This is a genomic window from Chitinimonas sp. BJB300, assembly GCF_002735695.1.
GTDB lineage: Bacteria > Pseudomonadota > Gammaproteobacteria > Burkholderiales > Chitinimonadaceae > Chitinimonas.
The window spans coordinates 1-52,109 of the sequence record NZ_PDZH01000012.1; the positions used below are offsets into that span (position 1 = coordinate 1).

Below are 52,109 nucleotides of genomic sequence, written 5' to 3' on the forward strand. Positions count from 1 at the left end.
ACTGACGTGATCGTAATGCCAACACATCAGTTCGTTTTCATCGGTCCAGGCTTTCTCTTGGATGGTGTCGTCGAAGATCAAAACACCCTCGTCGCGCTCGATCGAACGCACCACCGATTTGACCTGCTGCCATAAGTCCTTGGAGGTGTAATCGGTCTTGGACAAAAAACGCGTCACCTGGTCGTGGCTCACTGCACCACCTACCATCGCCGACAAGCCCGTTGCTGTCGCCGCGCCAAACGTGCTCAGCAAATAGTCGGTGTACAAATCGAGTTCTTTGTTCTTCATGGCGACAGGTTAGCGTATGCACTGCGTAACATCAGTTAGGGTTATCAAAGGGCATAGATGCAACCAAGCTTAATTATGTGAGGACCGATTAGTCAGCGACAGCAGGCAAGGGTTCACACAATATAAAATCCACATAGCGTAGGCAGTGCCGCGCGATTGAACTCACTGCGACAAAACAGTTTGTAACTATTGCGGGGTGATTCACCTGGCTGTGGAAAGCATTTGAATCAGAGGAGCGATGGCACGCCCTAAACAGAGAAAAAAGCAGCCCCGAGAAGGGGCTGCTGAGTTACAAGGAGGGAGTTATGCGCCAACAAAGCCAAGTAAAAATAGCGTTGTTGAGCACATGTAGGTAGCAGAGCAAATATTGTTCCTTTGCCAAGCGAATTTGGTGGGCATGCTGTTTGCGTGTAATTGGGAGTGGTGATTCGTTTGTGCGTGAATCGTCTATCTAAAATTGCACGGGAGAGGCAGCCATGACCAATGCAAACATTATCGATACATTGAATGACTTGATCGAAATCAGTAAAGACGGTGAATACGGGTTTAATCAGTGCGCCAAGTATGCTATTTCGACGGAATTGAAAAATATATTCCGTATCCGTGGTACAGAGTGCCATGTGGCTGCCCATGAACTTATGCGTCTTGCAAATGTACATGGTGGTAATCCCGATGAAGAAGGTAATCGCGGGTGCATTACACCGTGGCTGGGTAAGCATGCGGGGCGCGATTTTGGGCAATGACGATTTAACTATGCTGGCGGAGTGTGAGCGTGGTGAAGATCTCGCCAAGGCACACTATGCAAAAGCATTGGAACAGAACTTACCGCTTAATGTACACGATATAGTAAAGCGCCAATATGCTGGTGTACTGAGCAACCATGCCGAGATCAGATCATTACGTTATCGTTACCGCAGTAATAATTAGAAGAAGGTAGATGATTTTTCTTTGAAAATTTCTTGGACTGTAAGCGCGGTTTTGATATGGACTTCTTGGCTATGTTTGCTGTCAATATGAACCCCCTGGAGTTGATAATACGGGGCACAGCTCTCTATTGGTTTTTGATTTTTATTTTCCGTGTAGTGTTGCCCAGAAACGTGGGAGAAGTAACCATTGCAGATGTGCTTTTGCTTGTTTTGATTGCGAACGCATCGCAAAATACCATGGTGGGTGGTTATACGACTGTGACGGAAGGTTTTATACTGGTTATTACACTGGTGGGCTGGAGCGCTTTATTTGAATGGCTTACATTTCATTTTCCTGCGATACAAAAAATACTGGAGCCATTCCCATTGGTACTGGTACGCAGCGGTAGAGTAAATTATAGAAACCTGCGTAAGGAATTTCTTTCTGTTGAGGATTTAAAAGCCAAACTCCGCGAACGTGGCATTGAATATTTTATTCAAGTGAAAATTGCTTATTTGAAAAGCGACGGCCAGTTCGGCGTAATTGAAATAAAAGACAAGGGTGCAAAAAGCGGAAATGCTGCTGAAAATAAAGTTATTTGATAGCTTGAAATTCATTACTAGTGGATTGTGTTGGTAACCGGTACATGCTACTGGGTTTAGTATGAGTAATGCAGGGGTTTGGCTGTATCTTGTAAGGCTGATTTTAATAAATATATGATATATTTTTAGCGATCCTAAGGTTCAATCACCAAGGGTGAGAGCGTGATAGTCGGCTGAACTTACTCAATAAATGCTGAAATCTATCTTAAGTATTTTTAATAAATCTATTCGAAAATAATTGTACTTGTTCCTTGTCATTCTTCTGCATTGGCAAAGTCAGATAAGCTATACTCTGCGCCAGTTTCAACCTAAAGCCACGGCTAATCCATAAATCCATAAAAAGTGGCATTTCCCCGTCTTTTTCTCCAACCATCTCAATGCTGTCTTTTTTCCGACAGCTGTAGTGCTGTTTAGGGCGTAATTACCGCTTAACCCAAACAGGCATGCTTTGCAAAGGGTTTGTCAGCGCATAGACTGCGAAAAACCTAAAGTCAAAGTGTGTCTTATAATAAATTTTGGGCTTCTATTTTCGATTGTCGCTGGTGAACCTTGTCAAAATAGACTTGTCCCCGTTTTAGCACGCCTTGGTATCGCCCCGTATGGGAGCGAGGAGGAAAAATTGTTTGACCCTGCCCCTTCGTCGCATGATTCTTCTGCCGCGCATATAGTCCAGTTTTACGATGATGATGCTTTCCTCATAGAGGAAGTCGCTACTTTTTTGGAAGTGGCGCTACGTATGGGCGGGGCCGCTGTTGCGATTGCTACGCCTATTCATCGGGCTGAACTCAGTCATGCTTTGAATATGAAAGGCTTCGTTGCAGGCGGGCCGGGGTATACCAGCGAATTGATCCTGCTGGACGCCGCCGACACACTCAGCCGTTTCATGGTGCGTAATGCGGTGGACGAAGCGGCCTTCATGCGAATGGGCGAGGGGCTGATCTTGCGGGCATCGAATGGCGGCCGCCGGCCTGCGTACGTGTTTGGCGAAATGGTGGCACTGCTGTGCGCCAGACATAATATGGACGCCGCCATTCAGTTGGAGGGGTTGTGGGGGGAGTTGGGTAAGCGGCAGCCCTTTTACTTATTTTGTGGTTATCACATCAATATGTTTGCCAACGCCGCCTATAGTGATGCGCTCAAGCAGATCTGCAATGCGCATACCCATGTCCGGACAATAAAGCAGCCCTCTACTTCCTCTACCCGAGCGGAGGAGGTAATGGCAGCGTCCGACCTGCAGCAGAAGGCGATTGCCTTGCAAGGCGAAGCAACCAAACAGGCTGTGTTTGAACAAACGCTGACCCACAGAGAAAAAGAGCTGTCTGAATTCCTGGAGAATGCCACGGAAGGCATACACCGGGTGGCTGCGGATGGCACGATACTGTGGGCGAATCGCGCAGAATTGACGCTGCTTGGCTACGAGGAGAAGGAGTTCTTCGGACAGAATATTGTGAAGTTTCATGTCGACCAGGATTTGATCCGCAGCTTGCTGGAAAAACTCACCAACGGTGAGAGCCTCTTCAACCAACCTGCATCACTGCGTTGCAAGAACGGTGCCATCAAGCATGTGTTGATTAATTCCAATGGATATTTCGAACAGGGTGCCCTGAGCTATACCCGTTGCTTTACGCGCGACGTCACCGACCGTTACGCACGGGAACAAATAGAGTGGGAGCGAAATAACCTGCTGATGAAAGCGCCGGTTGCCGCGGCGCTCCTGGTCGGGCCCGATCACGTTTACAAGTTGGCGAATGCGCTGTATTGCCAGATGATGGGGCGGTCCGATCTGGTTGCGCTGTCCTATACCGAGGCTTTTCCTGAGCGGGTTTCCGCCCGTTGTCTGGAGAAGTTGGATTTCGTCTTTAAAACCGGCGAACCCTATGTGGCTTTTGAAGAGCCGATGTTGACCGATTTCCACGGCACCGGCGAATTGGAGGAGCGCTATTTCAAGTTCAATATCGAGCCGCTCAAGAAGCCGGACGGCATCGTTTATGGGCTGATGATTGTTGCAATGGATGTAACCGAGTTGGTTCAAAGCCGCCGTGTGCTGGAAAGAATCAATGACGAGCGGTCCAAATTGCTGGAAGAACTGGAAGCCGCCAACCATACGAAAGATGATTTCCTGGCCATGTTGGGCCATGAGCTAAGGAACCCGCTGGCGCCAATTGTTTCTGCCTTACAACTGATGAAGAAACGCGGGGACACCCAGAATATTCAAGAGCAGGCCATTATCCAGCGTCAAGTTGATCATATGACGCGATTGGTCGATGACCTTCTGGATGTCTCCCGGATCACCCGTGGCAAAATTGAATTGCGCCGGGAAGTATTAGAGATGGAGACTGTTCTGACCAAGGCGGTTGAGATGGTGGGGGCATTGTTGGACCAACACCAGCACACCTTGATGATGGATGTGCCATCAACAGGTTTACGCTGTGATGTTGATCCGATTCGAATGGCGCAAGTAGTGGCAAATCTGCTGACGAATGCAGCAAAGTTTACCAAGCGCGGAGGCCGGATTTATTTGGTGGCCAAACGTGTAGGCAGTGAAGTCATTGTCAGTGTCAAAGACAATGGACAAGGGATGTCGCCAGAAATGCTTGAACATGCCTTTGAACCGTTTTTCCAAGGAAAGCAGAACCGTGATCGTGCAGAGGGTGGCTTGGGCATTGGGCTGGCGTTGGTAAAAAAACTGGTAGAGCTCCATACAGGGACGGTTACAGCGATGAGTGATGGCCTCAATCAAGGGAGTGAATTTGTTATCCGCCTTCCCTTAAGCGTACCTCGGTCGGACAAGGTGTGGGCCGCACCGGGTGATGCAGAGAAAGCAATCCCGTTGGCGCGGAGTGCCCGGCGCATCTTGCTGGTCGACGACAATGTGGATGCAGCGGATTCTTTGGGGCGCTTGCTGATTGAAGAAGGGCACAGCGTTGCTGTTTTTTACGATGCAGCCAACGCATTGAAGGCATTGGATGGCTTAACCCCGGATCTGGTATTGCTCGATATCGGGCTGCCGGGTATGAATGGTTATGAACTGGCTGCCAAAATGCGAAGCCTGCTGGATTCAAAACCCTGTCAATTTATTGCATTGACGGGATATGGCCAGGAGTCTGATCGTAAAAAAAGCGAAATGGCAGGTTTCGACCACCATTTGGTCAAGCCTATTCATGTGGATGTGTTATTACGTTTGATTGCCTAAGAACCTGTCTAAAGTCTGCTACGCGTCGGCAATATGGCGTTGAAAACACCCTCGGAATGCTCATTTACCACTTGTAAAATCCGCTTCCTCGGCTGTTTTCGCCTTATCTTGCCCTAGCTCGCGAGACTTTAGACAGGTTCCAAGACGCCTACAAACGGTTTTCTACAATGATGAAAAACCGTTTATAGGCCGACCTGTTCACAAACCGAGATTTCCTACGTACACCATCTCGTCAGATAGCAGCGTGTTGTTGGTGGGATTCGTAAAGTTCTTTCAATGCGCGGGCCAGCATTGCCGTGTTGTAGGGCTTGGCCAGCACATGCAGCCCTGCCTGTTGGGCTTCTTCCAATTTCGCAGCATAGCCAGTGACAAGCAATACTGGCAGGTTTGGTCTGCACTTTTGTAGCTCAAGTGCGAGGCCAATACCGTCCAGTTCGCCCGGCATCATCACATCGCTCACTACCACGTCCCATTTGTGCTTGGATCGGGTGACTGCCAATAAGGCGTCCTTGCCGGCAGGCACTACGTCCACGGTATAGCCAAGATGTTCAAGCAATGTCTGGCTGGAACGTGCTACATCGGGGTTGTCTTCCACCAGCAAGGCTTTGCCGGCTTTTCCGATGGGTTGTTCGATGATTTGCGCCGGGTCGGCAGGTGTAATCTCGGCATCTGTGACCGGGAGGAACATCGTCACGCGCGTACCTGCATCCAGCTCGCTTTCGACGGTGATAAGGCCACCGGATTGCCGGCAGAAGCCGTACACCTGCGCCAACCCCAAGCCTGCGCCACTGCCAATAGGTTTGGTGGTGAAAAAGGGTTCGAATATCCTTTCTTTATCTTCCTCTGCAATGCCCAGGCCGTTGTCCGATACGCTGATGCAGACAAACCGTCCGGTCAGTTTTATGTCTGGTTGATCATCGGTCAGGGTGACATTGCTGGCGGTGATGGTGAGCTCTCCCCCATTGGGCAGGGCATCGCGGGCATTCAGGGTAAGGTTGAGCAACGCCAGTTCCAGCTCGGAGCCGTCTACCTTGATACGGGCAAGATTGGGCTCCAAAACCACCTTCAATGACACCCGGCCGCCCACCGAGGCTTGTAAGAGTTCGGTGAAGCCCCGCATCCGCTCTTCAAAGTGAATGACTTCCGGCCTTAGTGGTTGTTTCCGCGCAAAGGCAAGTAGCTGGCGTGTCAACCGGCGACCGGACTCCACCACGCGTTCCAGTGTTTCCAGCGTCGAGACCAGACCGGGGTCGCTGATACGCTTGCGCAGCACCATGGCACTGGTGGCGATGACCATGAGCAGATTATTGAAGTCATGGGCGACACCGCCGGTTAGCTGGCCGAGTGCTTCCAAGCGCCCCGTCTGTTTGAAGGCTGCTTCAATCGCCTCACGGGCACTTATTTCTGCCCGCCAACGACGCCACACCTCATCCTCGCTCCTTAGGCGGCGGCGAACTACGTATAGGGTGCCGGCTAAAAACAAAGTGGGAATGAAGGTAAATGCGCCGAGGATCGCAATATAGCGATACCAGTTGTGCTTCCACACCGCGCTGGGGTAACTGGCACTGACATAAAATGGGTAGCCGGGCACTTTGCGTAAAGAAGTAAAACGCTTGAAGCAGTCCGATGTGGTGCTGTCTTTGCCCGTGCATTGGGGTATCTCATTACCGCGTACTTTACCGGCCCCTGGCGAGGGATAGGCTGGGTTGGGCACATTCGCTAACACTCGTCCCTCTTCCTGCGTTAATTTGAGTGATACACCCGGATAGGTCGCGACGAGGCCGGAATAGTATTCAATGAAGTAGCTGGGCTTGAGTGACACCAGGACGGCACCGGCGAATTGGCCTTCGGCATCATGGTATGGCACGCTGACATTGAACATTGATTGGCGATTCAACCGGCCGGTCATCACCCCTGAAACATACATCGGCTTGCCGCTCTGCACAGCCTTGAAGTCTTCCCGGTCTGCGATGCTGAAATTGCCGGGCACCGGGTAGGTATTACTTGAGGCGATAAGCTGGCCATCCTTGGCGATGACGCCGATGCCGATCAGCTGCGGAATGCCACGTACATAGCCGGAAAAACGCCGGTGCAGCTCCCGCTCGTTGGTGCGCAAATCAGCTTCGCTACGCTGCCCAATCAAATCAAGGATGCGCCCCAGCACTTGCTGGTTGGTTTCCGTGGTCTTGAGCGCATGTTCTTGAATGACATCGACAAAATTGTTGACCCGGTTATGGGCAGCATCGCGTGCAACATGGTAGCTGCTGAAAAGGAGATAATCGAAGAAAGAGGTGGGCAGCAGAACGGTTAGCGATATCAAAATCAGCAATACACGTTGTGCACCCGCCAAGTTTGGGCTCTGGGGTAGACGCGATGGGTTACCCAATGATGGCGCCTCTATTTGCTTGTCTTTTGCCACAACGGCTTTCTTGCTTCGCATAGGGGAACAGATTTTCGCGGAAATAAGAATGGCATGCTATTGCGCAATAGCAATTTATTTCCGGTAGCTCATTACCGATATGACGTTGTTTATAAAAATATGACAGGTCAGAAAATCCAGCAATTAACATGCCCATATTTATCAGGCCGGTTGAAAGCGTGTGAGGGCCGTCACGGCTACTAAGTGTCGGTAAACACCTGATTGAGAATAAATCACTGGCGCAATCGCCGCTAAAAGTGTGCTGCCTTTTTACAAGGACGATGTAATTCTTACAAAATCGGATGCTTCCAAAAGCAGGTAAATCTATTCAATCTGGTTCTATGGGGGAGAATAAGGGCGGGCATGGGCTTTGCGCGTAGTTATGCGTATCAGTTAAATAACAGTAGGAGCAAAGCATGGAAAACGTCGCCCAGCATTTTAATTTAAAGAATCATGCCTTCATTGCCAACGAACCCATCAGTGAAGCGATTAACCCGAATTTTGAAGTGCATTACTGGCAATTCCATCATGATGCGCAACCCTACGCTGTCAATCAGCGTCCAATAGCGCCGCCCAGGCCCCCGAGCTATCGCCCAAGCTGGCGGCCTATGTCACACGGCAGTTGGGCTAACCCAACCGTCCTTGATGGCCTGACCTACATCAGACGGTTCAACTCATACTGCGTGAAGGCATCGTGGATTTGTTCGCGCAGCTGGCTGGCTTGCCAGGGCTTGGTAATAAAGCGGAAGATTGCGCCTTCATTGATGGCTTGCAGAATGGATTCCACGTCGGCATAGCTGCTCATGGCGATGCGCACCGTATTGGGATGCAGGGACTTCACCTGACGCAATAATTCCGCCCCGCTGGTGCCTGGCAGGCGTTGGTCGGCCAATATGACCCCCACTTCGTTGATTGCCAGGATGCGCAAGGCATCTTCTGGGCTATCGGTATTCAGGATGTCATACCCCTCGTTGCGTAGGTCTCGTAGCAGGTAGGTATGCGTGGCTGGTGTGCTGTCCACTATCAGGATGGTGCGGGTATTGCGATTGAGCACAAAGTTCGGCAGAGACAGCAGGCCGTCTTTTTCCAACAGCTGGGTGCAACTCTTGGCTGGTAGCGGCGGCGAGTAATAGTAGCCTTGGATCTGTGCGCACCCGGCCTGGAGCAGAAAGCCCAATTGCTCGGTTTTTTCCACCCCTTCTGCAATGACGACGATGCCCAGCGATTGCGCCATGCTGATGATGGCACGGGTGACAGAGGCATTCTCCATGTTCAGATGCACATCTTCGACAAAGCTGCGGTCGATTTTGAGCTGGTCGAAAGGGTATTTGCGCAGATAGCTCAGTGACGAGTAGCCCGTGCCGAAATCGTCAATCGACCACTTAAAGCCCACGGTTTTCAAGTCGATCATGATGCGTTGGGCCAGATCGATATTCTTCATCAACACGCCTTCGGTGACTTCCAGCTTGATGCATTCAGGTGGGATGGCGTGGTGGCGTTGTCTTTCGACGATGTATTCAACGATGCCGTATTCCTGCAGGCTGTAGGTGGAGACATTCAATGCCACCTCGCCGGGGTTGTAGCCGGCAGCGCGCCATTCGGCAACTTGTTGGAAGACGGCATTGATCACATAGCGGTCGATCTCGCGTATCAGGCCAGTTTCTTCTGCGATCGGGATGAACTCAAGCGGTGAGATGATGGTTCCATCGCTCAAATGCCAACGTATCAGCGATTCGAAACCGCATAAGGTGCCGGAGTGCAGGTCAAGCTGGGGTTGGTAGAACATCACCAGTTCGTGCTGGAGGATGGCGCGGCGCAGGTCGCGTTCCAATGCCACCCGCCGTTGCACCGTGTCGTTCATGGTCAGCTCGAACCGGCTGATCTGGCTCTTACCTTGCTCCTTGGCTTTATACATGGCGGTGTCGGCATTGCGCAGCAACTCGTCCACATCGGCGCCATCGGTGGGATAGAAGCAATAGCCCATGCTGCCTGAGATATAGAGTTCCACTTGGCCGGGTAAGGCAATGGGGTCGGCGAGCTGGACGTTGATACGCTTTAGTGTGTTTTCTGCCTCGAGTTCGGTACGGGTTTCTGGCAGCAGGAGTACGAATTCGTCGCCCCCTAGTCGAGCGACGGTATCGTATTCACGGACACAGCTACGAATGCGGCGTGCCACTTCAACCAGCAGCGCATCGCCCACCGAATGGCCCAGGCTGTCGTTGACATATTTGAAGTTGTCCAGGTCCAGAAAGGCCAGGGAGAAGCGCTCGTTGTGTCGGCTGGCTTGTACGATGGCCTGGCGTATGCGGTCCATCAGCAGGTTGCGATTGGGCAGGGCGGTCAGCGTGTCGAAATTGGCTTGGTGTTCCAGTTCGTCCTGATAGCGCTTGGCGTCGGTGACATCGTTGAGCACACCGACGTAATGGCTGATGCTGCGGGTGTTGTCGAGCGTTGGGGCAACCCGCAACTCGTTCCAGAACATAGAGCCATCCTTGCGGTAGTTACGCAGCAGAGCTTTGCCCTCGGTACCTTGATGGACGGCGCGGCGGATATTGTCCAGGCCGGCCTGCTCATGGTCCTCGCCTTGCAGGAAGCGGCAATTATGGCCAATCACCGCTTCACGGCGGTAACCGGTGATGCGCTCAAACGCCTGATTGACGTAGATGATGGGATTGTCGGGCAGGCGATTGTCGGTAATCATGATCGCGTTGACACTGGCTTCGATGGCGCGATTGCGAATGCGGAGTTCCAGGTCGATCACCTGTTGGGCGGTGATGTCCTGCTCGACCAGGATAGCGCCCTGGATTCGATTACGGTCGTCCGTCAACGGTACGGCTGAATTGAGCAGCGTACGTTGGGTGCCATCGTGCGATTCAATATGCAGCGGCTCGTTCAGAATGCTGTCACCTACCTCCAGTACGCGGCCGATGATATTGCGGATGGCTTGTACTGCCGCAGTGCCGGCGGGGCTCATTGTACTGTCGGTGATTTCCGAGGCTGCCGCCATGAATGGTGCGCCGCCATCCCAGATACGCAGGGCCTCGGGGTTATGCAGCAGGACCTGGCCACGGTTGTCGGTTACCCATACGCCGATTGGCAGGGTTTCCAGTACCTTGAGCATTAGCGCTTCGCTATGGCGCAGTGCGACTTCAGCCCGTTCGCGTTCGGCCATTTCTATGCGCAGGGCGCGTGTCCGTTCCTGTACCAGTGATTCCAGCCGTTCAAACAGACGTGCCCGGGTCAGTGCGATAGCTAGCTGCTGGCCGACCGAGGTCAGCGTTTGCAGTTCGGCTTCGGGCCAGTTTTCACCATCGTCACGGGCGACATTGAGGATGCCGATCAGCTCGGTGCCTAGCCAGAGCGGCGCTGTGGCATGCATGGCTTTTTCGCCTATCACCTTGCAGCTGGCCACATTGAATGCACTGAGCTGGCCATCGCTGCGTAGGGCATGCTGGCAAGGGCAGTCCTGGCCCGCCATCGCGGTAATTTGCGCCAACTCACCTTCGCCAACATTGCCACTGGCCCCCGCGAATTGTAGTTTTCCGGCCTCTGCCGGGTCGGCCAATAGCAGCCATGCGCCACGGCTATGCGGGAATCGACTGACGAGTTGCAGTGCCGAAGTAATTAACTGCTGCTCGGTCTTGGTGTCGCTCAGTTCGGATGAAAAACGAAACAAGTTATCTAGCAGGCTATGCGATTCCGACAATTCAACGTGTTTGGCCTGTAGCTGGGTATTGAGCCTTACCCCTTGTTCATAGGTGGAAATCAGCAAATCGAGGATTTGTTGGCGGGCGGCGGTAATGAAATGGCGTTCTCCTTCAAGCACCACCTCGACGCCGACAGAAACCCGTTCGTTGCTACGTAGGTCGTTATTGGCCAGCAAATACCGTAGCCGTGAGACCAGATACTTCTCGTCATACGGTTTGAGGATGAAATTATCCGCACCACATGCCAGCCCATGCACCACATCGCGCGGGTCGGCGAGGTAGGTGACCAGGATGATGGGGATATTGCTTGTCTTTGGGTCGGCCTTTAGATAGCGACAGAGTTCATAGCCATCCATTTTGGGCATGACCACGTCGGCGATGATGACGGCGGGCATCCGCTTCTTGACTTCGTCGATCGCCAATCGGCCATTGCCAGCGATTCGCACGACGCAACCGTGGCTTTCCAGCAGAATGCGCAATTGCTCCGCCTGGGTTGTACTGTCTTCCGCAATCAATATATCGAATCCACGCAGCATTTCACTGCTCTCCCTTCATGGATTGAAGATTGTGTGAAGCGGCCATGTCTAGCTCGCCTGCTGAGTGTCTGGCCGTAGCCGAAGTATGGTTTCCCCGATCTCGCCCGGTGTTTGCACAAAACACGCCGCGCCGCGTTCGATGGCGGCTTGTGGAATACCATCCACCACCGCCGAAGCGGGCTTTTGCACCAGCGTGAGTGCGCCGAGGGTTTTCAAGCGGGCAAGGCCTTCTGCACCATCGCGCCCCATGCCGGAGAGCAATACCGCGACCAGATCGCCCCCCAGATTGTTGGCGAGGCTCTCGAACAGGACATCAATGGAAGGTTGGCTACAAGAGTGGTGTGTATCGTGGCTCAGCACGACGCGAAGCTGGTTGTCGAGCAGTAGGTGATGGTTGTCAGGTGCGACGTACAGATGGCCTGGCAGGACAATCTGCCCGGCTTCGGCCAAGTGGACGGGTAGATGGGTCTGGTTGGCCAGCCATTCACAGTAACTGCCGCTGAAACCCGGTGTAATGTGTTGCACTAACAAGACGGGCCAAGGGCAGCCGGCATTGAGTTGAGGCAGCAACAACTTGAGCGCCTGGGGCCCCCCTGCCGATGCGCCGATGGCAATGACCTTGAGCGATCGTTTCTGCCAGGTAGAGAGGTTGGCGCCGTTAATGCAATGCGTGGCGACGGGTTCTGGCAGATGGACTGGGGTGGTGCCCAGTCTCCGCAAGGTTTCGGTGAGTTTATTCGCCCGGAGTTGGAAGTTCGGGTCGACTGGGCTGTTGGGTTTGTCTAATACCATCAACGCCCCGGCCTCCAGCGCGCGCATGGCGATTTGGGTGCCGGGCAGGTTGGCGCTGGCAGTAACGATGGCGATGGGGGTGGGATGCCTTTGCATGATGCGGCGGGTGGCTTCAAAGCCATCCATATCCGGCATGTTCAGGTCCATGCTGATCAAATCGGGCTGTAGCAAGGTTAGCTTGTCCAACGCCGCCTGACCGTTATCGGCTTCGCTGACCCGAAAGCCATCCGCCTCAAGCAATGCCCGTAGCAAAAGACGGCTGACGTTGGAGTCATCGACGATCAATACATGCATGGCGGCTTGTTTTCCTTTCGCTAGAGTAGACGCTTGACGGCGGACAGCACGGTGTCGGTTTCGAGCCCACCCTTGACCAGATAGGCATTGGCGCCCACCTCCAAACCACGCGCCCGGTCTTCATCCGACTGCAAGGCGGTGACCAGTACCACCGGCAGATTTGCGCGCGCGGCATCGGCACGCAGTCGGGCTGTCAGCGTAAAACCGTCCATGCGTGGCATTTCAATATCGGAAACCAGCAGGTCGAACTGGCCTTGGCGTAAGGCATTCCAGGCTTCAAGGCCATCATTGGCCGTCTGCACCGCATAGCCAGCGGTTTCCAACAGGGCACGCAACAAACCGCGTGAGGTAAACGAGTCATCGGCTACCAGAATGCGGGCCTGATGCTTGGTTGGCGCTGTGGGCAGAGGTGTGGTGATGTGGATGGCGGTGGCTTGCAGGCTATTGCGGTAAAGGTCCTGTGGGTGCAGCACGGGCACCACGTTGCCATCGCCCAGCATAGTTGCGCCCAGTAGGTTGCGCACCCGTTTGAGTTGCTTGCCCAACGACTTGAGGGTGATTTCCTGGTCACCCATCACTTCATCCACCTCTAGCGCGATTTGCTGCATGCCTTCACCCAGCAGCAATAAGTGCCGGTGTGACTGGGTTGGCGCCTGCATCGGCAGGGCGAGTACACCAGCCAGGCTGCGGACGGGCAGGTTCAGGCCTTCGACCTGCACGGTGCAGCCACTTTCATCCTGCATCAGTGCCGAAGCAGGCAGGCGCAGGATGCGGCCCACCACATTGGCGGGTATGGCAAACATTTGCTCCGCTGCGCGCACCAGGACGACGCGAAAGATGGAACGGCTGAGCGGAAGACGCAACGTAAAGCAACACCCCTTACCGAGATCGGACTGGACAGTGATGTCACCCCCGAGCTGTTCCAGCGCTTCACGTACGATGGCCAGGCCTTCACCACGGCCGGACAAGGTGGTGATCATGCGGCTGGTGGACAGGCCCGATTCGAAGATCAGCGGTAATAGCTGTGAGGGTGGCAGGGCAGGGCTGCCCGGTGCCACGAGGCCCATTTTCTCGGCTTTTTGCTGGAGCAGCGCGGGATCGATGCCACCGCCGTCGTCTTCCAATACCAGGGTGAAGTGGCTGGCCGAGTGTTGATTTAGGTGAATGCTCAGGCTACCCACCGCGGGCTTGCCAGCAGCTTGGCGACTGCCCGGCATTTCTATACCGTGGTCGATTGCGTTGCGTAGCAGATGCATCAAGGGGGTGCGCAGGGCATCCAGAATGCGCTTGTCGACCTGTAAAGGTGTATTGGGTAGTTGCAGGGCGGCTTGCTTGCCGGTTTGTGCGGCCAGTTCGCTGACCATGGGTGGCAACTCGTCCAGCAGGCTGCGACAAGGCAATTGCAGCAGTGAGTCCATCCTGCGAGTGTAGGTTTCGCTAAGGCTGCCGATCTCGCGATCCAGCACTGCACTGGTCTGGCGCAGGATATGGCTTTCAGCCTGCATGTCGGACAGCAGCGCGAGGCTCCAGTCCTGCCATTCCAACAAGGTGTGCAATGAAGTCAGGTCTGGCGTCGTGCCTTTGGCCAGTTGGGTCCGCAGACGGCTGAGCAGGCCTTCGTGACGTAGGCGGCGCTGCCACAGACGCTGAAAGTTGTTCAGCATGTCACGGCTGCGTCCGCTCAGATCGTGCATCTGCAGTCGGGTCTGGCGCAGTGCTTCGCCGTGGTAGGCCAGTTCATCGAAATGCTCGGCCCGTACGCGGGTGGTGGCAACGCGGCGTGTGGCGGTCCGTTCGATTGCAGAGGGCAAAGGCGGTTCGTGAAGGGGGGCGAGGTCGGTTTCGGTAGGCGGTGCCTGTTCGACGACAGGGGTCGGAGGCGGTACAACGGTCAGCTGGGCTGGGCCAGACAGTTCCATGCGTTTCAAGGCAGCACAGGTTTGCTGGACCTCCTCGGCCGTCAACTTCCCACCTTGCAGGCCGTGTTTGAGCAACTGAAGCGTGGTTAGCGACAAGGTCGCCATTTCAGGCTGGAATGCCCGTTTGCCATCGCGGAACACGAGCAACATGGCTTCCCATGCATGGCAGATCTGCTCGGGTTCTTCCAGCCCTACCGCGCGTGCGGCACCCTTCAGACTATGCACTTCGCGAAATACGCTTTTCATTGAGTCGGCGCTGGGTTCCCCTTGTGGCCAGTCCGACAGCTCGCTGTCCAGAACAGCCAAACGCTCAGCCGCTTCCTCCTGGAAGCTCGCCATCAGGTGCTGTAACAGCGCGCCGCGATCAAGTGGCATCTAGGCTTTCTACTTAGGCGGTTTGTCGCGAGGGCAGCTTGAACTGGCTGGCCAGGCGTTTCAGTCGGCCACCAAGGCCATGCAAGTCACGCGTTGATTGGCCGACCTGATTTGCCCCTGCCGCATTGTCGTGACTGGTCTGGCGCAAGTTGTTGATAGCCATGGCGACCTGGTCCATCCCAGCCAGCTGCTGTTGGCTGGTGGTGGCGATCTGTTGCGCCATATCGCTGGACTGCTCCAGGCTTTCCGCCAGTTGCCGCATGGCTTCGTCGCTGCTGCGAGCATGCTCGAACCCGAGGTCAACTGCCTTGCTGCCTTGTTCGGCAGCCATGGCGGCGCGGGTCATGGCGCGTTGTACATCCCCCAGAATGTTGCGTACCTGGGCGGTGGCCAATTTGGATTGCTCGGCCAGCGCCTTGACTTCCAGCGCCACCACGGCAAACCCCTTGCCGGCGTCACCAGCCTTGCCGGCCTCGATGGAGGCATTCACCCCCAGCAGGTTGGATTGCTCGGCCAATTCATTGACGGTGGCGACGATTTCGCTGATGGCCTGGCTTTGTTCGCCCAGGCGAAGAATGCTTTCGGCCATGGCATGCATCTGCTCGCGGATCTGGGCCATGGTGCTGAGCGATTGCGCCACGGCATCGCATCCGCTAAAGGCAATCTGGCGGTTGCGGGTGCTGGCTTCGTTGACCTCGGAAGCGCGTTTATGGGCCAGGTGGGCTGTCTGTTTGACCTCTTCGATCGTGGTGGCGATCTCGGTGATCGAGGCTGCGCTTTCATGCACGCTGCTGGCCACCTTACCTGCCGTGGAGAAAATCTCTTCGCTGGCACTGGCGATCACCACGATCCCTTCCTGCATTTCCTGGGTCAGTTGACACAGGCTTTCCACCATGCGCGCAAACGACAACCCCAGTACATCCTGTTCCGATTGCGCAGCGACGCTTGCGCTCAAGTCACCTTCTGCTAGTCGTTCGGCTTGGCGGGAGAGGGTCTTGAGATATTCGCCCATACGTGCAAAGGCTTGGCTGAGTTCACCCACTTCATCCCTTCGCAGGGTGAAATCAAAGCGTGTGGGAATATCACCAACGCAAATCTGTTTCGCATAATTGGTCAGCGTCAGTAATGGGATTCCAATGCTACGACTGAGCATTATGGTAAGCGTAAAGGTCAGTAGAATCAGCACACTGCCTAGCCAGAGAGCGCGGTCGAGTTGTTGGTCAATAATCTGGTTGTTGTTCTGCACAAGAAGGCGAATTTTTTGAGCTACCTCGGTGTCCAGCTGATAGGCTAACTCGCGCAGATGCTGTATTCGGTTGTGTTGTGTACTCATCGCCAGAGTGAGTGCCTCATCAAATTTGTTGGCGGTCAAAAGTTGTACCTGCTGGTCCCTAACAACGGTGTAGTCACGCCAAAGCCTGGTCACTTCATTAACCAGTTTATACTGAGCTTGGTCTTTCGCGGCATGTGCTAGCAAGGTCGTAAGTATCTTCGAGTTCTGTTCTTGAATGCTGCGTATATGGGTGGCTATCACGTTGCCCTCAGCTGCATTTTTCGATTGAAGCGCAATGAGTATCTTTTCTCGGGTGTATTGAATATTGAAACGAAAGTCCTTGAAGGCAGCTAAGTCACGACCTAACTGATTCAGATTTTCATCATTCTTTTGTATGGTACGTAGGCTGGTTTGCGCCAAGTAGAGCAGGCTGGCAAAGCCGATGATCACTAGTGAAAAAGCCAACATCAGTTTTGTGTGAGTACGTAAGTTCAACAGCCATGTCATGGCGGCTCCTTAGTCGATATCGTCTACGCACAAGGCGGGTTCGGTCAGCATCTGGGGGCCATCCAAGATAGTCCATTGCTGGTTGCTGATGCCCATGATCAGATTACGTTGCAGGCCGCTCAGCCCGGCTTGTTCGGTCTGGATCTGGCTATATGGCAGATTGCTCACGCCCAGGATGCGGTCGGCCAACAAGCCGAATTCCATCTCTTCCCCGCGCATCACCACGACATGATTTCGATCCGCCAAGCCCTGGTGCGGCAGGTTTAGCAGCACCCGTAAATCCAACACCGAGATCATTCGACCATTCAGGCTGATAATGCCGCGTACGTACGGTGGCGTACCAGGCAGCTCGGTCATGTGCTTGATGGGGCGCACGGTATCGACGCAGGCGAGTTCCACCCCGTAGGTCTTGATGCCCAGCGTAAACGCCAACACAGATAGGCTTTGCGACTCACTTTCTGTCGGCGGCTTTGCCCATTGCTGGCTGCGTGCCTGTAGCAAGCTGGTTTGCTGTTGCGGGTCCAACGCATCACCCTGCGCCAACTGGTTGGCCAGCTCGCCAAGTTGTTGATGCAGGTTGCGCCAGAGTGAGCTATCGAGTTGGGTCATTGATCTGGTACTTCCAACGCTAGGCAAAGCTGGCGCAGTTGTGCAGCGCTCAAGCCATCGCCATAGGGAATCTCCTGCCTATCCCCCATACTTTCCAATATCTGCAAACAGCGTGTGCGAGCACGAATGGCTTGGGAAACCTGCCCCAGGCGCGAGCAGATCTGGGCTTCCAGATAGGGGGCCAATACGAAATCTGGTTCCAGATAGCTCAGCTTTTTCAGCCGTTGAAGCGCGAGCGGATACTGGCCGGCGGCGTCATTGACCAGCGCCAGCAGCCAGTAAGGTGCGATGGCGAGGGGGTTGAGCTGTAGCGCTTGGAGGCAGCTTGCTTCAGCCTCGGCCAATTGGCCTTGGTCGGCTAACTGCTTGCCACGCTGCAGGCAACGCTCAAAAGCACTGGTGCTGTCCTGGATGTGGGTTGGTTCGACACGCAAGCGTTTGGGCGTTGGCCGTTGCTGGTGATGCTGGAGATGGTGGCGGCTGGCTGTCTTTACCGGTGAGGTAGAGGGGGGGCAGTGGGTATCGGTCTGGTAGCTGAAAGGGAGCTTGTGCCCCGGGAAGTCTGTCGATCTGATGGCATAGGACAAACCCAATAGTTCGCCGACAAAACCAGCGTTATTGGCCAAGCCGGCTTCGGCAGCGGACAAGAGAAGGTAACCATTCGGCGTAAGACGGCTTTGTAGCTGCCGCAATATGTGTTGCACGGCTGCTGGCGTCAGATACATCAGTACATTGCGGCACAGGATCAGGTCGTAATTGCCACCATCGGCAAGCCGATAGTCTGGATCAGCCAGATTGTGCGTGGCGAAGCAGATGCGGTCGCGCCAAGCTTGCGCCAATTTCCAGCGTTGGCCGTCGGGAATGAAGTACTGTGCGCGCCAGGCCGGGTCACTCTGGCGAAATGCATATTCGTTGTAGCGGCCTGTCTTGGCATGGGCGATGAAGTTGGGATTGATGTCGGTAGCCAATAAATCCAGCTGCCAGTTAGCCAAGTCTGTACCCAATAGGACATCAAGGCACAACAATAAGGTATAGGCTTCTTCGCCAGTGCAACAGGCGGTATTCCAACATCTGAGGCGTAGGTCTCCTGCCTGTTTGCGCTGTTGCAACAAGGGCTGCAACAGTGTCTGGCCAATCGCACCTTGTGGTGTCAGATCACGCTGGAAATAGGTTTCACCCACCACCAAGTAGGGCAGCAGTGGGGACAGTTGGGTGCCGGATTTGTCCATCAGACTCAGGGTGGGAATGGTCAGCCCATCCCGACGCGCTTGTTCCAGCGCCGCCACCAGGCGTGGCAGGCGGTCTTCCGAGAAATCCAGCCCCAGCACAGTCGCAATCCGCTCCACCAAAGCCGGCAGGGCTTGGGGAAGGGGGATTATCCGGTTGGGGGATTGGCGCCGATCAGTGATCTGCATGTTGGGCCAGTGCGTGGTTTAGCGCTTGCTCATCGGCAGGGGAGAGAAAGGACTCGATGTCATGCAACAGATAGAGTCCCTGAGCGGTTTGCAATACACCACTCACGCCCGATTGGCAGTCTTGCAGGGTGCTGACTGCGTGCAGTTCGCTATCAAGGTGGCAAACCGGCTCGGTGCGGTCTACCGGCAATAAGAGTTCACGCCGGCTGCTGCGCAGCCATATCCAATGCGACCAGATACCAAAAGGTTGTGGCGTCCAACCCAGCCGGGCGGACAAGTCGATAACAGGCACTACTTTGCCATGCAGTTGGCAGATGCCAGCCACGGAAGCAGGAGCCTGGGGTAAGGGCAGGGGAGAAAGCGCCGGGAGCACGCGCATTACCTGTTTCGCAGGCAATGCGAAGCGCAGGCCACGTAGATCGAACGGCAGTACGGTTTGTACAGCTGCCACGGTTTCCTCCCATACGCAAGAACCGGCGTAATGAGTTAGCAGTCCCGAGAGCTTGCTCAAAGTCTATCGCTGGTGTCCTTAACCGGAAAGGCGCAACCCAGAAATCGGCATGTACGTAGGTCATGGAGATTTCGAGCAGCACACGGGGGGCCCGTAAGGGACGTGCAGCGAGTCAATGAACAGGTTCTGACAATCCCTGCTGCTAACTTCAGCATTTCATCCTAGATTAGGACATGAGCTGCGCGCCTGCTGCCTTGTTGATCAAGCTATTGCAGAAAAACAATTCCCGGGGTGCAAACGGGAGGAGGAACGCAAATGTATTGGAGTGTGGGTAAGAAGATCGCCATGGGCTATCTGATGGCCCTGACTTCGTTGGTCTGCATCGGGGTGACTTCGTACCGCAGCCTGGATGGGCTTCTGGAGGCCACAAACTGGAAGGAACATACCTACAATGTGCTAGGGCACCTCGATAGTGTGACGTCTTTGCTCAAGGATGCCGAAACCGGGCAGCGGGGCTATTTGCTGACGGGACGGGACAAGTATCTCGACCCGTATCGACAGGCGGTGGAAAAGATAGACAGCGCATTTGTCACGTTACAGACGCTGATACGCGACAATCCAGAACAGTTGCGGCGTTTACAAATCTTGCAGCGTGCAGTAGCCGACAAGTTGGCGGAGCTGCAGGAAACCATTGTCTTGCGACGCGAGAAGGGATTGGACGAGGCGCTGGCCGTAGTGCTGACAGACCGTGGTAAGCAGTATATGGACGTCATCCGCGCAACGGTGAGTGAGATGGATGCTGAAGAGCGGCACCTGTTTCAATTACGCGATGCAGCACAGCGGCGCCAAGCAGGTTCTTCCATGGCGACCGTGGCGTATGGCATACCGGTAGCGATATTATTGGTGTTGGTAGTTGGGGTATTCATTACACGCGATATTTCTGGTGCTATCTCCGCTACGATCTCCGAATTGGCGCTGGCAGCCGGTCGAATTGCCATCGGCGATCTTTCCCCGAATCTATCCACCCGACCCCGTACGGATGAGCTCGGTAAGTTACGCAGTGCTTTTGCCGAAATGGCGGCTTCGTTGCGGGTCAAGGCTCAGGTAGCTACCTTGATTGCACGTGGCGACCTGCGCAACAAACCCGTACCGAAGTCGGAACAGGATGAACTGGGGTTGGCTTTTCAGAGTATGGTGGAAAACCTGCAGGCGATGATGGCTGATTTACGCAAAGGCAATACGGTGATGGAAAGTGTGGTGGACACCGTGCGCCAGGGTTCCTGCCAGGTGACAGCTGCGGCAGATGAAACGGCGACAGCAACGACCCAGCTGGCCACAACCGTTGCCGAACTACGCCAGACGACAGAGCTGACGTCACAAAGGATGACCGAGGTTTCACACAGTGCGACGAGTGCATCGGAGGTAGCGCAGACCGGGCAGGTGGCAGTCAAGGACACATCACAGGCCATGCAAGCCATCCAAGGCAGTATGGGTGTCGTGGCTGAGCGGATAGCCCAATTGACAGAGCGCAGCCTGGCAATCAGCGATGTCGTGAATGCCGTGAATGCCGTTGCCGAACAATCGGCCATATTGGCGGTGAACGCCAGTATTGAAGCCGCGCATGCCGACGAACACGGCAGTGGCTTCGCCGCAGTGGCGCAGGAGATGAAGAGCCTGGCTCTCCAGTCCAAGCAGGCAGTGGTCCAGGTACGCACCATTCTTGTTGAAATCCAGCAGCTCATCAGCGCCTTGTTATCCGCCACCGAGCAAAGCAGCATGGCGGTGGAAAGCGGCGTTGAGCAGTCGGGCCTGGCGGGTGATGCATTGGCGCGCATGGCTGAGGTGGCGGCCCATAATGCGCAGGCGGCGCAACAGATTGCTGTGACAGCCATGCAGCAAGCCATTGGTGTACAGCAGATCACCGAGGTGGTGCAGCATCTGCGCCAAGGCAATTTGGATAACCTTGCCAGCATGCGCAATATGCAGCAAGCCACCCAGGACCTACAGCAAACCAGCCAGCAGCTGGGTGGCATCATCGGGCGCTTTGTGGTTTGAATGGCATGCGGTAGCGGTAACTAGCCGTTAGAACCGGTTCAAAGTCTCGCGAGCTAAGGCAAAAGCAGCCGAAGAAGCGGAGTTTACAAGTGGTAAATGAGCATTCCGAGGGCGTTTTCAACGCCATATCGCCGACGCGCAGAAGACTTTGAGCAGGTTCTTACCGCATGCCAATTCCGGCTGCATCAACTGCACTGTGACGATAGCGCTGCCGGTGTGCTCACATACTTGTTGCCCTCGCCTTGTAGGGCTGCAATGCGCTGGTCCCTTTCCGTTTCCCATTCATCAATCGGGTAAGTCTTGGCCCATGCGCACATCAGCTGCCTATCCTGTTTGCTGATCGATAAATCGTAGCGCTCGTGCATGTAGAAGAATACCCGGGCGATGCGGCCGCGCACTTCTTCCCGCGGCTGGGCGCGCTTTAGCTTGAAGTCCACCACGGTTTTGCATTCCCCGTAGATTGGCGTTGGGTTGCGTTCCCAGGCGCTATAAGGAAAGTTGGAACGGTCGCCATTGACTTCGCCGATGGCGGGCACGAGATTGACCAGATCGCCCTCTGCCACCTGAAACACAGCGTCGTTTTCGCTGCAATTCTTCCGGCCGCCTTCCTGCCAACATTGTCGTTGGTGGCCGATGGTCCAGGCGGGCACGATGTGTTCCCACTCCAGGCGGCTTGCCCGGTTGGCGTTCTTGCGTGGGACATAGCCGCAGGAAGCCAAGTCGATGTCCTTGCCGCTGTAATCACAGCCGCAGTAAATGTCCTTTTGCAGCGGTCCGGTGAAAATATGGGGTAGAACTTTCTTTGCATTGGCGAAATTACGGTGGCCCACCACACTTTTTCCAGAGACGAGTTCTTTCTCACCCGTGTTTGACTGGGGCTTGGCAATGTCTTCCTCAGAAAATGTGCCGCTCTGTTTTTCCAGTTTGGCGAGCAGCTTGCTGCCTTCATTGAGTGCAATGGATTCGAGTTTCTGGACGTCCCTGTCTGAACAGGCAGACAGCAGAAGTGTGATAACGATCAAGGGTATACGCATGGAAGAATAACTTTGCTTAGGAGTGGAGCAACGACGGACTTGCCGGATGGGTTGCATACGACGAGCGTTCGCCCAGCAGGCTGGACGGACGGCGATCTTACTTGGTGGATAGACGTTCCCGGAAACAGGCCGGTTCCCGGTTATGCGTTACGGAAGCTTCGATTTTGTTTGCTGTGATGCACACGAGAAGATGAATTAAGCGCTAGGCCTTTGAAAACTATTGTGATTTGCGCCAATAGCCGCATTGCGATCAATTCCATTAGCATTGCGTTAATGGGTTAAAAATCCGTTTTCCTATCAGTCAATCCATCTAGCTAGCAGCCAAGGTGCTTTATGTGCGTTGGCCTATGGGGATATTTGCTATTGCGTGGTGAATTGGCTTTTTGATTTGACGAGATCGAAATAAATCGTAAAAAAGATAGTGTATATGCATAGAAAACAAGTAGCACAATTGGGTAAATGCCTCACCGCGACCGCATTGGCAGCAGGCATATGGGGATGTGGTGGGGATAATTCTAGTCCGGCAACAACGCAGTTTGTAACACCACCAACGACTACGACGGTACCCGTAGATGTCGGCATTCCGCCGGTTAGGATGGCATGTCCGGCGAATTACAAAGAAAGAAACTTGAGCGTAAATATAATTACCGAGCTGCAGTCGTTACCCCTTAAAAATGCCCATTTTGATTTCAGCAACCGTCATTTCGCTTCGATCAATCTGTGTTTTGGCGTAGCGCCAGAGGCTATTGTGGATGGCAATGTCTACATGTTGAGCGAAACATTGGAGTTGTTGGCGTTGGAATGGGATACGGCACCCAAAAAAGTGGAAACCGAATTCACAAAATTGGAAAACCGAAAGCTAGTGATGCGGTTTCCTTTGGCTAAAGTACCGGCAGGAACCAGCAGCGCTGATATGGAAAGCAAGATCACCATTTTTCGCTTGAATCCTGAAATCAAACTACTTGTGGCCCAAGAGAGGACAAGTATTGAATTTGATGAAAAGAAGGGTGAAGGTACGGTGAGTGTGTCACCGAATGAGTCTGGTCGTTTTGTGGTGGCTTATAAACCTTGATGTTGCTGTAGCTGTTGGTCAAGGCATAATGCAACGCATGTAATTAAAACACCAGCCTTGGCCTGTGTTTTTTTGACCCTATAAACATGTGCTATTGGTGAATAACATTACTGCGGAATATAAAAGTACGAATTGTATTTTCCACTGTCTCTAAGTGCTTTTAAACCTTTATTGAAGGAGGTAAGTAGTTTTTTGCTATCGGTTTTGCTTTTTGTAAGAATAAGATGATAAGTCACAACATTATATGCTCTTGGGTGATGGGTAATCTGGCTGACTTCTGCTGGTGTGAAATTCTGCTGAAGCGTCGCATAACCTACATTCATTTCTGAGGGAAATATATCAAATCGGCCTGCAAGTAGTTTTTTGAAATTGTCGACATCGTTATCAGCACGTTGTACCTGAATGGCAGGGTTTTTCTCGAACTCATAGCTATAACCTAGTGTGCCGCCTACCCGAACAGGGACCAGATCGTCAAAAGTCGTCCAATTAAACGAGAAGCTCTTTAAGTGGAAGAAAACAGACTTGCCTTCAAAAATCGGGTCGCTGAAGTGGAATTTTTCGGCACGCTCTTTCTCGTAGGTCCAGACGACTGAACCATCAAACTTGCCGTTTTCTGCCTCCAGATAAGCACGCTTCCACGGCCTGAAGACATACTGGACTTTTATGCCGGCATGTGCGAAAGCATCGGTGATGATATGGGAGGCAATGCCATAGTATTTCAAATGCTCGGACAGATAAGGTGGCCACTCTCCATTTGTCAGTGTGACGTCTGCGGCTGCCATGAAGCTTTGCAGTAGAAAGACAATAGCCAGGACTTCAATCCGTATGCGGCGCATGGTCTTTCCTCAAAGACGGTCATACCGTTTTAAAACATAGCATCTGGCGGAGCAAAAGCTTAGTGCGCGGCATAGGCTGTTGACTATCGGGCGATAGCAAGCTTTCGCGGTAGAGACCAGACGGTGACAGCATTCAGCCCTGGTTATCACTGAAACTAAATGAATTGACAGCTTAGGAAAATGGAAAATAAGGTAATTAACAAACACACGACCCATTGTGATGCCATACTGTCTTTCTTCTTGCCCAGTGTTATTTACTGCTTTTGCAGTTTGATTAAAATCCCATGTGTAGTTAGTAAATTGCATTTACATGACAATAAGTTATGTGTGTCTGCTACGCAGATAATCATTTTCGTATTAAAACGGAGTTATTGAAGTTCCATATAAACATAATAATGTCCTTGATTGGTAATGTATTGTCGCAATTCAGTATGACGAATACTGTTAGCTCTACTAAAATCCATATTAATGCCATCCATTTCAGGTGGCTTCATTCTTATGGGTTTTTTAGATATGGTTTCAGTGGTTGCGGGACAGTATGTGGGTTTATTTCAACGATGCCAGGAACCACAAACGAAAGTGATAGAGAAAATAAGTAAGGAGAGAAGGAAGAGTCTACCGGCCAATAATCTTGTGTTAGCGCGAGATGAACTATTGCTTGAGAGACAGAGACAAGTCGATACCCTGCACACCTATAACGACCAGGGGACATTGGGGGATTTTTTCGGCGGCAATCAGCAGCCTAACTATGCCGATCACCACCATCGATCCGCTCCTACTCTGGACAGCAATATCCGTTACGCCTATGACTCGAATGGACGGATGTTGTCTCGGATCGAAGTGACCTCAGACCAGTCAATGAGCGCTCCACCCCAACGGGACGCTGACCAAGCTGCCAAACGAAGCAAACGTAATACGGTTGTTGTTACCGATACGTTTTCCCGCACTTTCCACCAAACACGGCGGGCAACCTTTGCCAGCATTCATAAAGAGGCACAGCAAGATAGTCGCACTACTCGCATTTTGATAAAGGCACTGCAGCAAAGTGGGCGTATGTCGGTGGATGCGGCAAACAGAATCAATTTCTTTACCAAACTCTTTTTAGAGGGAATTGCTAAAGACTATGCTCAGTTTGCTGATGAAATGACACTAAATAAATTTATGCAGAGCCGTTTAGCCAGAGAGATGGATGGCGTTGCCGACTTTTTGAATAACAAAAACCTGATCAATCGCTGGATAAGTGCTCGCCCAAATGAGACAGACACCGATCTGATTAACTATACAGTATCTTTTTTAAACGGAACCATTGAAAGGGAAGTGCTACCCATTAATAGTTCTGAGCCTTTTGTCAGTTATTTGGATAAATTATACCAAGACCTCAATTGGATTGACTGGGGGCAGGCGAATAAGAAAATAATAACCCCAACTCAGGCTATTCATGCTTTGCATGTGCATGCAGATAATTTTGGGCTAGATAAGCTGGATGGTTTGGCCCTAGGCGAGCGCTTGGCGAAAGGCGATCGTGTAGTAACTGCAACTGCGTGGATGAGCCCTCTCGCGAAAGAACGACTGGATAAAGCAGCCATCTTGTTCTGTTTGGCACGGGAGCCTAACCTCGGGCTGGTAGAAGCGCCCCGGCATTCAATGCCGCTGGGCGAGCAATTGACAAATATTCGGAGAGCTTTTCTTTATAAGCTGCGCGAGGAATGGCAGTTGTCCCAGATGTTTTTACCGAATGCTGATCGCAGCAATGTATTTGTCGACCACAATGCTCTGGTCAATACACAAGGTAAAACCTTCAGCGAATTGGTCAATGATCCTGTTATTAACAGCATTCCTGGTATGAGTACCCTTGACCTCCAAGTCAGGGAGAGCCTGGTCAGGCGAAAGCTGGATCGCATGGGTGAATCGACAGAATATCGGTTTGGCACCTTGCAGCATGGCATGGTGACGATTTTGAAACGGTCCTTGTTAGTACAGGGCGATACGGTACCTGATTCTTTTGGCCCCGAAGCGCAGATGGTGGGGCAATTTCTCGCGCTTTGCGGCAGATGGGAAGCCAAACAATCTGTGATGCTGAATCCCAAAATGTTGCTGGCGCAATATCTGGCACAAGCCAGCGGTGAGAACATCACGGTAGGTTTGACCACTACCCAGCAAAAGATTGCTGCGTTGGAAATCTATCTTGGGGAACGCTGGCTGGCGAACTATGGGGAGCCTCCTCAACGTTTTGACCGTAATGCTGCGCTACTAAAGCTTATAAAGGCGGCGTCGCAGAATCCCGCAACAAGAGACGAACGCCTATATTCAAACGTGGGAGGGCGTCATTTTAGAGGAGCTGTGATTGGTAGTAGAGAACAATTTCAGCAAGCGGAAGACGCCTATAACCAGGCCTTGACAAGCAATGCATGGATACACGCCCGAGCCAAGGAGAATATCAGAGAGTCCGGCCGCGAATTAAATGCCGGAAACATGCAAACTGAGCGTGAGGCGATTATTGCACGTTTTCATGCGCAAACGGAGACAGAGCGGGAAAATAACGATCTATTAAGAATTATCCGTGGCATCCCTCTTATTGGCAACGTATGGCGTTTTGGGGAAGGCATTTACAACGGTAATGCGGAAGAAATCATTGGTGCGATTCCTATTGCCGGCAATGTCTATGAGTTGGAAGAAGGCATTCGGCATGGTGATGCGGGGCGTGCTGTCAGCGCCATCCCGATCATTGGTAGCGGGTATCAATTTGAAGAGGCGCTGCGTAAGGGTGATGGCATCGATATCGTCATGACAGGTGCTGCATTTATCTTTGATGTGGCTACTCTTGGTGAGGTGAGAACCGGCGCAGCTAGATCTGGCCTAAACATGGCAGAACACATGGCGCTTAAGGAAGCAGAATTGCCGACTGCCCATGCAATTGGTTTGCGTAATTATCTTTCCCTGCGGAAAGCATTGGATATTCCTTTAAAGACTGAACATATTGAATCGACGGTGGGCAATTTTGAGCACAATAATGCGGGAATCTCGCTTGGTGATCCTTATGGCATCGAGTCATTTATCACACGGCATGACTTACCACCCGTCGTTGAAGTACCGGTTCCATCGATTATGGCGTTTGGTGAAGAAATGGACAAATACCAAGTCGCTGCTCCCTCCAGCGAAATTCTGGTGAATGAATCGGGTATATTCGAGAGTGAAAATAATCGATACATTAAATCAGGCGATAAATATTATCCCGTTCGCTACGATGCCGATAATGGTACCTGGCGGGTTTTTTATCCTGACAATCCTACCAAACCTGCAATTCCTGTTCGCTATCAGGATGGGATATGGCAGATCCACAGCGATGTGGGGCTAAAAGGAGGGGGGGGATTACTTAGAGGTAGAGTGCTTCAGCCAGCAGTCTCTGGTTTGGAGGGGTTGTTTAATGACGAAATGAAGGACGTTGATCATTATTTGGTAAAAAGAAAAGAAAGCTTTGATAATTACTACGAGTTGTTGAAGTTTAGCAAAAAGCCCTATGAAGGAAGCTTCGATGTAGAAGGGCATATTGCCGGTCATCAAAAAATGGCGGAAACTCATCCTGGGACGGGCAAGACTTATTTTGATATCAGAACTCATTCAGATAGTAACAAGGCACTTTCAATTACCGGTAAAGCAGTAGGTCCTCGTGAATTCGCAAATGAGATAAAAAAATATGTTAAGTATTACAAGCCAGGTACGCCAATTCGATTGTTAGCCTGTGAAGCAGGTCGTGGTGGTGTATTTTCATTTGCGCAGCGTTTTGCCAATGCGATGAATGTACCAGTGAAAGCGTATACGGTAGAGGTGAATCTGCTCAGTAGCATGGCGGCGCTGGAAAAGTACGCCAAAGTTTTTGAGCCTTCCTAGATTGGAAGAAGGCACCGATGTGATGGTGTAGGCTCGATGCTGTGCCGGTTTTGGGGGGAGGGGATCGGCTTTTGCTGCTACCTGCATTGGTGCGTTTTTACCGCACATTCTTGTAGGGCTAAACTTTACCCTACCCCAACCGGTAAATTTATGAGCAGCTGCTTGGCTCTATGATCCTGATTGCGTTGCGTGTATGTGCAGCGCGCCTACCGAGTAAATACCTTGAAACAAGATGACCCCAGCACAATGCTCACCGTTGATGAACTGACGCACCTCGCACTGGAGGCCAGTGAACGTGAGCGCTACGACCTTTCTATTACTTATCTTAAACAGGCTATGGCATTGGCGTCGCCGCCCCGATCAGAGATTTTGTTTCTGCTGGGTGCGCAATATGCCCAGATCAAGATGTTCGATGATGCCTGTACTTGGATGCAGCGGGCTGTAGATTTAAACCCCCTATTTGATATTGCGGTGTTTCAACTCGGCTTGTTGCAATTGATGCGTGGCGATGTCGCTGCCGCAACAACTTGGCAAAAGCTGGATGTATTGCCCAATGGCCATGCGTTGAAGCTGTTTCGAGATGGACTGCTGGCCTTGAACCAAACTGATCTGGATGATGCCGCGGAAAAATTACGCGCCGGGCTGGCGTGTGATTACTCAAACGCACCGCTCTTGGCCGAAATGCGCCGGGTGCTGGGCAATGTCGAGCAGATGCAACAGGCACCCCAGTCTTCTGCTGGGGAAAGGCAATCCGTTGGGGAACCAATGGACGACCATATCTTTCTCTCTGCGTATAAGGAGTAGGCTGGGGGATGAGGGCTGGCCGTTTTGATTTACGCCAATGCTGCTGTGCGCCATCGTTTGTTTATTTGTTATTGCGTCCGCTTTTTCGCACTTATTTTTTTGATTAGATATTTATTGTGACTGCTTCTGATTCCGCCAAGCTGACCCGCTATTTGGGCTTTCTCGAACAAGACCCTGACAACAGCAAGTTGTTGTTGGATACGGTTGAGCTATCCATCGCCTGCCAACAATTTGATCAAGCCGAAATGCTGATTGATCGTGGCTTGGCGCGTTGGCCTGCCCATCCTGGGCTTTGCCATCACCGTGGCTTGCTGGCGCTGCGGCAAGGCCATACGGCGGCGGCGTCTGCGTTGTTCCAGTCCTTGATCGACATGGGTTATCAAGTCCCGGCTGTACGCTACAACCTGGCGTATGCGCACTACCTGCAAGGAGACTTTGAAGCAGTGTATGCATTGCTCGAGCCCATGCTGCAGGAGAGCGACGCTGTGCCGGGCTTCTTATACCTGTTGATCTTGAGCTTGCATCAGCTGGGTGAGCTCACACAGGCCCGTACCTTGGCAGAGCAGGGCCTCGCCCGTGAACCGGATGATGCAGAATTGGCCGGGTTGCTTTCGATGGTTTGCCTGGATGATGATGATATCGACGGGGCAATACGGTGGGCTACTTATGGTTTGGCTCGCTCGCCAGACCAACACTATGCGCTGGTCACCCTCGGCACGGCAGAGATGGGCCTGGGTAAAATCGATGCGGCCATCGCCAAGTTTGAGCATGTCCTTAGCTTGAACCCTATCAATGGTCGGGCTTGGTCTGGCTTGGCCATTGCACGGTTCTACCAAAAGGATTTTGGCGCGGCGGAGCAGGCTTTCCTGCAAGCAACCGAGTTTATGTCCAACCATATCGGTACTTGGCATGCTTACGGATGGATGTGTTTATTGCAGGGGCGCTTGGACGACGCCGAGCGTTGCTTCCAGCGTGGTTTGGATCTGGACAGGAATTTTGGGGAGAGCTATGGCGCGATGGCAGCGGTAGCATTGCTGCGAGGTCAGCCCGAGAGTGCGGAGCCCCTATTGGTGCGGGCTCGTCGTCTGGCGCCGGAAGGCCTTTCGGCGCGCTATGCCGAGCTCTTGCAGGCGCAGGCCAACGGTGACCAGGCGGAGGTTGAACGCATTATCAATACCGTGCTGGCAACCATGCCACTGGCGAAAAACTTCCTGCCCCCTTCTGTGGAAAAAAAGTGATACGAAGTTTTGGTGTAAAGGTATTGGGCCATGATGATTAGGTTTAAATGTTGGTTCAATACCTGCTGTGCATCCACAAGGTAATATGGGCAGGTTCATTTACCTTTGTCAGCACTGGTTGCTCCGTTGTTCTTGCTTTGTCCTCAACTGTATCGTGGGACGTTGAATAGGTTTTCAGGCATGAGTATTGATTCGATCAATCAACTTTCCAATATTGCTGCGCTCATCCGCAGTCAAGTGGGAAGCCGTGGCGCGACCACCAGCAGGCGCAGTGCGATAACCGAGTCGAAGCAGAGCAAGACGGGTAAGCGGGAGGCGGATTCCACATTGGAACAAAAGCTGATCACCCGCCTGGGGGCTGTATTGCCGGATGACCCTCAAAGACGGCGCAAGGCATTCCTGGCGTTTATCGAGGCGGTATTGCTCGATGAGCTGGGCGACCGGTTGGTAAACGACCCAGGTTTTTATCAGCTGGCCGAAACCGTAGGAGAACGTATGTTGGCGGAGCCTTCGCTATCCGAGCCCATTGCAAGTGCGATAGACCGCATGCTGATGGCTTCGGATTGATTGCGTGCCTACCAAGCGAGATTACCTTGGTTCAGTTGGGCAATCTCGCTGCGTAATTTAGCCAGTGCAGCTTGGTGGAGCTGGGAGATGCGCCCCTTGCTGATACCCAGCAGTTTGGCGATCTCGCTGAAGTCGAGCTGTTGCAGATAGTGGTAACGGATAACCTGGGCGTGACGTTCGGGCAGGCATTCAATCATTTCGCTTAACTGCCGGCTGAGTTGCCGTAATTCAAGCGAGGTATAGGCTGGGGCGATGACGGCATCCGGTTCTTCATTAAGGCATAGCCCCTCGTCTTCCAACATCATGCCAATGGCCATACCGATGGCAACCGCTGCCAGACGTTCGAACACCTTGTCCGGGTCTGTACTCATGGCGGTATTGTCCATGGACTTGATCCGTTCCTTTATGCGCCGCTGCAATCCATGTTGTTTCTGCCGTTCGGTGTAATGTTCGAGTTCGTTCAGTACGCTGCCTTGTATTCGGTAGTGGGCGTAAGTGGTAAACGCAGTACCTTGAGATGCATCGAATCGGTCGATGGCATCCAGCAGCCCTACCGAAGCAAGCTGCATATAATCACCGAACTCAATCTCATCATTCGGCCGCTTGCCATAAAGTTTGGCTGCCACCATGCGGGCGAAAGGCAGATAGAGTTCAGCAAGACGGCACCGAGCCTTGCTCCCGGTTTGCGCGCGCTTGGCCCACAGCCCGGCTTCTTCAGACGGATCGAGCTTTTGCCATGCGTAAGCCTTCGACTGAGACATTCTGGAACGACTAGGTCTAGTTGAAAGAGCTGAGCAGCGACCGGACGACGATGCCCCAACCGTCGATCATTACAAACATGAGTATCTTGAGCGGCAGTGAAATCGTGACCGGTGGCACCATCATCATGCCCAACCCCATAAGAATGGCCGAGACTATCAGGTCGACCAGTAGAAAAGGTAGGAAGATGACGAAACCAATCTGAAAGGCTGTACGCAACTCGGACAGCATGAACGCCGGAATCAATTGCAGGTTGCCAATATCATCCACCGTACGTGGCGCAGGGCTTTTGGATATTTCAACCATCAGCGCCAAGTCTTCTTCACGAGTCTGTCGCACCATGAAATCACGGAAGGGCGCGAACCCTTTTTCCACAGCTTGTTCGGTACTGTACTTTCCCTTTAGATAAGGTTGGAAGGCTTGTTCGTTCGCCTGCTTTAGCGCGGGCGACATCGTGAATAAGGTCAGGAATAGCGCCAAGCTCAGCAGCACGGTATTGGGAGGGGTTTCCTGCATGCCCAGTGCATGCCGGAGCAATGAAAGCACAATGACGATGCGCACAAAGGCCGTGATCGAGACCAATATGGCAGGCACCAGGCTTAACACCGTGAGCGCCAGCAGCAGCTTGAGCCCTGTAGATGTCTGGTTGGCGCTCGATCCGCTGGCGCTAAGCTGCAGACCTGGGAGTACCAGGTCGGCAGTGGCGAATGCTTGCTGCAGACTCACCAGCACAAGTAGCCCGAAAGCCAACAGCGGCAACCGGTAATACCTAGTCATTGCCCTGCTCCCCGGATTCTGGCGTAAGCGGGGTAGTGCGGAGCAATTGCACGCCTTGCGGCCCTTCAACCAGCAGTAACTCTTCCTGGCGATAGGCCACGACAATCAATTGGGAGCTTGGTGTAAGGCGCATGCGGTGTTTGACTTGCAGCGCTTCGCCGGGCTTACCCACGGCAGCGGCGAAACCGGGTAGGAAACGGCGGATCAGTACGGCGATGGCGATACCAATCAGGGCGACCAATACCAGTGCGCCAATGATGCGTCCTACCAGGTTGTCTACTTCTGTAGCCTGCTTGAAGGGGATGGCAGTGCCTTCTGCCGCGCCTGTTGCAGCCATGGCGGTACCCGCCAGCAGGCATAGTACGAGGCAGAGTAAGCCGGAACGACGCATTATTGGCCGTCCAACTTGGGTAATTCGGTAACGCGAATACCAAAGGAGTCGCCCACCGCAACCAATTGCCCACGCGCAACCACATGGCCATCCAATAAGAGGTCGACAGGGTCGTCGAGCAGGCGGTCAAGTGGCAACACCGCGTTTTCTTTCATGTCCATCAGTTCGCCGACTGACAACTCGGTACCGCCCAGGCGCGCCATCAGCTTGACCTTGACGTTACGTATCACCTGTAGGTTTGCACCCACCACGGCGGCACCCGCTTTTGTTGCATTGAGTTCCGGCAGCTCGATGAGCTGGGTGACTTCTTCTGTGTGCGTTTCGTTCTGCGTAGATTGTGTCTTCACGATATAGGTCCTTACTTACTTTAATTTATGTACTTCAATGGCACGCCATCCAAGGCGTTGCCCCGGCTGCCCATGGCAAACCAGCCGGCCTTGCGTGTCATGGATATTCAGTGCATCACCCAGATGTCGATCGAGCCGGACGACATCGCCCACTTGCAGGCTTTGCAGCTGTCCCAGCGATAACTCGGCTTCGCCTAGGTCAACCTGCAGATGAATACGCTGGTGTTTGACGGCTGTGTGAAAGGAAGTCAGCACGTTGGTCGAGCGGCGCAGCCTGCGAGGACGCACAAGGCAGGGATAGATGACCTGCAAGGGCTCTCCTGGCACCAGAGACCATTCCAGCCATATCGCACCACTTCCTGTATTGAAGAGAGAGGCGGGTGGTGTGACGACGGAGCCCGGAACAGGTTTATCGGCCGCGGCGACACCTGTTAGGGCAAGCAGCAATGCGTCGCCGGCCAATGCTGCTACGGGGGGGGCGAGATGGGAGTCGTTGTGTTGAGCGAGTTCCGGGATAGCACGCTGCTCGGCAAACAGCAGCTGTTCGCAACTACGGGCCAAGCCCTTTGGCGCACGTACCCAGGCGATATCCTTGCCATCGGCGCTGTAAAGTCGCCAGCTGGTTGGGTACTGTTCAATGACTGTTGGGCTGGCAGGGCGCAGCTGCAGTGTCTGCAGCGGCAATGCGCCCCCCCACTGTGACTGCCAGAATTGCAGTGCCGTTATGACCATGCCCTTGGCGGCTTCCAGTGCGGCCTCGCCAAGCAGGCAATATTCCCGTACTTCCACTTTAACGGCGTCCCTTCATTTCAAACAGTTCCTGAATCATCTCGTTGGCTGTGCTCACGATTTGCGAGGAAGCCTGGTAACCGCGCTGGTTCAGAATCAGGTCGCTGAATTCCTGCGAGAGGTCGACGTTGGAGATTTCCACTGCACGGCTGCGTATAGCGTCCTGTCCTTTGCTGGCGACGGTGTAGCTGACGGCATTGGCATCCTTGGCCTGGAACTGATTACTACCCATCTGCTCCAGGCTATCGAGGTTGCTGAAGCGCGCCATGGCAAGCTGGTAGCGTTTGTCGCTTTGTCCATTCGAATAGTTCAGGACCAAATGCCCTTCGTCATCAAAGGCCTGCTTGGCAAGGGTGCCTACCCCGTAGCCATCCTTGCTATCCACTTCCAGCGATGAGGTGGTGCCCAGGTTGAATGCCTGGACATTGGGGCCCAGCTTCATGGTGACTGTCGAAGCCGCTGCCCCTGCGGGATTAAAGGAGAAACTCAAAGCGTCGCTACCGCCAACGGCGAGGCTATTCTTGAACTTGTAGTCACCCGTGGTCAGCGTGGTGGCGTTTTCCTTGACGGTAACGGTCCACGACACCTCCCCTGTGGTTGCATCCAGTTTCTTGTCAGTGAATGCAACCGTCAGGTTGTGTTGTTTGCCCGCGCTATCAAATACCGCCACGTTGTTGATGCTATGCTGGGTTCCCTCTGGGGAAAGGTTGCCTTTCAGCACAATCTCGCTGGTTGCTTTTGGTGGATTGCTTTGCATGCCCTGAAGCGTGATTTCGCGCAAATTGCCCGCGTCATAAGCCATGACCTTCTCGCTCCCATTGCGGTTCACCAGCACGCCGTTGCCGTTGAATTCAAACTGGCCGGCTTTGGTGTAGCGCAGATTGCTCTGCTCATCGCGCAGTACAAAAAAGCCTTGCCCGTTTACCGCGACATCCAGCTCATTGCCTGTCGAACGGAAGTCGCCCGCCATGAAATTGAGGTTGGTGCCATTAGTACCCACGCCATTGCCGAAGCGGCCAGCGCCGGTACCGTTCTGGCTGCCTTGATAGAAGAGATCGGTAAATTGCAATTGCGAGGTCTTGAAGCCGGGGGTGTTCAAGTTGGTCACGTTATTGCTGATGGCCTTCAGCCCTTTGGAATAGCTGGACAGCCCAGACATCCCGATAAAAACAGTGTCGATCATGATTGTTCCAATTAATTTTAGTTACTTAGCATCTGTTCAAAGTCTGTGCAGAGGGTGCCTAGCGCACAGCGGCTATCTGTGAGAAGGCAATGCCTGCCACGACCTGGCCATCTGCTTTTTTAATCGTCAAATTCGGGCTGCCATCTTTGAGGGATAAGCCTGTTACCTGCCCGCTGACAGCGCCCGAGGGCAGTTCGATATCGACCGTTTTGCCCAACAGGCCGATGGACTGGCTCGTTGCCAGAATCGATATCTGCTGGTCCGTCTTGTCGTTCAATTGCCGTGTCGCCTCAAGGGAGGAGAACTGCGCAATCTGCGCCACGAACTCCTGGTTATCCATGGGTTTCAATGGGTCTTGGTAGGTCAGCTGCGTCAGCAGAATTTTCAATAAATCCTGCAAGCCCAATCCCGCACCCTGTAGTGCGGAGGAAGCTCCAATCGAATCGAGCGCCATGGTTATCTTTGCCTTTGCGAGCGTGTCGAGTAAGTGAAGTAGCCGGAAGCCGGCTCGTCGGTTTGTAACTGAGCTGCAGCGCCGGCTTGTCCAGGCACGGAGCGGGTTTGGTCCTGCTCACGCCATACGGGTTTGCCATTGACCATCAGGCTGCCCAGTTGCAAGCCTGCGCCGCCAAGTTCCTGGCGAAGTTGTTGCAGCAGTACGGCGCGTAGCGCTGTATTCATCTGGGCATCACGTAACCAGACTTGAACATGGCCTTGCTCATCCTGTGTCATATGGACGTTACGGGCCTGCCAGGTTTCCCCAGTGTTGAAAGTCTTGCTTTCGGGTGTGCGGGCAGCTGTCAGTGTTGACGTTGGCGCGGTCAGAGACCGGACTAGGCTGGATGAAGGTTGCAGCGACAAAAGAGGCGCTGCTACCTCCATAGGATGTTGGTTGTAACCCGGCACGATAGGCGTCGCGTCATGCCCAGACTGTCCTCTACCCATATGGTTGAAAACAGGCGCAGCAGAAAATGCCGGTGTCAGCGCCGCGGCATTGGGTGTTGAGTAGGGCAGGGCCGATGCGGCACCCGTATCCGATGGCTCGTCAGCCGGGGTCAGGTCGATTTCAGCGTATTCCGTCTGAGCCGGCGATGCATAGGCCCGCATTGCATCCGGCATCGGGCGGCAGGTTACGGCGCCCAATGAAGAAGACGATGTGGCTTGTACCGCAGCAGCTTGAAACGCGGTTTGCGTCGCCATAGGTTTCTCGTCTGGCGCTGCCTGCTTACGCAGCACGGCATTCATACCGGACAATAAGCCTGCGCTGGCTTGTTCCAGCTCCCGGCTCCAGGCATCACGGCGCTGATGGGCTTCGCGTTCCATCAGCGGGGGTTGTTCGAACCCGACTTTTTCAGTTACCCGCATCTTGGTTCCTTTTCCAATGACTTGTTTGCAGCCAGCTTTCATCGACGCTGGCAAATACCGCTGCGCCCTGGATACGTTTGTATTCAAGCAAGGCGTTCTCACGGTGTGATTCCAAGCCTTGATGCTGCTGGTGGCGTGCTTTATAGCGATCAGCAGCTTGTTGCCTGACTGCGGCTGCATCCTCAACCTGCTGCGCTGCCTGTTGGCAGTGCTGGTCAAGGCGGTGCAGATAACCAAGCCACATGGCCCGGGCAGCGGGGTCGATAGGGGCGTCCAGGCCAGCCTGGACGCCCAGCAAAGCGACGGCATCGCTTAACCGGCGTTGGCTCGTTGCCATTGTTTGGCGTTTGTCGGTTTCATTGGCCACTTCTTCCGCCAGTTCAAGTCGCCGCCGTTCCAATTCCCATGCGCTGAGCTTGCACAGCGGCGCCAGCGGATAAATGAATCCACGTTGCGAGTTCATGGTTTATCCTCGGCCAGAATCTGGCTCAAATACTGGATTACAGCGCTGCGCGGCGCGTATTCTTTGGCGTCCTGCTGTAAAAAGCGTTTCAGCGCTGGCATCACGGCAACGGCACGGTCAATCTCGTTGTTGCTGCCCGTACGGTAGGCCCCTATGTCGATCATCTCGCGGTTACGTTCATAGGTTGCGAGGTGGAGAACAACCTTACGGATCAAGCTGATTTCGGCATCGGCAGCCAGATCGGTAATTAGGCGGCTGGCGCTTTGCAGCACATCAATTGCTGGAAAGTGCCCCGCGTGGGCCAGCTTGCGGTTGAGCACGACATGCCCGTCAAGCGTGGCGCGCAGGATGTCGGAGATCGGCTCATTGAAGTCGTCGCCTTCCACCAAGACCGTATACAAGGCGGTAATTGAACCACCGGTGTCGGCCGTACCGCAGCGCTCGCAAAGCTCGGGTAGTTCGGTAAATACCGAGGGTGTATAGCCGCGCGCCGTCGGCGGCTCGCCGGCTGCGAGGCCGATTTCCCGTTTAGCCATGGCGAATCGGGTTATCGAATCCATGGTCAGCATGACCTGCTTGCCCTGGTCACGGAAATATTCGGCAATGGCCGTCGCAGCATAGGCAGCTCGTGCCCTTGCCAGGGCGGGCATATCGGCGGTTGCAACAATCACCACCGAGTGCGCCAAGCCTGCTTCGCCCAGGTGCTTTTCTATGAATTCCTTCACTTCGCGGCCACGTTCGCCAATCAGGGCGATGACGTTGATATCGGCCACGGCGCGTTGCGCGATCATACCTAGCAGCGTACTTTTCCCCACACCGCTACCGGCGAAAATACCGATGCGCTGGCCGCGACCCAGCGTCAGCAAGGCATCTATGGCGCGCACGCCGGTTTCTGCAATCTGGCTGATGCGCGGGCGGCGTAGCGGATTCATCGGGCTGGCGCGCAACGGGCGGGACTGGGTATAGACGGGTGCGGTGCGTTCGTCCAATGGCGCGCCGAAGGCATCGATAACCCTTCCAAGCAATGACGCGCCGACTCCGATTTCGGGGCTCCGGCCGGTGGCGAGAACATCGCAACCGATGGCGATGCCCCGGGTATCGCCATAAGGCATCAACACAATGCAGTCTTCACGCAGGCCGATAACCTCGGCACGCAGCGCGATGCCACCATGCCGGGGCATGATTTCGCAAATGGCGCCGATCGGTGCATCCGGCCCCCGGCTTTCAATGCAGAGGCCTGCGAGCCGGGCGACATGTCCTGTCCGTTGGTAGGGGGCCATTTGGCGTATGGCCTGTAGATACGGAGAACTCACGTTGTCCTCGACGCTCTAGCGCTAATCAGCGTATGGCAAGTCTTTGTCAGCAGCACTTCCAAGCGGGCGTCCAGCTCGCCCATCACGGTTTCCACAATGCAGCCACCTGCCTTGATACGATCATCCGGCACCCACTCCAATAGTGTTGAGTGGGGGGGCGAATCGTCCGCATCTTTCAGTAGGGTGAAGTCGGGCGGCGACACATGCACCTTGAGTACACGTTGTTGCCCAAGTGTTGCGATAGCACTTTGTGCAATGGCCAGTACGCCATCTGCGGTTATCAGCTGTTCGCCAGCAATCTTGCACACGGTTTCGTAGGCAATTTGCGCGGCGAGTTCCTCGGTATGGACCAATGCCTGCTGACAATGTTGCTCGATGGTTTCGATCAGCGTCTGAGTCGATGCAGTACGTTGCGCATTTTCCTCGGCCAGCTGTTGGGCCGCCTTTTTTAGCCCGTCTTCGTAACCACGTGCCTGCGCTGCCTGCGCCAAGGCTTCTACCTCTGCTTGCATTTCCTCGCGAGCCTGTCGCAGCGCTTCTTCGCGCAATGGCCTCAGGTCGACGGGCACCGGTTGTACAGGCTGCACAACAGCATCAGCAGGGGCAACCGCTCGGGGCTGTATATCGGCGGTCGATGAGGGTTGCATCGATTCAGCATGTGGCAATCGGTCATCAGTCTGTGGCCGTAATGCACGCTTATCGCCCAGCACCTGAGGTTTGCGGATTATCGGCGCCATTGCATTGCCCGATCGAAGAATGAAGGCCGTTTCGCTGCGGTCTGGCGGGCGGCCATGTCAACGGTAGACCGGACATGGTCAGCCAGACGAGCATGGCTGGCATGCAACAGTGCATCGGCCAATGCCGGTGGCAGCGCTTGGCTTTCTTGTTGGCGTAGTTCGTCAATAATGGCAGCCCGGCGCTTTGCATCCAGGCTGGCCAACAATGCACGCTCCCACGGCCAGCTGCGCAACCGCAACAGCTGTACCAACATCCAAGCTGGTTCCGTATCGAAGATGGCGCAAATATGGGTGGGTTCGGCGGTTATTAACGCACCCAAAGGTGAGCTGTCTACCTTGGGTTGCTGCAAGGATTGCGGTGGAATGCCCAGCCTATCGAGCTCTTCCAGATAGACATATAGCCTTGCCCGCGCGGACTCACCCAGTTGGGAAAGTATCCACTCGCGGTCTGTGTTTTCCATGCCGTGAAGCTTCAGCGCTGCGTGCCGTTCGTTCATCGCGTGTGCTCCTCCGCGGCGATCGACGGTTCATTCAGCCAAGCCTGGACCTGATGCAGCGCTTGTTCGCGTTCAGCGTCGCTCAGCGTGCGTTTGGCAACCAAGGGCGTGGCGTAGCGCTGGCGTAGGAAACCCAGCATGAGCAAACCCACTACCATCAAGCCCAGCAACAGAGCCCCACTAATTATCCAGTCCGTCATACGGTTGACCGCCGGCTGTTCGCTGACGGCCATCGGTGTTGCTTCACCGGGTGTTGGCTCTGGCGCGATGGGGGTATCCACCAGCGCTGCGGCGACGTTGCCGGCTGCCAGTTGCGCCATGCTATATACCGCAATGCCATCACCGCGGCTGGGCACAAGGCCCACTGTGTTGGCGACGATGTCCTTCAACCTGGCCTGCTCGTCCTCGTTCATCGGCGCACGCAATACGACGGCGACGCTGATGCGTTCGGTACCGCCTGGATTACGCTCCGTCTGTTCGACACGTCGACCTATCTGGTAATCGAACTCGCTTTGCGTGGTTTCGTCCTTGCCATGTTCGGCAGCGCCGGTTGGGCGCGAAGTCTGCCGCTCGCGCACGATTACGCCGGTACCGCGTTCCTTGTCGGTTGGCAGCATGTCCTCGGTGGTCTGCTTGATCACCTTGTCGTTGAGTTCGACATCCACGCTGGCGACGACTTTGCCCGCCCCGAAGCTGCGTTCGAGCACGCTGTCGAGTTTTCGGCCCAGATAACTTTCTACGGCGCGCTTTCGGTCCAGCATGTCACTGCTGAAGGCGTCGTTGGTGGCCAAACCGCTGGCCCGGCTCAGGGCAACGCCATGCTGGTCGATCACGGTCACGTCTTCGGCGCGTACTTCCGCTACCGATGCTGATACCAACCGCTGGATGCCACGAACTTGCTCGGCTGACAGCTGACGGTCTGGTTTCAATGTCAGCGTGACTGATGCCTTGGGCTGTGCGCCAGCCCGTATGAATAGGCCTTGTTCCGGCAGCGCCAGATGGACCCGGGCGGATTGGATGACATCAATGGCCAGGATGGTGCGGGTGATTTCACCTTGCAATGCGCGCTGATAATTCACCTTCTGTGCGAATTCGGTCATGCCAAAGTCGCTATTGTTGAATAGCTCAAACCCCACGGTGCCATGCAATGGGATGTCCTTGCCTAACACCTGCAACCGTGTCTTATGCACGGTATCTGCCGCAACCAGTATGGTGCCGCCATCCTGGTCGAGCTGGTAAGGCACTTTCATGCGGTCGAGCTCGGCCACCATGGCGGATGCATCCTGCGCAGATAAACCCGCAAACAGGACCCGGTTGTCCTGGCGGAATACCCACCAAGCCAATGCACTGGTTAATATGATGACCGCCAGCACGGCGGTGACCAAACCCGCGCGTGCCTTTGAATCCAATTTATTCCAAAGCTGTGAAAACATGCGTGTGCGCCTTTATTTCTACATCTGCATGCGCATCACGTCTTGATACGCTTCAAGTAAACGGTTACGAACTTGGAGGACCAGCTGGACAGAGAGCTTGGCTTCTTCCATCTGGATCATCACTTGGTGCAAGTTGCTGGCGTCACCCATTGCCAGTTTCTGCATACCTTGGTCTGCTACAGCCAACTGTTGATTCACTGTGGTCATCTGGTTATCGAACCAAGCGGTGAAGTTCCCTTGCGGTGCATTGGTCAGCGCGCTGGGTTCCAGCGAAATGGTGTTGACCGCGGCAATGGCGTCGACACTCATGCTGCACCGCCAATATCCAGCGCACGCTGCGCCATCGTCTTGGCGGCATTCAATGCGACGACGTTGGCCTCGTAGGCGCGTAGGGCGCTCATCATGTTGACCATTTCGCCCAGGTGATTAACACCGGGAAGTTTCACCCTGCCTTGTTCGTCTGCATCGGGGTGACCGGGGTCGTGCACTACCCGTGGTGCTACGTCCATTGCCTCAATCCGACCTGCTGGTAGCAACGAGGTGAGTGACGAAGCAGAGGCTTCGAACTGGCTGGCGAAGTTAGCGCCGCCCAGTGTGGCGACCACGCGCATAGGCTTGAACAGTTGGCCATCGGCCCCTTGGGTGCTGTTCATATTCGCGAGGTTGAGCGCCGTCACATCGAGACGGAGTTTCTCCACGCTCATTCCTGCGGCACTGATGGCGAAAGCGCTTCGATAATCCATTAACGTTTCCCTTCGTTGATGATGGTGCCCATCATGGCGAAATGATGAGACAGGCCTTTCAGCAAGGCTTGGTACTGAATGGCATTGCGCGCCAATTCGGCAGTCTGCATATCCAGGTTGGCGGTACTGTCGCCTGCTACGGTTTCACCCGTCTCCACCAAGCGGGGTTGAAGGCCCGACAAGGCCGATGCATCAAGCTTTCCGCCGGTATTCAGTTGGCTGCGGGCGGCCTGGAGCTGATCCTCGAAACTGACGCGTACAGGGCGATAGCCTGCCGTCGAAACGTTGGCAATATTTGCTGCGATAGCCTGTTGACGCAGGCTGGCTGCATCGAGTGCCTTCGAAACCAATTGCAGCGTTACGGATTCAGTAGCTTCCATCCTGTTCATTACCTTTTCAATTCAAATGCAGACCGAGTTTGAGCAAAACTTCGCCACAGCAACCCTGTCTGGACGGTTGCTGGGACGAGTGAGTGGATGAGTGTTGGTTGCTCTCCGCCATTAGACGTATCCGCCAAGCGATGGTGGGGAACAAGCCAGGCTTATTTTTGGGTGTTTACTGCACCACCAGCTCCGCATGTAGTGCGCCTGCTGCTTTGACGGCGCGCAGGATGGAGATGATGTCGCGCGTACTGGTCTTGATTCGCGTCAATGCCTGAACCAGATCAGCCACGGTATTCCCTGATGCGCCCAGATAATTGCCGGCACCCTCGCTGACATCAATGCGTGAGTTGGCGACCACCTCGGTACGGACATTCGGGCCGGTCTGGCGTACCAATGTCGGCTGGGACACCGAGTTTTCTGTGACGATCGATACTTTCAATTCGCCATGGGAAATCGATACCTTGGAGATACGGACATCGCCACCGGCGACCAAAGTGCCCGTGCGTTCGTTAATCACAACGCGCGAGCGGACATCGGGCTCGACCGTCAGCCGTTCAATCCTGGTTACCAAATCCACCAGGCGTGCACCAGGGGTGGTTGGTAGGTCGATTTCAACTGCCGAAGCATCACGAGCCTGCGCAAGCTGATGGCCCATGGCGGTGTTGATGGCGCTGGCCACGCGCGAAGCGGTAGTGAAGTCCGGGTCGGAAAGTACAAACGTGAGCCGGTTTTCCTGATCGACCAGATCCGCCTTGACGCTCTGTTCCACCGTCGCACCACCGGGCACCGAACCCACCGTTGGGTGGTTCTTCTGCACCACGTTGCCATTCAGGTCGTATTTGTACCCCCCTACCGATAGCGTACCTTGCGCAAGGGCATAGATGCGGCTGTTGGCGCCTTTCAATGGTGTCAGCAACAGGCTGCCGCCTAGCAAACTGCGTGCATCACCCAGCGAGGTGACGGTGACATCAAGCTTATCGCCTGACCTTGCATAGGCAGGCAGGCTGGCGTTGACGATGACCACGGCAGCGTTGCGACTCATCACATCGGTGGGCGGTAGATTGACCCCGAATTGGGACAGCACGTTGGCAATGGATTGGCGTGTGGCTTTGTTTGCCTGCGAGTCACCGGTGCCGGCAAGACCGGTAACCAATCCATAACCCACAAGGGCGTTTTCGCGCCAACCGGACAGGCGACCCAGGTCCTTGATGCGTACACCATCAGCCAAGACCGATGAAGCCATCAAGCATAGTGGCAAAAGTATCTTCAGTCGTTTCATCATTACCACCCGAGCACGTGTAGCAGTCGGTTCCACCAGCCCGGCTTCTGTCTGTCTGCCAGCTCTCCTTGGCCTGCGTAGCGTATGGATGCTTCGGCAAGGCGCGACGACGGTACGGTGTTGTCGTCACCAATATCGATTGGCCGCACCACACCGCTAAGGAATATCTCTTGTTTTTCATCATTGATATCTAAAATCTGCCGGCCACTGATGACCAAGTCACCGTTGGGACGCACCATGACGACGGCCGCACTGATCTGTGCAAGCAGTCGGCCGGAGCGTTGGGCGCGGCCATTGGCGTCATAACCGTTTTCGGTACTCAGGTTCGCACCAAACTTACGTCTGCCGGTAATGTCGGCACTTAGTCCCACATCCTGGTCTCTTTGGGCTGAAGCCCCCGTGGCGGTGGCGGCACTCGAGTTTTCGAGCACGGTTACCATCACCAGGTCACCTGGGCGACGCGCACGATGGTCTGCAGCCAATGGCTGAAAAGTCGACTCGTTGTAGAGGGTTTCGGCATAGGCTACTGGCAGCAACGCCAATAAAAAAATTTGGCACATAAGTGCCAGGCTTATCTTCACTTTCATTACCTTCCTATCGCTTGCAACTGCCCGATTCCGACCACACGCGCCTTGATTGACGCTGTGGAGAGTGTCGGACGTACCGGTATGGCTTCACCAATGCGGCCATCGGCCAATGCCGTAGCGCGTGATTCGAGTTGAATGCCACCAAAATCCGCCACCAGACTGACCGCCGAACCTTGTTCAACATCAGGCACGGGTTCTATGGCCGCTGTCGTGACGGCATCGCCGGCAGCCACGGGTTTTCTCAAGCGCCAGGTCTGGCTGCACACTGCCTGCGTGGCCAAGCCGGCTTGTTTGGCGATATCGGTCGTACGTAGTTGTGCGTACTCACAGCTGAACCTGCTGCCAGTCGTTAGGTCGCGGCTGGCGATCAAGACCGGTGCAAGCAACGTCAACTGCATCGGTACCGCTATGGTGCGGTAGAAGCGGTTGTCGATCGAGACGGCTACCGTCACGACGGTGTGGTCACGTGCTGGGAAGTCCGGCATGCGAGCATTCAGCGAGACCGCACCGACGGGCAGTTTGATATATGTTTCCTTGTACTGTGAATTGGCAGTCAGTCCGGTGTCGCCATAGGCTGAAGCCAATGCTGCCTGGGCAGCATCGACGACCTTGGCCGCCGGCAGGCTTTGTGTTGCAACCGTCAACGCCACCGCATCTGAACCCTGCCATTCGAACTGCTGCGCCAGCCGAGGCTCAAGGCGACGGAGCAGTCGGGCAAGCTGAGGCTGGGTCAGGCGCACTTGTGCATCGATACGCGGCGCATTCCCGATAGACAAACCTGCCAACGTTCTGCAGTCCGCTGCTTGTTCGCATTGCAGTGTCGCGATATCGGCCAGCGTAAAGCGGGGCTGCGATAATGCGACCTCGGCGCGTAGCGACACGACGACGCTGCCCGCATGCGTTGTGGCGCACACCAGCACTGCGATTAGGAAACAAGCTTGGCGTAGAAGCATGGTCTTAACGCCGCAAGCTGTTGGTCATGCCCATCATTTCATCGGCAGCCTGTACAACCTTGCTGCCGATCTCGTAGGCGCGTTGGGCTAGCATGAGTTTCGTCATTTCATCGATCAGCTTGACGTTGGCGCCTTCCAGGAATCCTTGGGCAAGCATGCCGCTTCCATCCTGACCTGGTGATAGCGTCTTCGCTTCGCCTGAGTCTTCCGTTGCATGGTAGAGCCCGCCGCCTGTACTTTTCAGCGCATCGGGCCGGGCAAAGGTGGATAGCTCCAATCGGCCCAGCTCCATAGGCGGGCGCGCATCAGCGAACAGTGCTTCTACTCGGCCATCGGAGTGCAACTTAAAGCTTTGCGCATCGGATGGCAGTTGGATTTGCGGCTGTAGTGGATGGCCGTCGGTTGTGCCCAGTACGCCGTTGGCATCGACTGTCAGCTTGCCCCCGCGCGTATAACCCGTGCTGCCATCGGGCAACGCTACCGCAAGAAAGCCGGCCCCCTGGATGGCGATATCAGCGGCTGACCCCGTTTGTTTGAGCTCGCCCAGGCTAAAGTCAAAGCTCATGCCAGTGTGCATCAGCCCTGCGAGGTGGGTTTGCGGTGGGTTGGGATTGGTCGCATTCGCAGCGCCACGGTCTATCAACTCGGCGAACTGAACACGCGTTGCCTTGAATGCCGGCGTGTTCATATTGGTGAGATTGTGCGCGACGGCATCGAGTTGTTTTTGCTGCGACTGCATGCCGCTAGCGCTGATATAAAGTGCATTATTCATGGTTCTACTAATTCTTTCTTAAACTTCGCCAAGCTTCTGGATGGCACGACTCATTGCATCGTCGTAACCTTGGATCAGGCGCTGGCCAGCTTCAAAATGGCGCATGGTTTCCATCAGGGAGACCATCTCCTGCATCGGTACCACGTTGGATGACTCAACAAAGCCAGACCGGACCGTGGAATGCAATTCATTGGGTTGCTGCACCCCTTCCAGTCCTGTGTATTGCGCATCACCGAGTGCTTGGAGTGAAGCACCCTTGCCCGGTTCGACTAGCAGTAATTGGCCTACGATGCTGCCGTTTACGCTGATCTGCCCGGTAGTGTCGACGCGATATTCACCGGCTTCGAGATGCAATTCTCCCTGCGTGCCGAGTACGGGTTCGCCCTTGGCTGTGACGAGGCGGCCGTCCGCAGCAATCTGAAAATCACCACGGCGTGTGTAGGCAGGGCCTTGGGGAGTGTTCACAACAAAGAAGGCCTCTCCCTGGATGGCAAGGTCCAGCGGCCGGTTTGTCGCCTGAAGCGGCCCTGCGCGCATATCGGTACGATGTAGGCCAGGGGCGGCAGTTGATGGACTCAATGACAGTTGTTCGCTATCAAATACCGTTGAGAAAGGGGCCGACTTGCTGATTTGTCGGCGATAGCCAGCTGTCGTCGTGTTACTCAGGTTGTGCGAAACCGTTTCCAACTTGCGCATATCACTTTGCAAGCTTTGGATGGAGATCGAAAAGGCGTCAGACATGACCAGGGTGCTTCCTTATTGAATCGTTACAGAGGCAAAGGCGCGTAGTTCTACCGTGCTGGGAACTTCCAGCAGCGAGATCACGCGCAGGTGCGGCATCATGCGTTCGGACAAAGTACGAATGTGTCGACGCAGTTCTGGCGCGCACAGTAGAACTGGCATCAAATTGCTCTTCATCATTCGCTCAACCTGCTGCGCTAATTGGCGCATCACGGTCTCCGTCAGCTTGGGGTCAATGGTTGGCTGCCTACCTTCTGCAGCTTGCAAGCCTTGCGAGAGTTGAAACTCAATTGAGGGATCGAGCATGAGTACTTGCAGGACGTTCTGCGGGTTGACCAGGGCTTGGCAGATCATCGGCCCCAGGCGTTGGCGCACGGCTTCGGTCAGGTAAGCGAGGTCTTTGCTGACTTTTGCGGCATCCGCCAGTGTTTCGAGCACAGCCTGGAGATGTCGTACCGAGACCTTTTCCTTGAGTAGGCTCTGCATGACGCGTTGGATTTCACCGATCGACAATAGTGTCGGTACGATTTCCTCAACCAAGCCGACCTGCTTTTGTCTTACTCGCTCAATTAACCGTTCAGTTTCAGCGCGTGTTAGCAAGGTTGCGGACTGCTGGCGCAATGTTTCGCACAGATGCGTGATGAATACCGTAGCGGCGTCAACCAAGGTGTACTTACCCAGCCGTGCCGATTCCTTCTCGTCATCTTCGATCCAAACCGCAGCCAGGCCATAGGTCGGGTCTTTGGTTTCGATGCCATTGAGTTTGCGCGGATTGCCACCGGCATGAATCGCCATTGTGTGACCGGGCATCAGTTCTCCACGCGCAACCACTACACCGAAGATGGCGATCTCATAAAGGTTCTGGCCCAACCGGCCTGCTTCGCGAATCTTCAAGCTGGGCAAGACCAAGCCCGACTCACCGGCGTATTGGGTGCGGAAGGCAGCAATGCGTTCCATCATCACCGGCTGCTCTTCGCTCAATAGACTGCCCAGGTTGCTGGCGACATAAATCTCGATGGGCTCTACGTCCAATTCGGCATACGCATCTTGCTGCCCGACTTCTTCCGCCAGGTCTTCGGTGTCCTTCAACGGGGCGGAAAGTTTGTTTTGGCGAGATAGCCAGGCAAGAAACACAAATAGCAGCGCTAATGCAGCCCCGGGAATGACGGGGATACCGGGCAGCATCAAGAGGCCGCCCAAGGCTGCGGCGACCAGGAGCAGCGTCTTGGGGAAAGAGCCCAGTTGCTTGAGTACTTCCTGGCCAAGGTTGGCATCGGAGGCGGAACGCGTAACGATAATGCCTGTACCAACAGAGATAACCAGCGCCGGCACCTGGGTGACAATGCCGTCACCAATCGTCAACAGGGTAAAGGTTTGCAGAGCTTGGCCCCATGGCATGCCCATCTGCATGACGCCAATCACCAAACCGCCGATGATGTTGATGAGCATGATGATGATGCCTGCAATGGCATCGCCCTTGACGAACTTGCTGGCGCCATCCATGGCCCCGTAAAAGCCCGCTTCTTTTTCCAGGTTCTTGCGGCGGCGTTTGGCCTCCTCCTGGTCAATGAACCCCATATTGAGGTCTGCGTCGATGCTCATCTGCTGGCCCGGCATGCTATCGAGCGTGAAGCGCGCGGCAACTTCGGAAACCCGCTGGGCTCCATTGGTAACCACGACATACTGCACAACAATCAGAATCAGAAAGACGATAAGGCCAATGGCGTAATTGCCACCAATCACATAGTTACCTACCGCCCCGATTACCCGGCCAGCATCTCCCGAGCCTAAGATAAGCCGCGTTGCCGCGACATTCAGTGACAGCCGAAATAGCGTGGCGATCAGCAGCAAGGCCGGAAAAGTCGAAAATTCGACCGGTTTGGGCATGTAGAACGTTAGTACCAAGATCAGCAAGGCGAAGCTGAAGTTGGCCAGAATCAGGAAATCCAGAAGCTGTGACGGAATAGGGGTGAACAGTACGATCAATACGCCTACAACCAGCAGCACGATCGCGATATCAGCGTTCTGCTGGAAAATCTTACGCAAGCTATTCATGCTGCCCCCTGTGTGCGGGCAGCACGCATTGCGTAGATCCAGACCAAGATCTTTGCAACGTCTGGATAGAGCGATTCTGGAACGTATTGGTCGCTATCGACCTGTTTGAACAAGGCACGTGCAAGGGGTGGGTTCTGCACGACGACCACATCGTGGCGATAGGCAGCTTCACGAAGTTTGGCGGCCAATTTGCCGGCTCCCTTGGCGATGACGAGTGGTGCAGCCATCTCGCCATGTTTGTATTTGACGGCAATGGCGAAGTGCACGGGATTGGTTATCAGCACATCGGCTTCTGCAACACGCGCTACGCCCTGTGTTCGCTTAAGCACTTCCATTCTCAGTTCACGCAATCGAGCCCGTATGCGAGGGTCGCCCTCACGCTGCTTGTGCTCTTCTTTCAATTCACGGGCGCTCATACGCATCTGACGTCCGAACTCCCAGCGTGTATAAGCCATATCCAGAATCGCCAATATCAACGCAACCAGCGCCAGCTTGAAAAGCAGGGCTGCACTGGTGTCCAGCAGCACGGCGGCATAGTGGCGTGCATCCATATTGGGTAGCGCCATGAACAGCGGTAGCAGCTCGGACAAAGCCAAGGTGAGTACTATCCCGATCAAGGTAAGCTTCACGACGCTTTTGAACCCTTCGTAGATTACCTTGATAGAAAACAACCGCTTGAAGCCGGCAGCCGGGTTGAGCCGGTTGAAATCAGGCTTGATGGGATGGGTACTAAAGACAGGCCCTGTCTGCGCCAAGCTGGCCAGAATGGCTGCAATCATCAATGCGAGCAGCAAGGGCAGGAATGGTTGCAGGCAAGCCAATAATGCTGCGCACAGCCACGCGACGACGCCCCCTTGCGACCAGTCATTGCGGCCAGCATGGCCTAGGGTGATCTGCGCTACGGATAAGAAGCGGTTGATGGCTTGCCAGCCAAAAGAATAGAGAAAGATCACCAGGGCGCATAGTACGGCTACGTACACGGCATCCTGGCTCTTCGCCACAGAGCCTTTTTTGCGCGCCTGTTCAAGCTTGAACGGCGTCGCCTGTTCATTACGGTCGAGTTCTTGTTCTGCCATCGCGCTACGCCAACAAGGCGCTCCAGTAAGGGAAAATGGCGTTGAGCGCGCGTGACACGGTAGGTGCCATATAACGGATGACAACGGCCAACATGGCGATTCCCACCAATGTTTTGATGGGCAGGCTGATGACAAATATATTGAATTGAGGAATATTTCGGGACAGCGTCGCCAACCCGATATCGACGAGCAGCAGGCAGATCACCACCGGTGCTGCCAGCTTTAAACCATTCACAAACATGACTGTCATCTGTTGGCTGAGTAAAAGCGGTGATACAAAAGGATTTGCGGTGCCGAGGGGCACGTTCTCCAGCGTCGTTACAAAACCGCGCAACAGGGTATGGTGCAAATTGGCAATGAAAAATGAGACGACGGCAAACAGGTCGAATAACGCTGCAAGAATCGGCGATTGCCGCCGTGTCACAGGGTCAAACAGCCCACCGACAGAGAAGCCGATTTGTAAATCGAGCATGCGCCCGGCAAGGGAAAACGAACTGAATGCAGCGAAGACCCCAAATGCCAAGGCGGCGCCAAAGCCCAGCTCGCACAGCGCGGCCAATGCCAAGTCAAGCACATCACCCGGTTTAGGCATGGCGGTGATATTGGCTGGCCCCACCATACAGACGGACAATGCCAATAAGAGCAGCACACGCAGTCTGCCTGGAATGGAAAAGCCACTTAATATCGGAGTGAGGGCGATCGCTGCAGCGAGTCGCAACGAGCAAAGCAAGACCGCCGCCACCCAGGCGAGATCGAAATCAATACGCATGTTGCGACTGACTAGAGAAACTTGGGGGCGGAAAGAATGAGCTTGGTCGCATAGTTGAGCAGCTCACGCAGCATCCACGGACCAAATATGACCAAGGCCGCGATGGCCGCAACGAGCTTCGGAACGAAGCTAAGCGACATATCCTGTACTTGGGTCACAACTTGCAACACGCTGATCAAAAGACCTACCGCCATAGCAACGCCTAGGACGGGCGCGCAAACAGCAAGCCCGGTCCAGAGCATTTGTGATAACAGTTGATGAGCCTGATCTAAGTGCATAATAATTTACTTAATAAATAATATTTTTAATATCTAGAGTGAATGCTACCACAAACGATTCCTCATTACATTATCCGTTTATCTTTTGGTCGCTAATAAGTCACTGAAATCATTAGCGCTGCATCTCCATCTGGCGCTTTCCGTAACGCATATCGTCTTTCCACTGACCCTGAAATTTGTCGCCACTAGGCCAGAAGTAAGCGCCATAACCCTGGCGTTTATCTTGGACGAATTCGCCCTCAAAGACTTCATTTGGCCACTTGGACATAGGTCCCCATACATAGCGCCCCCAGCCCTGGCGAAAGTCACTGTCGAAGTGGCCTCGGTATTCGTCGCCTGATGCTGCCCAGGTCTTTACGCCCAGTCCGTGCTTTCGTCCTGCGTGAAACTCACCTTCGTAGCGGGCGATATCACTTTCGGTCACACCATATCCTTCAGCCCAGCCATCGCGATTACAGCCCCCGGTGTATGTCCCCTGCAATTCGAGATCATGAATCTTGCATTCGGCAGCAAGCGTTGTGATGCAGACAGCTATCAGCGTAGGCAATAATAAGTAACGGAACATAGTGCTTCTCAGAAAATGGCGACAATGCCGACCAATGTATCTGGTTGGGCTCGGCGAATGTTTAGCGATGAATGGACACCCGGAAGGTGCGGACAGATTTTAGCCCAGTTTTGCGCCAAAACCTGTCAGCAGGGCGCGAGAGGCATGCTCCACCAAGGTGGGAAGGGGCTTGAGATTGACCCAGGGCTCGTCACCCAAGGTGAGATGCAGGGCGATAAGTCCATGCAAGGTACCCCAGAACATTTGCAGCAGCATGTCTGCATCTTGTTCGGTAATCGTGGGTGTGGATTCGATCAGCGCAACAAACAGCATTCTGGCGAAGGCATAGGCGTCTTCGTTGGGGTTGCCGTGCTCTGCGGCAGACTCTTCCACGCTGACTGGTGGGGGAGGACTGATAAAAATACGGCGATAGTGTTCAGGCTGTTGCTGGGCAAAGTTGGCAAAACGCGCCGCCATGTTGAGAATACGTTGGCTAGGTCGGGCATCTGGTGCGTCTTGTTCAAGTAGTTGCCGAGTGAGTTCGGCAAAATCCTCGTCCGTTATGGCGCGTAAAAGGGCCGCTTTATCTTCAAATTGGCTGTAAATAACGCTGGTTGAATAGTCGATTCGGCTGGCGATGCTGCGCACGGTCAGTGCCTCGTAGCCACCTTCGGCACAGAGTGTGCGAGCAGCATCAATGATCTTGCGGCGGAGCGCATCGCGTTCGCGTTGCCGGCGTTCGGTAATGGACATGGTGCTGCCTGTAATACAGAAGATGCTATTTGAGCATTGCCGGGGCTGGCCCGTAAATCAGGGACTAGGCAAAACCGATATAAAGTGACTGATGTTACGCAGTGCATACGATAACCTGTCGCCATGAAGAACAAAGAACTCGATTTGTACACCGACTATTTGCTGAGCACGTTTGGTGCGGCGACAGCAACGGGCTTCTCCAAGGACTTATGGCTGCAGGTCAAATCGGTGGTGCGTTCGATCGAGCGCGACGAGGGTGTTTTGATCTTCGACGACACCATCCAAGAGAAAGCCTGGACCGATGAAAACGAACTGATGTGTTGGCATTACGATCACGTCAGT

47 protein-coding genes and 2 pseudogenes are annotated in these 52,109 nt (G+C 54.3%); 11 read left to right on the forward strand and 38 right to left on the reverse strand.

From position 1 onward, the window contains the following. A pseudogene (locus CSQ89_RS03375) lies at window positions 1-288 on the reverse strand (IS701 family transposase); the annotation flags it as partial. A gap of 476 nt (window positions 289-764) precedes the next feature. Between CSQ89_RS03375 and CSQ89_RS23475 the strand changes: the two are divergent. The 4 genes from CSQ89_RS23475 (at window position 765) to CSQ89_RS03390 (ending at window position 4,989) form a co-directional block, all read left to right on the forward strand. After that, window positions 765-1,031, forward strand: coding sequence for a DUF2383 domain-containing protein (locus tag CSQ89_RS23475; protein WP_255408614.1), 267 nt, complete (start codon window positions 765-767; stop codon window positions 1,029-1,031). Then, complete coding sequence (locus tag CSQ89_RS23755; RefSeq protein ID WP_255408615.1) at window positions 1,006-1,215, forward strand: PA2169 family four-helix-bundle protein; 210 nt, start codon at window positions 1,006-1,008, stop codon at window positions 1,213-1,215. Before CSQ89_RS23475 ends, CSQ89_RS23755 begins: the two co-directional genes overlap by 26 nt. Window positions 1,216-1,286: 71 nt before the next feature. Continuing rightward, on the forward strand, window positions 1,287-1,796 hold the full coding sequence (locus CSQ89_RS03385) for a DUF421 domain-containing protein (RefSeq protein ID WP_158228886.1): 510 nt from the start codon (window positions 1,287-1,289) through the stop codon (window positions 1,794-1,796). A 619-nt stretch (window positions 1,797-2,415) separates the two neighbouring features. Further along, the gene (locus tag CSQ89_RS03390) at window positions 2,416-4,989 is read left to right on the forward strand and encodes an ATP-binding protein (protein ID WP_233202950.1); all 2,574 of its coding nucleotides are present in this window, start codon (window positions 2,416-2,418) and stop codon (window positions 4,987-4,989) included. A gap of 232 nt (window positions 4,990-5,221) precedes the next feature. Here CSQ89_RS03390 and CSQ89_RS03395 read toward each other — a convergent pair whose 3' ends face one another. From CSQ89_RS03395 to CSQ89_RS03430, 8 genes are all read right to left on the reverse strand, one after another. Next, window positions 5,222-7,429, reverse strand: coding sequence for an ATP-binding protein (locus CSQ89_RS03395; protein ID WP_099404782.1), 2,208 nt, complete (start codon window positions 7,427-7,429; stop codon window positions 5,222-5,224). Window positions 7,430-8,063: 634 nt separating this feature from the next. Continuing rightward, window positions 8,064-11,651 (reverse strand): EAL domain-containing protein, encoded by a 3,588-nt coding sequence (locus tag CSQ89_RS03400; RefSeq protein ID WP_099404783.1) that lies wholly within the window; start codon window positions 11,649-11,651, stop codon window positions 8,064-8,066. 48 nt (window positions 11,652-11,699) lie between these two features. Then, a complete protein-coding gene (locus tag CSQ89_RS03405) occupies window positions 11,700-12,737 on the reverse strand; it encodes a chemotaxis protein CheB (protein ID WP_099404784.1) in 1,038 nt (345 codons plus the stop codon). A gap of 20 nt (window positions 12,738-12,757) precedes the next feature. After that, on the reverse strand, window positions 12,758-15,031 hold the full coding sequence (locus tag CSQ89_RS03410) for a hybrid sensor histidine kinase/response regulator (RefSeq protein ID WP_099404785.1): 2,274 nt from the start codon (window positions 15,029-15,031) through the stop codon (window positions 12,758-12,760). 13 nt (window positions 15,032-15,044) lie between these two features. After that, complete coding sequence (locus CSQ89_RS03415; RefSeq protein ID WP_099404786.1) at window positions 15,045-16,811, reverse strand: methyl-accepting chemotaxis protein; 1,767 nt, start codon at window positions 16,809-16,811, stop codon at window positions 15,045-15,047. 9 nt (window positions 16,812-16,820) lie between these two features. Then, entirely contained in the window at window positions 16,821-17,420 is a 600-nt protein-coding gene (locus tag CSQ89_RS03420; protein ID WP_099404787.1) for a chemotaxis protein CheW, read from the reverse strand. Beyond that, complete coding sequence (locus tag CSQ89_RS03425) at window positions 17,417-18,835, reverse strand: CheR family methyltransferase (RefSeq protein ID WP_099404788.1); 1,419 nt, start codon at window positions 18,833-18,835, stop codon at window positions 17,417-17,419. The genes CSQ89_RS03420 and CSQ89_RS03425 overlap by 4 nt, the downstream gene beginning before the upstream one ends. After that, window positions 18,822-19,286: a chemotaxis protein CheW gene (locus CSQ89_RS03430; RefSeq protein WP_099404789.1), complete on the reverse strand. Its 465-nt coding sequence runs from the start codon at window positions 19,284-19,286 to the stop codon at window positions 18,822-18,824. The genes CSQ89_RS03425 and CSQ89_RS03430 overlap by 14 nt, the downstream gene beginning before the upstream one ends. Before the next feature lie 315 nt (window positions 19,287-19,601). Between CSQ89_RS03430 and CSQ89_RS03435 the strand changes: the two genes are divergently transcribed. Next, complete coding sequence (locus CSQ89_RS03435; RefSeq protein ID WP_099404790.1) at window positions 19,602-21,341, forward strand: CHASE3 domain-containing protein; 1,740 nt, start codon at window positions 19,602-19,604, stop codon at window positions 21,339-21,341. 185 nt (window positions 21,342-21,526) lie between these two features. On the opposite strand, the gene CSQ89_RS03440 is transcribed toward CSQ89_RS03435, so the two are convergent. Then, complete coding sequence (locus CSQ89_RS03440) at window positions 21,527-22,375, reverse strand: endonuclease (RefSeq protein ID WP_099404791.1); 849 nt, start codon at window positions 22,373-22,375, stop codon at window positions 21,527-21,529. Window positions 22,376-22,802: 427 nt separating this feature from the next. Here CSQ89_RS03440 and CSQ89_RS03445 point away from each other — a divergent pair, with 427 nt between their 5' ends. Then, on the forward strand, window positions 22,803-23,447 hold the full coding sequence (locus CSQ89_RS03445) for a hypothetical protein (protein ID WP_139022813.1): 645 nt from the start codon (window positions 22,803-22,805) through the stop codon (window positions 23,445-23,447). 107 nt (window positions 23,448-23,554) lie between these two features. On the opposite strand, the gene CSQ89_RS03450 is transcribed toward CSQ89_RS03445, so the two are convergent. After that, window positions 23,555-24,283 carry a substrate-binding periplasmic protein gene (locus tag CSQ89_RS03450; RefSeq protein WP_099404793.1) on the reverse strand — a complete coding sequence of 243 codons (729 nt, stop codon included), beginning with the start codon at window positions 24,281-24,283 and terminating at the stop codon, window positions 23,555-23,557. 498 nt (window positions 24,284-24,781) lie between these two features. Here CSQ89_RS03450 and CSQ89_RS03455 point away from each other — a divergent pair, with 498 nt between their 5' ends. The 4 genes from CSQ89_RS03455 to CSQ89_RS03470 all read left to right on the forward strand — a co-directional run bounded on the left by CSQ89_RS03455 (window position 24,782) and on the right by CSQ89_RS03470 (window position 30,780). Next, window positions 24,782-28,171, forward strand: coding sequence for a hypothetical protein (locus tag CSQ89_RS03455; RefSeq protein ID WP_139022814.1), 3,390 nt, complete (start codon window positions 24,782-24,784; stop codon window positions 28,169-28,171). 222 nt (window positions 28,172-28,393) lie between these two features. Next, entirely contained in the window at window positions 28,394-28,975 is a 582-nt protein-coding gene (locus CSQ89_RS03460; protein WP_139022815.1) for a hypothetical protein, read from the forward strand. Between the two features lie 116 nt (window positions 28,976-29,091). After that, complete coding sequence (locus CSQ89_RS03465; RefSeq protein ID WP_099404796.1) at window positions 29,092-30,213, forward strand: tetratricopeptide repeat protein; 1,122 nt, start codon at window positions 29,092-29,094, stop codon at window positions 30,211-30,213. Window positions 30,214-30,393: 180 nt separating this feature from the next. Continuing rightward, a complete protein-coding gene (locus CSQ89_RS03470; RefSeq protein ID WP_099404797.1) occupies window positions 30,394-30,780 on the forward strand; it encodes a hypothetical protein in 387 nt (128 codons plus the stop codon). Between the two features lie 8 nt (window positions 30,781-30,788). On the opposite strand, the gene CSQ89_RS03475 is transcribed toward CSQ89_RS03470, so the two are convergent. From CSQ89_RS03475 to CSQ89_RS03605, 27 genes are all read right to left on the reverse strand, one after another. Then, entirely contained in the window at window positions 30,789-31,541 is a 753-nt protein-coding gene (locus tag CSQ89_RS03475; protein ID WP_099404798.1) for a sigma-70 family RNA polymerase sigma factor, read from the reverse strand. Between the two features lie 16 nt (window positions 31,542-31,557). Then, window positions 31,558-32,316: a flagellar type III secretion system pore protein FliP gene (gene fliP, locus CSQ89_RS03480; protein WP_099404799.1), complete on the reverse strand. Its 759-nt coding sequence runs from the start codon at window positions 32,314-32,316 to the stop codon at window positions 31,558-31,560. Then, window positions 32,309-32,707, reverse strand: coding sequence for a flagellar biosynthetic protein FliO (locus tag CSQ89_RS03485; protein WP_099404800.1), 399 nt, complete (start codon window positions 32,705-32,707; stop codon window positions 32,309-32,311). Before CSQ89_RS03485 ends, fliP begins: the two co-directional genes overlap by 8 nt. Further along, the gene (locus CSQ89_RS23070; protein WP_233202951.1) at window positions 32,707-33,054 is read right to left on the reverse strand and encodes a FliM/FliN family flagellar motor switch protein; all 348 of its coding nucleotides are present in this window, start codon (window positions 33,052-33,054) and stop codon (window positions 32,707-32,709) included. Before CSQ89_RS23070 ends, CSQ89_RS03485 begins: the two co-directional genes overlap by 1 nt. Before the next feature lie 15 nt (window positions 33,055-33,069). Then, window positions 33,070-33,843 (reverse strand): FliM/FliN family flagellar motor C-terminal domain-containing protein, encoded by a 774-nt coding sequence (locus CSQ89_RS03495; RefSeq protein ID WP_099404801.1) that lies wholly within the window; start codon window positions 33,841-33,843, stop codon window positions 33,070-33,072. A gap of 1 nt (window position 33,844) precedes the next feature. Next, on the reverse strand, window positions 33,845-35,026 hold the full coding sequence (gene flgF, locus CSQ89_RS03500; RefSeq protein WP_099404802.1) for a flagellar basal-body rod protein FlgF: 1,182 nt from the start codon (window positions 35,024-35,026) through the stop codon (window positions 33,845-33,847). A 58-nt stretch (window positions 35,027-35,084) separates the two neighbouring features. Beyond that, window positions 35,085-35,480 carry a flagellar hook assembly protein FlgD gene (locus CSQ89_RS03505; RefSeq protein ID WP_099404803.1) on the reverse strand — a complete coding sequence of 132 codons (396 nt, stop codon included), beginning with the start codon at window positions 35,478-35,480 and terminating at the stop codon, window positions 35,085-35,087. Window positions 35,481-35,482: 2 nt separating this feature from the next. Continuing rightward, window positions 35,483-36,391, reverse strand: coding sequence for a hypothetical protein (locus CSQ89_RS03510; protein WP_099404804.1), 909 nt, complete (start codon window positions 36,389-36,391; stop codon window positions 35,483-35,485). Then, entirely contained in the window at window positions 36,378-36,854 is a 477-nt protein-coding gene (locus CSQ89_RS03515; protein WP_099404805.1) for a hypothetical protein, read from the reverse strand. The genes CSQ89_RS03510 and CSQ89_RS03515 overlap by 14 nt, the downstream gene beginning before the upstream one ends. Continuing rightward, window positions 36,851-38,167, reverse strand: a complete 1,317-nt coding sequence (locus tag CSQ89_RS03520) for a FliI/YscN family ATPase (RefSeq protein WP_255408616.1) — start codon at window positions 38,165-38,167, stop codon at window positions 36,851-36,853. Before CSQ89_RS03520 ends, CSQ89_RS03515 begins: the two co-directional genes overlap by 4 nt. After that, a complete protein-coding gene (locus CSQ89_RS03525) occupies window positions 38,164-38,904 on the reverse strand; it encodes a FliH/SctL family protein (protein ID WP_099404807.1) in 741 nt (246 codons plus the stop codon). The genes CSQ89_RS03520 and CSQ89_RS03525 overlap by 4 nt, the downstream gene beginning before the upstream one ends. After that, a complete protein-coding gene (locus tag CSQ89_RS03530; protein ID WP_099404808.1) occupies window positions 38,892-39,401 on the reverse strand; it encodes a hypothetical protein in 510 nt (169 codons plus the stop codon). The genes CSQ89_RS03525 and CSQ89_RS03530 overlap by 13 nt, the downstream gene beginning before the upstream one ends. Continuing rightward, window positions 39,398-40,834, reverse strand: a complete 1,437-nt coding sequence (fliF, locus tag CSQ89_RS03535; protein WP_099404809.1) for a flagellar basal-body MS-ring/collar protein FliF — start codon at window positions 40,832-40,834, stop codon at window positions 39,398-39,400. The genes CSQ89_RS03530 and fliF overlap by 4 nt, the downstream gene beginning before the upstream one ends. Before the next feature lie 18 nt (window positions 40,835-40,852). Next, entirely contained in the window at window positions 40,853-41,143 is a 291-nt protein-coding gene (gene fliE, locus CSQ89_RS03540; RefSeq protein ID WP_099404810.1) for a flagellar hook-basal body complex protein FliE, read from the reverse strand. Beyond that, entirely contained in the window at window positions 41,140-41,577 is a 438-nt protein-coding gene (gene flgC / locus CSQ89_RS03545) for a flagellar basal body rod protein FlgC (RefSeq protein ID WP_099404811.1), read from the reverse strand. The genes fliE and flgC overlap by 4 nt, the downstream gene beginning before the upstream one ends. Next, complete coding sequence (flgB, locus tag CSQ89_RS03550) at window positions 41,577-41,966, reverse strand: flagellar basal body rod protein FlgB (protein WP_233202952.1); 390 nt, start codon at window positions 41,964-41,966, stop codon at window positions 41,577-41,579. The genes flgC and flgB overlap by 1 nt, the downstream gene beginning before the upstream one ends. A 166-nt stretch (window positions 41,967-42,132) precedes the next feature. Further along, window positions 42,133-43,242 (reverse strand): flagellar basal body P-ring protein FlgI, encoded by a 1,110-nt coding sequence (locus tag CSQ89_RS03555; RefSeq protein ID WP_199065187.1) that lies wholly within the window; start codon window positions 43,240-43,242, stop codon window positions 42,133-42,135. Then, window positions 43,242-43,799, reverse strand: a complete 558-nt coding sequence (locus CSQ89_RS03560) for a flagellar basal body L-ring protein FlgH (protein ID WP_158228887.1) — start codon at window positions 43,797-43,799, stop codon at window positions 43,242-43,244. Before CSQ89_RS03560 ends, CSQ89_RS03555 begins: the two co-directional genes overlap by 1 nt. 26 nt (window positions 43,800-43,825) lie before the next feature. After that, window positions 43,826-44,779: a flagellar basal body P-ring formation chaperone FlgA gene (flgA, locus tag CSQ89_RS03565; protein WP_099404815.1), complete on the reverse strand. Its 954-nt coding sequence runs from the start codon at window positions 44,777-44,779 to the stop codon at window positions 43,826-43,828. A gap of 4 nt (window positions 44,780-44,783) precedes the next feature. Further along, a complete protein-coding gene (locus CSQ89_RS03570) occupies window positions 44,784-45,551 on the reverse strand; it encodes a flagellar hook-basal body protein (protein WP_099404816.1) in 768 nt (255 codons plus the stop codon). 18 nt (window positions 45,552-45,569) lie between these two features. Continuing rightward, the gene (locus CSQ89_RS03575; protein WP_099404817.1) at window positions 45,570-46,292 is read right to left on the reverse strand and encodes a flagellar hook-basal body protein; all 723 of its coding nucleotides are present in this window, start codon (window positions 46,290-46,292) and stop codon (window positions 45,570-45,572) included. Between the two features lie 15 nt (window positions 46,293-46,307). Next, a complete protein-coding gene (locus CSQ89_RS03580; protein ID WP_099404818.1) occupies window positions 46,308-48,347 on the reverse strand; it encodes a flagellar biosynthesis protein FlhA in 2,040 nt (679 codons plus the stop codon). Next, the gene (gene flhB / locus CSQ89_RS03585; protein ID WP_099404819.1) at window positions 48,344-49,423 is read right to left on the reverse strand and encodes a flagellar biosynthesis protein FlhB; all 1,080 of its coding nucleotides are present in this window, start codon (window positions 49,421-49,423) and stop codon (window positions 48,344-48,346) included. Before flhB ends, CSQ89_RS03580 begins: the two co-directional genes overlap by 4 nt. A gap of 4 nt (window positions 49,424-49,427) precedes the next feature. Then, window positions 49,428-50,192 (reverse strand): flagellar biosynthetic protein FliR, encoded by a 765-nt coding sequence (locus tag CSQ89_RS03590; RefSeq protein ID WP_099404820.1) that lies wholly within the window; start codon window positions 50,190-50,192, stop codon window positions 49,428-49,430. A gap of 11 nt (window positions 50,193-50,203) precedes the next feature. Then, the gene (locus CSQ89_RS03595; RefSeq protein WP_099404821.1) at window positions 50,204-50,470 is read right to left on the reverse strand and encodes a flagellar biosynthetic protein FliQ; all 267 of its coding nucleotides are present in this window, start codon (window positions 50,468-50,470) and stop codon (window positions 50,204-50,206) included. A gap of 112 nt (window positions 50,471-50,582) precedes the next feature. After that, window positions 50,583-51,035: a hypothetical protein gene (locus CSQ89_RS03600; RefSeq protein WP_099404822.1), complete on the reverse strand. Its 453-nt coding sequence runs from the start codon at window positions 51,033-51,035 to the stop codon at window positions 50,583-50,585. A gap of 99 nt (window positions 51,036-51,134) precedes the next feature. Further along, on the reverse strand, window positions 51,135-51,767 hold the full coding sequence (locus CSQ89_RS03605; RefSeq protein WP_099404823.1) for a TetR/AcrR family transcriptional regulator: 633 nt from the start codon (window positions 51,765-51,767) through the stop codon (window positions 51,135-51,137). A 123-nt stretch (window positions 51,768-51,890) separates the two neighbouring features. Between CSQ89_RS03605 and CSQ89_RS03610 the strand changes: the two are divergent. Beyond that, window positions 51,891-52,109: pseudogene (locus CSQ89_RS03610) on the forward strand (IS701 family transposase); the annotation flags it as partial.

Excerpts from the sequence above, each read along its gene's own strand:
- CSQ89_RS23475 (WP_255408614.1), top strand. The coding sequence starts at position 765 with ATGACCAATGCAAACATTATCGATACATTGAATGACTTGATCGAAATC.
- CSQ89_RS23755 (WP_255408615.1), top strand. The coding sequence starts at position 1,006 with ATGCGGGGCGCGATTTTGGGCAATGACGATTTAACTATGCTGGCGGAG.
- CSQ89_RS03385 (WP_158228886.1), top strand. The coding sequence starts at position 1,287 with ATGTTTGCTGTCAATATGAACCCCCTGGAGTTGATAATACGGGGCACA.
- CSQ89_RS03395 (WP_099404782.1), bottom strand. The coding sequence starts at position 7,429 with ATGCGAAGCAAGAAAGCCGTTGTGGCAAAAGACAAGCAAATAGAGGCG.
- CSQ89_RS03400 (WP_099404783.1), bottom strand. The coding sequence starts at position 11,651 with ATGCTGCGTGGATTCGATATATTGATTGCGGAAGACAGTACAACCCAG.
- CSQ89_RS03405 (WP_099404784.1), bottom strand. The coding sequence starts at position 12,737 with ATGCATGTATTGATCGTCGATGACTCCAACGTCAGCCGTCTTTTGCTA.
- CSQ89_RS03410 (WP_099404785.1), bottom strand. The coding sequence starts at position 15,031 with ATGCCACTTGATCGCGGCGCGCTGTTACAGCACCTGATGGCGAGCTTC.
- CSQ89_RS03415 (WP_099404786.1), bottom strand. The coding sequence starts at position 16,811 with ATGACATGGCTGTTGAACTTACGTACTCACACAAAACTGATGTTGGCT.
- CSQ89_RS03420 (WP_099404787.1), bottom strand. The coding sequence starts at position 17,420 with ATGACCCAACTCGATAGCTCACTCTGGCGCAACCTGCATCAACAACTT.
- CSQ89_RS03425 (WP_099404788.1), bottom strand. The coding sequence starts at position 18,835 with ATGCAGATCACTGATCGGCGCCAATCCCCCAACCGGATAATCCCCCTT.
- CSQ89_RS03435 (WP_099404790.1), top strand. The coding sequence starts at position 19,602 with ATGTATTGGAGTGTGGGTAAGAAGATCGCCATGGGCTATCTGATGGCC.
- CSQ89_RS03440 (WP_099404791.1), bottom strand. The coding sequence starts at position 22,375 with ATGCGTATACCCTTGATCGTTATCACACTTCTGCTGTCTGCCTGTTCA.
- CSQ89_RS03445 (WP_139022813.1), top strand. The coding sequence starts at position 22,803 with ATGCATAGAAAACAAGTAGCACAATTGGGTAAATGCCTCACCGCGACC.
- CSQ89_RS03450 (WP_099404793.1), bottom strand. The coding sequence starts at position 24,283 with ATGCGCCGCATACGGATTGAAGTCCTGGCTATTGTCTTTCTACTGCAA.
- CSQ89_RS03455 (WP_139022814.1), top strand. The coding sequence starts at position 24,782 with ATGGGTTTTTTAGATATGGTTTCAGTGGTTGCGGGACAGTATGTGGGT.
- CSQ89_RS03470 (WP_099404797.1), top strand. The coding sequence starts at position 30,394 with ATGAGTATTGATTCGATCAATCAACTTTCCAATATTGCTGCGCTCATC.
- CSQ89_RS03475 (WP_099404798.1), bottom strand. The coding sequence starts at position 31,541 with ATGTCTCAGTCGAAGGCTTACGCATGGCAAAAGCTCGATCCGTCTGAA.
- fliP (WP_099404799.1), bottom strand. The coding sequence starts at position 32,316 with ATGACTAGGTATTACCGGTTGCCGCTGTTGGCTTTCGGGCTACTTGTG.
- CSQ89_RS03485 (WP_099404800.1), bottom strand. The coding sequence starts at position 32,707 with ATGCGTCGTTCCGGCTTACTCTGCCTCGTACTATGCCTGCTGGCGGGT.
- flgF (WP_099404802.1), bottom strand. The coding sequence starts at position 35,026 with ATGATCGACACTGTTTTTATCGGGATGTCTGGGCTGTCCAGCTATTCC.
- CSQ89_RS03505 (WP_099404803.1), bottom strand. The coding sequence starts at position 35,480 with ATGGCGCTCGATTCGATTGGAGCTTCCTCCGCACTACAGGGTGCGGGA.
- CSQ89_RS03510 (WP_099404804.1), bottom strand. The coding sequence starts at position 36,391 with ATGCGGGTAACTGAAAAAGTCGGGTTCGAACAACCCCCGCTGATGGAA.
- CSQ89_RS03515 (WP_099404805.1), bottom strand. The coding sequence starts at position 36,854 with ATGAACTCGCAACGTGGATTCATTTATCCGCTGGCGCCGCTGTGCAAG.
- CSQ89_RS03525 (WP_099404807.1), bottom strand. The coding sequence starts at position 38,904 with ATGGCGCCGATAATCCGCAAACCTCAGGTGCTGGGCGATAAGCGTGCA.
- CSQ89_RS03530 (WP_099404808.1), bottom strand. The coding sequence starts at position 39,401 with ATGAACGAACGGCACGCAGCGCTGAAGCTTCACGGCATGGAAAACACA.
- fliF (WP_099404809.1), bottom strand. The coding sequence starts at position 40,834 with ATGTTTTCACAGCTTTGGAATAAATTGGATTCAAAGGCACGCGCGGGT.
- fliE (WP_099404810.1), bottom strand. The coding sequence starts at position 41,143 with ATGAGTGTCGACGCCATTGCCGCGGTCAACACCATTTCGCTGGAACCC.
- flgC (WP_099404811.1), bottom strand. The coding sequence starts at position 41,577 with ATGGATTATCGAAGCGCTTTCGCCATCAGTGCCGCAGGAATGAGCGTG.
- flgB (WP_233202952.1), bottom strand. The coding sequence starts at position 41,966 with ATGAACAGGATGGAAGCTACTGAATCCGTAACGCTGCAATTGGTTTCG.
- CSQ89_RS03555 (WP_199065187.1), bottom strand. The coding sequence starts at position 43,242 with ATGATGAAACGACTGAAGATACTTTTGCCACTATGCTTGATGGCTTCA.
- CSQ89_RS03560 (WP_158228887.1), bottom strand. The coding sequence starts at position 43,799 with ATGTGCCAAATTTTTTTATTGGCGTTGCTGCCAGTAGCCTATGCCGAA.
- flgA (WP_099404815.1), bottom strand. The coding sequence starts at position 44,779 with ATGCTTCTACGCCAAGCTTGTTTCCTAATCGCAGTGCTGGTGTGCGCC.
- CSQ89_RS03570 (WP_099404816.1), bottom strand. The coding sequence starts at position 45,551 with ATGAATAATGCACTTTATATCAGCGCTAGCGGCATGCAGTCGCAGCAA.
- CSQ89_RS03575 (WP_099404817.1), bottom strand. The coding sequence starts at position 46,292 with ATGTCTGACGCCTTTTCGATCTCCATCCAAAGCTTGCAAAGTGATATG.
- CSQ89_RS03580 (WP_099404818.1), bottom strand. The coding sequence starts at position 48,347 with ATGAATAGCTTGCGTAAGATTTTCCAGCAGAACGCTGATATCGCGATC.
- flhB (WP_099404819.1), bottom strand. The coding sequence starts at position 49,423 with ATGGCAGAACAAGAACTCGACCGTAATGAACAGGCGACGCCGTTCAAG.
- CSQ89_RS03590 (WP_099404820.1), bottom strand. The coding sequence starts at position 50,192 with ATGCGTATTGATTTCGATCTCGCCTGGGTGGCGGCGGTCTTGCTTTGC.
- CSQ89_RS03595 (WP_099404821.1), bottom strand. The coding sequence starts at position 50,470 with ATGCACTTAGATCAGGCTCATCAACTGTTATCACAAATGCTCTGGACC.
- CSQ89_RS03600 (WP_099404822.1), bottom strand. The coding sequence starts at position 51,035 with ATGTTCCGTTACTTATTATTGCCTACGCTGATAGCTGTCTGCATCACA.
- CSQ89_RS03605 (WP_099404823.1), bottom strand. The coding sequence starts at position 51,767 with ATGTCCATTACCGAACGCCGGCAACGCGAACGCGATGCGCTCCGCCGC.